40 protein-coding genes, 1 tRNA gene and 1 pseudogene (1 of these 42 only partly in view) are annotated in these 41,756 nt (G+C 68.6%); 22 read left to right on the forward strand and 20 right to left on the reverse strand.

Annotated features, from left to right (window positions below; genetic code table 11):
* Positions 1-77: the 5' end (the start) of an ArsR/SmtB family transcription factor gene (locus RGD00_RS13480; protein ID WP_310457899.1), read on the reverse strand. 271 nt of this gene lie to the left of the window's left edge; only the first 77 of its 348 coding nucleotides appear in the window; the start codon lies at positions 75-77; its stop codon lies off the left edge, out of view.
* 215 nt (positions 78-292) lie between these two features.
* Here RGD00_RS13480 and RGD00_RS13485 point away from each other — a divergent pair, with 215 nt between their 5' ends.
* The 5 genes from RGD00_RS13485 to RGD00_RS13505 all read left to right on the forward strand — a co-directional run bounded on the left by RGD00_RS13485 (position 293) and on the right by RGD00_RS13505 (position 2,870).
* Positions 293-634: an AtpZ/AtpI family protein gene (locus RGD00_RS13485; RefSeq protein ID WP_310457864.1), complete on the forward strand. Its 342-nt coding sequence runs from the start codon at positions 293-295 to the stop codon at positions 632-634.
* Positions 635-670: 36 nt separating this feature from the next.
* Positions 671-1,381, forward strand: a complete 711-nt coding sequence (locus tag RGD00_RS13490; RefSeq protein ID WP_310457900.1) for a F0F1 ATP synthase subunit A — start codon at positions 671-673, stop codon at positions 1,379-1,381.
* 46 nt (positions 1,382-1,427) lie between these two features.
* On the forward strand, positions 1,428-1,664 hold the full coding sequence (locus tag RGD00_RS13495) for a F0F1 ATP synthase subunit C (protein ID WP_310457865.1): 237 nt from the start codon (positions 1,428-1,430) through the stop codon (positions 1,662-1,664).
* 83 nt (positions 1,665-1,747) lie between these two features.
* Positions 1,748-2,305, forward strand: coding sequence for a F0F1 ATP synthase subunit B' (locus RGD00_RS13500; protein ID WP_310457866.1), 558 nt, complete (start codon positions 1,748-1,750; stop codon positions 2,303-2,305).
* Between the two features lie 4 nt (positions 2,306-2,309).
* Positions 2,310-2,870, forward strand: a complete 561-nt coding sequence (locus RGD00_RS13505) for a F0F1 ATP synthase subunit B (RefSeq protein WP_310457867.1) — start codon at positions 2,310-2,312, stop codon at positions 2,868-2,870.
* 96 nt (positions 2,871-2,966) lie between these two features.
* On the opposite strand, the gene RGD00_RS13510 is transcribed toward RGD00_RS13505, so the two are convergent.
* Positions 2,967-3,623 carry a YiaD family glycine zipper/OmpA-like lipoprotein gene (locus RGD00_RS13510; RefSeq protein ID WP_310457868.1) on the reverse strand — a complete coding sequence of 219 codons (657 nt, stop codon included), beginning with the start codon at positions 3,621-3,623 and terminating at the stop codon, positions 2,967-2,969.
* A gap of 132 nt (positions 3,624-3,755) precedes the next feature.
* The gene (locus RGD00_RS13515) at positions 3,756-4,616 is read right to left on the reverse strand and encodes a methylated-DNA--[protein]-cysteine S-methyltransferase (RefSeq protein ID WP_425603417.1); all 861 of its coding nucleotides are present in this window, start codon (positions 4,614-4,616) and stop codon (positions 3,756-3,758) included.
* A gap of 205 nt (positions 4,617-4,821) precedes the next feature.
* On the opposite strand from RGD00_RS13515, the gene nth reads away from it, so the two are divergent.
* The 3 genes from nth to RGD00_RS13530 all read left to right on the forward strand — a co-directional run bounded on the left by nth (position 4,822) and on the right by RGD00_RS13530 (position 8,040).
* Positions 4,822-5,466, forward strand: a complete 645-nt coding sequence (gene nth / locus RGD00_RS13520; RefSeq protein WP_310457869.1) for an endonuclease III — start codon at positions 4,822-4,824, stop codon at positions 5,464-5,466.
* A complete protein-coding gene (locus RGD00_RS13525) occupies positions 5,463-6,446 on the forward strand; it encodes an adenosine kinase (RefSeq protein ID WP_310457870.1) in 984 nt (327 codons plus the stop codon). Before nth ends, RGD00_RS13525 begins: the two co-directional genes overlap by 4 nt.
* A 196-nt stretch (positions 6,447-6,642) precedes the next feature.
* The gene (locus RGD00_RS13530) at positions 6,643-8,040 is read left to right on the forward strand and encodes an aspartate aminotransferase family protein (protein WP_310457871.1); all 1,398 of its coding nucleotides are present in this window, start codon (positions 6,643-6,645) and stop codon (positions 8,038-8,040) included.
* 34 nt (positions 8,041-8,074) lie between these two features.
* Here the strand turns inward: RGD00_RS13530 and RGD00_RS13535 are convergent, their stop codons facing one another.
* Together RGD00_RS13535 and RGD00_RS13540 are read right to left on the reverse strand one after the other, a co-directional pair.
* On the reverse strand, positions 8,075-8,812 hold the full coding sequence (locus tag RGD00_RS13535; protein ID WP_310457872.1) for an SDR family NAD(P)-dependent oxidoreductase: 738 nt from the start codon (positions 8,810-8,812) through the stop codon (positions 8,075-8,077).
* A 39-nt stretch (positions 8,813-8,851) separates the two neighbouring features.
* Complete coding sequence (locus tag RGD00_RS13540) at positions 8,852-9,568, reverse strand: glutathione S-transferase C-terminal domain-containing protein (RefSeq protein WP_310457873.1); 717 nt, start codon at positions 9,566-9,568, stop codon at positions 8,852-8,854.
* A gap of 263 nt (positions 9,569-9,831) precedes the next feature.
* Between RGD00_RS13540 and RGD00_RS13545 the strand changes: the two genes are divergently transcribed.
* The 7 genes from RGD00_RS13545 to RGD00_RS13575 are packed head-to-tail and all read left to right on the forward strand — an operon-like array spanning position 9,832 to position 18,511.
* Positions 9,832-12,051 carry a 4Fe-4S binding protein gene (locus tag RGD00_RS13545; protein ID WP_425603418.1) on the forward strand — a complete coding sequence of 740 codons (2,220 nt, stop codon included), beginning with the start codon at positions 9,832-9,834 and terminating at the stop codon, positions 12,049-12,051.
* The gene (gene nosZ / locus RGD00_RS13550; RefSeq protein ID WP_310457874.1) at positions 12,044-13,990 is read left to right on the forward strand and encodes a TAT-dependent nitrous-oxide reductase; all 1,947 of its coding nucleotides are present in this window, start codon (positions 12,044-12,046) and stop codon (positions 13,988-13,990) included. Before RGD00_RS13545 ends, nosZ begins: the two co-directional genes overlap by 8 nt.
* Positions 13,991-14,002: 12 nt before the next feature.
* Positions 14,003-15,340 (forward strand): nitrous oxide reductase family maturation protein NosD, encoded by a 1,338-nt coding sequence (locus tag RGD00_RS13555; RefSeq protein ID WP_310457903.1) that lies wholly within the window; start codon positions 14,003-14,005, stop codon positions 15,338-15,340.
* A complete protein-coding gene (locus RGD00_RS13560; protein ID WP_310457875.1) occupies positions 15,306-16,202 on the forward strand; it encodes an ABC transporter ATP-binding protein in 897 nt (298 codons plus the stop codon). Before RGD00_RS13555 ends, RGD00_RS13560 begins: the two co-directional genes overlap by 35 nt.
* Positions 16,199-17,020: an ABC transporter permease gene (locus RGD00_RS13565; RefSeq protein WP_310457876.1), complete on the forward strand. Its 822-nt coding sequence runs from the start codon at positions 16,199-16,201 to the stop codon at positions 17,018-17,020. The genes RGD00_RS13560 and RGD00_RS13565 overlap by 4 nt, the downstream gene beginning before the upstream one ends.
* Positions 17,017-17,598: a nitrous oxide reductase accessory protein NosL gene (locus RGD00_RS13570; RefSeq protein WP_310457877.1), complete on the forward strand. Its 582-nt coding sequence runs from the start codon at positions 17,017-17,019 to the stop codon at positions 17,596-17,598. The genes RGD00_RS13565 and RGD00_RS13570 overlap by 4 nt, the downstream gene beginning before the upstream one ends.
* Before the next feature lies 1 nt (position 17,599).
* Positions 17,600-18,511 carry an FAD:protein FMN transferase gene (locus tag RGD00_RS13575; RefSeq protein WP_310457878.1) on the forward strand — a complete coding sequence of 304 codons (912 nt, stop codon included), beginning with the start codon at positions 17,600-17,602 and terminating at the stop codon, positions 18,509-18,511.
* A gap of 297 nt (positions 18,512-18,808) precedes the next feature.
* Here RGD00_RS13575 and RGD00_RS13580 read toward each other — a convergent pair whose 3' ends face one another.
* Complete coding sequence (locus RGD00_RS13580) at positions 18,809-19,348, reverse strand: VOC family protein (protein ID WP_310457879.1); 540 nt, start codon at positions 19,346-19,348, stop codon at positions 18,809-18,811.
* A gap of 226 nt (positions 19,349-19,574) precedes the next feature.
* Here RGD00_RS13580 and RGD00_RS13585 point away from each other — a divergent pair, with 226 nt between their 5' ends.
* Positions 19,575-20,513 (forward strand): N-carbamoyl-D-amino-acid hydrolase, encoded by a 939-nt coding sequence (locus RGD00_RS13585; RefSeq protein ID WP_310457880.1) that lies wholly within the window; start codon positions 19,575-19,577, stop codon positions 20,511-20,513.
* A gap of 13 nt (positions 20,514-20,526) precedes the next feature.
* Positions 20,527-21,981 (forward strand): dihydropyrimidinase, encoded by a 1,455-nt coding sequence (hydA, locus tag RGD00_RS13590; RefSeq protein ID WP_310457881.1) that lies wholly within the window; start codon positions 20,527-20,529, stop codon positions 21,979-21,981.
* A gap of 267 nt (positions 21,982-22,248) precedes the next feature.
* On the opposite strand, the gene RGD00_RS13595 is transcribed toward hydA, so the two are convergent.
* The 6 genes from RGD00_RS13595 to RGD00_RS13620 form a co-directional block, all read right to left on the reverse strand.
* Positions 22,249-23,409, reverse strand: a complete 1,161-nt coding sequence (locus RGD00_RS13595) for an MFS transporter (protein ID WP_310457882.1) — start codon at positions 23,407-23,409, stop codon at positions 22,249-22,251.
* Between the two features lie 7 nt (positions 23,410-23,416).
* Positions 23,417-24,289, reverse strand: a complete 873-nt coding sequence (locus RGD00_RS13600) for a sugar phosphate isomerase/epimerase family protein (protein WP_310457883.1) — start codon at positions 24,287-24,289, stop codon at positions 23,417-23,419.
* An 11-nt stretch (positions 24,290-24,300) separates the two neighbouring features.
* Complete coding sequence (locus tag RGD00_RS13605) at positions 24,301-24,834, reverse strand: VOC family protein (RefSeq protein ID WP_310457884.1); 534 nt, start codon at positions 24,832-24,834, stop codon at positions 24,301-24,303.
* A 470-nt stretch (positions 24,835-25,304) separates the two neighbouring features.
* The gene (locus tag RGD00_RS13610) at positions 25,305-25,778 is read right to left on the reverse strand and encodes a nuclear transport factor 2 family protein (protein ID WP_310457885.1); all 474 of its coding nucleotides are present in this window, start codon (positions 25,776-25,778) and stop codon (positions 25,305-25,307) included.
* An 11-nt stretch (positions 25,779-25,789) separates the two neighbouring features.
* Positions 25,790-27,322 carry an AMP-binding protein gene (locus tag RGD00_RS13615; RefSeq protein ID WP_310457886.1) on the reverse strand — a complete coding sequence of 511 codons (1,533 nt, stop codon included), beginning with the start codon at positions 27,320-27,322 and terminating at the stop codon, positions 25,790-25,792.
* A gap of 93 nt (positions 27,323-27,415) precedes the next feature.
* Complete coding sequence (locus tag RGD00_RS13620) at positions 27,416-28,036, reverse strand: thiamine phosphate synthase (RefSeq protein WP_310457887.1); 621 nt, start codon at positions 28,034-28,036, stop codon at positions 27,416-27,418.
* Between the two features lie 126 nt (positions 28,037-28,162).
* Between RGD00_RS13620 and RGD00_RS13625 the strand changes: the two genes are divergently transcribed.
* Positions 28,163-28,885, forward strand: coding sequence for an RNA methyltransferase (locus RGD00_RS13625; protein ID WP_310457888.1), 723 nt, complete (start codon positions 28,163-28,165; stop codon positions 28,883-28,885).
* A 3-nt stretch (positions 28,886-28,888) separates the two neighbouring features.
* Here RGD00_RS13625 and RGD00_RS13630 read toward each other — a convergent pair whose 3' ends face one another.
* The 7 genes from RGD00_RS13630 to RGD00_RS13660 all read right to left on the reverse strand — a co-directional run bounded on the left by RGD00_RS13630 (position 28,889) and on the right by RGD00_RS13660 (position 34,999).
* A complete protein-coding gene (locus RGD00_RS13630) occupies positions 28,889-30,151 on the reverse strand; it encodes a glutamate-5-semialdehyde dehydrogenase (protein ID WP_310457904.1) in 1,263 nt (420 codons plus the stop codon).
* 29 nt (positions 30,152-30,180) lie between these two features.
* Positions 30,181-31,308, reverse strand: coding sequence for a glutamate 5-kinase (gene proB, locus RGD00_RS13635; RefSeq protein WP_310457889.1), 1,128 nt, complete (start codon positions 31,306-31,308; stop codon positions 30,181-30,183).
* On the reverse strand, positions 31,296-32,321 hold the full coding sequence (obgE, locus tag RGD00_RS13640) for a GTPase ObgE (protein ID WP_310457890.1): 1,026 nt from the start codon (positions 32,319-32,321) through the stop codon (positions 31,296-31,298). Before obgE ends, proB begins: the two co-directional genes overlap by 13 nt.
* Positions 32,322-32,618: 297 nt before the next feature.
* Positions 32,619-33,161 (reverse strand): GNAT family N-acetyltransferase, encoded by a 543-nt coding sequence (locus RGD00_RS13645; protein WP_310457891.1) that lies wholly within the window; start codon positions 33,159-33,161, stop codon positions 32,619-32,621.
* Between the two features lie 153 nt (positions 33,162-33,314).
* The gene (rpmA, locus tag RGD00_RS13650) at positions 33,315-33,584 is read right to left on the reverse strand and encodes a 50S ribosomal protein L27 (RefSeq protein WP_310457892.1); all 270 of its coding nucleotides are present in this window, start codon (positions 33,582-33,584) and stop codon (positions 33,315-33,317) included.
* A gap of 6 nt (positions 33,585-33,590) precedes the next feature.
* Positions 33,591-33,989: a 50S ribosomal protein L21 gene (rplU, locus tag RGD00_RS13655; RefSeq protein WP_310457893.1), complete on the reverse strand. Its 399-nt coding sequence runs from the start codon at positions 33,987-33,989 to the stop codon at positions 33,591-33,593.
* A 179-nt stretch (positions 33,990-34,168) separates the two neighbouring features.
* On the reverse strand, positions 34,169-34,999 hold the full coding sequence (locus tag RGD00_RS13660) for a DUF2059 domain-containing protein (RefSeq protein ID WP_310457894.1): 831 nt from the start codon (positions 34,997-34,999) through the stop codon (positions 34,169-34,171).
* A 157-nt stretch (positions 35,000-35,156) separates the two neighbouring features.
* On the opposite strand from RGD00_RS13660, the gene RGD00_RS13665 reads away from it, so the two are divergent.
* A tRNA-Ser gene (locus RGD00_RS13665) sits at positions 35,157-35,246 on the forward strand.
* A gap of 228 nt (positions 35,247-35,474) precedes the next feature.
* Here RGD00_RS13665 and RGD00_RS13670 read toward each other — a convergent pair.
* Positions 35,475-36,593: a zinc-dependent alcohol dehydrogenase gene (locus tag RGD00_RS13670; RefSeq protein ID WP_310457895.1), complete on the reverse strand. Its 1,119-nt coding sequence runs from the start codon at positions 36,591-36,593 to the stop codon at positions 35,475-35,477.
* Between the two features lie 412 nt (positions 36,594-37,005).
* Between RGD00_RS13670 and RGD00_RS13675 the strand changes: the two genes are divergently transcribed.
* From RGD00_RS13675 to RGD00_RS13685, 3 genes and pseudogenes are all read left to right on the forward strand, one after another.
* Positions 37,006-39,435, forward strand: a complete 2,430-nt coding sequence (locus RGD00_RS13675) for a calcium-binding protein (RefSeq protein ID WP_310457896.1) — start codon at positions 37,006-37,008, stop codon at positions 39,433-39,435.
* A 148-nt stretch (positions 39,436-39,583) separates the two neighbouring features.
* The gene (locus tag RGD00_RS13680; RefSeq protein ID WP_310457897.1) at positions 39,584-41,446 is read left to right on the forward strand and encodes a heavy metal translocating P-type ATPase; all 1,863 of its coding nucleotides are present in this window, start codon (positions 39,584-39,586) and stop codon (positions 41,444-41,446) included.
* A 177-nt stretch (positions 41,447-41,623) separates the two neighbouring features.
* Positions 41,624-41,756 (forward strand): annotated as a pseudogene (locus RGD00_RS13685) (IS5/IS1182 family transposase); the annotation flags it as partial.

Genomic DNA, 41,756 nt, shown 5'->3' on the forward strand with positions numbered 1-41,756 from the left:
TCCAGCAGCATCGCCAGAATGGCGCGCCGGGTCGGGTCGGCCAGGGCGGCGAAAACCGTGTCGAGCGGGTCGGACATGCGCGCGACCTTGCCGCCCGGCGTGCGGAAGGTCAACCGGCGGGTTGAATGTGGGAAAACCGTTCCCATGGGCCGCGGCGCGGGGCGCCGGATCGCGGACATTCTGCAAGTACATGTTTTTGCATGGGAATTATTCGTTGCGGCGGTGCAGAACCGCGCTTGACTCATCCCGGGCCCCTCCGTAGGTTGCCCGCGACTGACGAGGGGGCTGCCGCATGGTCGAGGACCCGGATCGAGAGCGTCTGAAACAGCTCGAGGAACGGTTGTCCGAGGTCAAGGGGCGCGGGGCGAAACCCGTGCGCCCGGCGAACGGCCTCAACCAGGGCGAGGCCGCCTGGCGCATGGTGATCGAACTGGTCGCCGGCATGGGCCTCGGACTGGCGATCGGCTACGGGCTGGACACCTTGTTCGGCACCAAGCCGGTGCTGATCGTCATATTTTCGCTTCTCGGCTTTGCGGCCGGGATCAAGACGATGCTCGGGACCGCGAAACACATGCGGTTGGGGCAAGGGACGGATGACCCGGGGCAGGGCCCCGACGACGGGAAGAAGGGCTAGATCGTGGCGGCAGAAGGCGAATTGCCGATCCATCCGATGGATCAGTTCATCGTGAAACCGCTTTTCGGCGAAGGGGCGGTGCACTGGTACACCCCCACCAACGCCACGTTGTGGCTGGCGCTGGCGGTGCTGGCCGTGGCGGCGCTGATGATCCTCGGCACCCGCCGCCGGGCCATCGTGCCCTCGCGGTCGCAGTCGGTCGCCGAACTGATCTACGGCTTCATCCACAACATGGTCGAGGAAGTGACCGGCCACGAGGGGGTGAAATACTTCCCCTATGTGATGACGCTCTTCCTGTTCGTGCTGTTCGCCAACCTGCTCGGCCTGATCCCGATGAGCTTTTCGACCACCAGCCAGATCGCCACCACCGTGGTGCTTGCGCTGCTGGTGTTCCTCGGCGTGACCCTTCTGGGGCTGGCGCGCAAGGGCGTGGGTTTCCTGTCGATGTTCTGGGTTACGTCCGCGCCGCTGGCGCTGCGCCCGGTGCTCGCGGTGATCGAGATCATCTCGTACTTCATCCGCCCGGTCTCGCACTCGGTGCGTCTTGCCGGCGCGCTGATGGCCGGCCACGCCGTGCTCAAGGTCTTTGCCGGCTTTGCCGCCGTCACCCTGATCTCGCCCCTGGCGCTTGGCGCGATGGTCGGCATCTATGCGCTCGAGGCGCTGGTGGCCGTCGTGCAGGCCTATGTGTTCACCATCCTGACCTGCGTCTATCTGAAAGACGCTGTGGGCGACGCCCACCACTGAGGTCCGGCCCCCTATCCAAGCCATTCCAACTCAAGGAGACATCATCATGGAAGGCGAACTCGCTCTGCTCGGCAAATACATCGGCGCTGGCCTCGCGGCCTTCGGTCTGGGCGGCGCCGGCATCGGCGTGGGCAACATTGCCGGCAACTTCCTGGCCGGCGCCCTGCGCAACCCCTCGGCGGCCGCCAGCCAGACCGCGACGCTGTTCGTCGGCATCGCCTTTGCCGAAGCTCTGGGCATCTTCTCGTTCCTGATCGCCCTGCTGCTGATGTTCGCCGTCTGATCCAGGGCACCTTCCGAACGGATGCGGCGCCGGGATGACCCGGCGCCCTTTCCGGTCAAGAACGGTTCCGATGGAGGACTGACATGGCAGAACATCCGATCCCCATCCTTGAAGAGGCCGCGGGCGTCTGCGTCGATGCGCATGGCGGCGCCATCGGTCTGCCGCAGCTTTGCGCGGATTGGGTTCCCAACCAGATCTTCTGGCTGGTGGTGGCGCTGGTCCTGATCTACCTGCTGCTGTCGCGCGTGGCGCTGCCCCGGATCGGGGCCGTTCTGGCCGAACGCAGGGGTTCGATCACCAGCGACATCGCCGCGGCGGAAGAACTGAAACTGAAGGCGCAGGAGGCCGAGGCGGCCTACAACCAGGCGCTCGCCGATGCCCGGGCCGAAGCCGCCCGCATCGTCGCGGCGGCCCGGGCGGACATCCAGGCCGATCTGGACGCCGCGACCGCCCTGGCGGATGCAGAGATCGCGGCCAAGGCCGCGGAATCCGAACGCCGCATTTCCGCGATCCGCGCCTCGGCGCTGGAAAGCGTGTCCGAGGTCGCCCGCGAGGCGACGCAGGACATCGTTGCCCTTCTGGGCGGCACGGCGGATGCGGCCGGCGTCACCGCGGCGGTGGCCGCGCGGGTGAAGGGGTGATCCGATGCGTGCACTGATGCTTTCGGCGGCACTGTCGGCCATGGCCGCGCCGGCGCTTGCCGCCTCGGGACCGTTCTTCTCGCTCGGCAACACCAACTTCACGGTGCTAATCGCCTTCCTGATCTTCGTCGGCATCCTGCTTTACGTCAAGGTTCCGGCGAAACTCGGCGGGTTGCTCGACAAGCGCGCCGCGCAGATCAAGGCCGATCTGGAGGCCGCCCGCGCCCTGCGCGAAGAGGCCAAGGCGCTGCTGGCATCCTATGAACGCCGCCAGCGCGAGGTCAGCGAACAGGCCGACCGCATCGTCGCCAACGCCCGTACGGATGCGCTGGAGGCTGCTGCGACGGCGAAAGAGGATCTCAAGCGGTCCATCGCGCGCCGGCTGCAAGCGGCAGAGGAACAGATCGCCGCGGCCGAAGCCGCCGCCGTCCGCGAGGTGCGCGAACGTGCGGTCAGCGTCGCCATCGCGGCCTCGGCCGAATTGCTGGCGAAACAGATGACGCCGGCCCGCGCGAATGCGCTGGTCGATGCCTCCATCGCCGAAGTGGGCGCCAAGCTGCACTGAGCCGCAGGGGCCAAAGCCAAAGGAAAAGCCCGGCCGCGAGGCCGGGCTTTCGCATTTTCGGAAAAGGAAAGGCCGGCCCGCGGGCCGGCCCCGCGATCAGCTGATCGGGCGGATGATGATTTCCACCCGCCGGTTCTGCGTCCGGCCCTCGGCGGTCAGGTTCGATGCCACCGGTTGATCTTCGCCCCGGCCATAGGCGGCCACGCGGCTCGACGGCACGCCCGCGCTGACCAGAACGCTGGCCACCGCGCTTGCGCGGCGCTGCGACAGATCCTGGTTGTAGCCGGCGCTGCCGGTGTTGTCGGTATGGCCGATCACCTCGACGCGCGTGTTGGGATATTGTTGCAGGTTGCGGGCCACGGCGCGCAGGTCGTTTTGCAGATCCGCCCGCACGGCGGCGCTGTCGGTGGCGAACAGGATGTCCTGCGGCATGGTCACGACCAGCTCGTTGCCGGTGTTGACGATGCCGATATTCGGGTTGCCCACGTCGCGCCGCAGATCCGCTGCCTGCTGGTCGAGCGAGGTGCCGATGGCCCCGCCCACCGCCGCCCCGATGGCGGCCCCGGCCAGCGTCTTGAGCCCGCGGTCATGATGGCTGCCCGCCGAGGCGCCCACCGCGCCCCCGATCAGCGCGCCGGTCAGCGCCCCGGTCCGGGCCCGCTGGTTGTCGGGATTGCCCTGGGGATAGGGGTCGCAGGCCGTCAGCAGGAATACGCCGGCGGTCGCGACGATCAGAGGGGTTTTCAATGCCATGGTCGAGCCTCTCGTTGTTGCGCCGCCCCCCGGGATCGTCGTTCCGGGCGGGCCGCGGCGTTGCCGATGCCACTATATCAACACGATAGGCCCCGAATAGTTCCCGCCGGAAAACATGCGGTTTTCCGCCCATCACGCCTGCGTGTGCGCGTCGGCCCGCGCGGCTTCCCAGGCCAGCATCGCGCGCTTGACCGGCAGGCCCCAGTGATAGCCGCCAAGCCCGCCCGACTTGCGCAGCGCGCGGTGGCAAGGGATGATCCAGCTGATCGGGTTGCGGCCCACGGCGGTGCCCACGGCGCGCACGGCGGCGGGATGGCCGATGGCGCGCGCGATCTCGCTATAGGTCGTCACCTGGCCCGAGGGGATGCGCAACAGCGCCTCCCAGACCTTGATCTGGAAGGGGGCGCCGATCAGGTGCAGCGCGCCCCCGCGCCCGGCGAAGGCGGCCTCGACCAGCGGCGCCACCGCGCCCGGATCCTCGACAAACGCCGCCTGCGGCCAGCGCCCGCGCATGTCGGCCAGCGCGGCGTCGCGCCCGACCTCCTCGGCAAAGGCCAGACCGCAAAGCCCCCGGTCGGTCGCCATCGCCAGCGCCTCGCCGAAGGGCGTTTCGCACCAGCCCCACCGGATCACCAGCCCCGCCCCGCCGCGCGCATAGTCGCCGGGGCTCATCGCCTCCCACCGCAGGAACAGATCGTGCAGCCGCCCGCTGCCCGACAGGCCGGTTTCCTGCGCGGTCTCCAGCACCGTGGCATGGCCGGCCAGCAGCGCCTTGGCATGGTCCAGCACCAGATATTGCTGGTAGCGTTTCGGCGACACGCCGACCCAGGCGGTGAAGATGCGCTGGAAATGCGCGGGGCTCATCCCCATCCGCGCCGCCAGCGCATCGAGCGACAACCCCGGCCCGGCGGCGTCCAGTTCCGCGATGGCCCGCGCCACGACGCGGTAGTGATAGGCCCGTTCCTGATCGTCCATGTCGCCGTCCTGCTTCATCTTGCCCGAAATACTCTCGGGGGTTTCCAAAGGGGGTGGAAAACCCCCTTTGGCGGGGGGTGCCGGCTGGTGCGCCACTGGTTCAAGAACCAGCCGGCGCGGGGGCTGGCCCCCCGCTGGTCCTCCACTCTAGCCCCGCCACCGCCGCCCCGCGACCCGGATTTTGCGCATTGCCCGCAGCACCATTCCGGGGCATAGCGCCCCTATGGCCACGCAGCGCGATTACCATACCGTCAAGGCGATCTTCACCCGCTTCCACGCGCTGGAACCGGAACCGAAGGGCGAACTGCACCACACCAACGCCTTCACCCTGCTGGTCGCGGTGGCGCTGTCGGCGCAGGCGACCGACGTGGGCGTGAACAAGGCCACGAAACGGCTGTTCGAGATAGCGGACACGCCCGAAAAGATGCTCGCGCTCGGCGAGGAGGCGCTGGTCGAACATATCAGGACCATCGGCCTTTACCGCAACAAGGCGAAGAACGTGATGCGGCTGTCGCGCATTCTGGTGGACGATTACGGCGGCGAGGTGCCGTCCTCGCGCGCCGCGCTGCAATCGCTGCCGGGCGTCGGGCGCAAGACCGCGAATGTGGTGCTGAACATGTGGTGGCGGGTGCCCGCGCAGGCGGTGGACACGCATATCTTCCGCGTCGGCAACCGCACCGGCATCTGCCCGGGCCGCGATGTCGATGCCGTGGAACGCGCGATAGAGGACAACATCCCCGCCGAGTTCCAGCAGCACGCCCATCACTGGCTGATCCTGCACGGCCGCTACATCTGCGTGGCGCGCAAGCCGAAATGCGGCATCTGCCCGATCGAAGATCTCTGCCCCTACGAGGACAAGACCCTATGACCCATCAGGTTGTCGGCATCGGAAACGCCATCGTCGACGTGCTGGCCAGCACCGGCGACGGTTTTCTGGAACAGAGCGGCATCGCCAAGGGCGTGATGCAGCTGATCGCGCGCGACCGGGCGGAAACGCTTTACGCCGCGATGGCGGAGCGGACGGAGGCGCCGGGCGGATCGGTCGCCAATACCATCGCCGGGCTTGGCAACCTCGGGCTTTCCACCGCCTTCATCGGGCGGGTGGCGGATGATGCGCTCGGCCGGTTCTACATGGCCTCGATGGCGGCCGAAGGGACGGCCTTTCCCAACCCGCCGGTGGCGGGGGCGGAGCTGCCCACCTCGCGCTGCATGATCTTCGTGACGCCGGATGGCGAGCGGTCGATGAACACCTATCTCGGCATTTCCGCCGAGCTTGGCCCCGACGACGTGGATGCGGCCGTGCCCGCGGGGGCCGGGATCCTGTTTCTTGAGGGCTACCTTTTCGACAAGGACAAGGGGAAAGAGGCATTCCACAAGGCCGCGCGGGCCTGCCGGGCGGGGGGCGGGCGCGCGGGGGTGACGCTTTCCGACCCGTTCTGCGTCGACCGCCACCGGGCGGATTTCCGGCGGCTGGCGGGGGAACTCGATTACGTCATCGGCAACGAACATGAATGGCAATCGCTCTACCAGACCGACACGCTGGACGACGCGCTGGCGATCGCGGCGGCGGCCTGCCCGCTGGTGGTCTGCACCCGTTCGGGCGCCGATGTGGTGCTGATCGGCGAAGGCCGGCGGGTCGAGGTGCCGGTGCACCGCGTGGTGCCGGTGGATGCGACCGGCGCGGGCGACCAGTTCGCGGCCGGGTTCCTCTACGGGCTGGCGACGGGTCAGCCGCTGGAGGCCGCGGGCCGTATGGGCTGCATCGCCGCGGCCGAGGTCATCACCCATTTCGGCGCCCGGCCCGAGGCCGATGTGCTGGCGCTGTTCCGGGCGCACGGGCTGGTCTGAGCGTCCTCAAATATCCTCAGGGGGTGAATTGGCGCAGCCAAGAGGGGGCAGAATGCCCCCGGTGCCGGTCGACGCGGATGTGGCGGCAATAATTTGATCAAATATTGACTCCGCCGCGCCGATCCCTATCCTTACCGTAACCGCCGCGCCGCCCCTTTCGGGGGCCTCCCGGCGTTTCCAGCCGGAAGAGGCCATCATGACCGCGATCACCAACCACATGCCGACGGCAGAGCTTCAGGCGCTCGACGCCGCGCATCACCTGCATCCCTTCACCGATACCGCGGCCCTTGCCCGCAAGGGCGCGCGGGTGATCACCCAGGGCGAAGGCGTCTGGCTGACCGATTCAGAGGGCCACCGGATCCTCGACGGGATGGCGGGGCTGTGGTGCGTGAACTTGGGCTACGGACGCGAGGAACTGGCCGAAACCGCGGCGCGGCAGATGCGCGAGTTGTGCTATTACAACACCTTCTTCCAGACCACCCATGTGCCCGCCATCGCGCTGGCGGCAAAGATCGCGGAACTGGCGCCGGGCGACCTGAACCACGTGTTCTACGCCGGGTCCGGGTCCGAGGCGAACGACACCAACATCCGCCTTGTCCGCCACTACTGGGCCGCCAGGGGCAAGCCCGACAAGACCGTGATCATCGGCCGCCGGAACGGCTATCACGGGTCGACCATGGGCGGGGCCTCGCTTGGCGGCATGTCGGCGATGCACAGGCAGGGCGGGCTGCCGATCCCCGGCATCGCGCATATCGGCCAGCCGGACTGGTGGTCCGAGGGTGGCGAGATGACGCCCGGCGACTTCGGCCTGATGCGCGCGCGGGAACTGGAGGCGAAGATCCTCGAACTGGGCGAGGACCGCGTGGCAGCCTTCATCGCCGAGCCCGTCCAGGGCGCGGGCGGGGTGATCGTGGCGCCAGAGACCTACTGGCCCGAGGTGCAACGGATCTGCGACAAATACGAGATCCTGTTGATCGCGGACGAGGTGATCACCGGCTTCGGGCGCACCGGCAACTGGTTCGGCAGCCAGACCATGGGGATCCGCCCGCATATCATGACCATCGCCAAGGGCCTGTCCTCGGGCTATGTGCCCATCGGCGGGTCCATCGTCTGCGACGAGGTGGCGGCAACCGTCGCCGCGGCGGGCGAATTCGCGCATGGCTATACCTATTCCGGCCATCCCGTCGCCGCCGCGGTGGCGCTGGAAAACCTGCGCATCCTGCAGGAGGACGGCGTGATCGACCATGTGCGCGATGTCGCCCATCCCTATCTGGCCGAACGCTGGCAGGCGCTGGCGGATCACCCGCTGGTGGGCGAGGCGAAGCTGGTGGGGCTGATGGGCTCCATCGCGCTGACGCCCGACAAGGCGAAACGGGCGCGGTTCGCGTCCGAGGCCGGCACCGTGGGCCTGCGCGCGCGGGAACGCTGTTTCGCCAACGATCTGGTGATGCGCCATGTCGGCGACCGGATGATCATCGCCCCGCCGCTGGTGATCCGGCCGGAAGAGATCGACGTGCTGATCGACCGCGCGCGCAAATCGCTGGACGAGACCTATGCCGCGATCAAGGCCGACGGATTGCTGCGCGCGGCCTGAGGCGGGGATGCCGGGGCAAAGCCCCGGCCCCGGCTCACTGGGCCAGATAGCCGCCGTCGACCGGCAGTTCCGCGCCGGTGATATAGCGCGCCTCGTCCGAGGCGAGGAACAGCACCGCATTCGCGATGTCCTCGGGTTCGCCCGTGCGGCCGGCGGGGATGCGGTCCAGCATCCGCTTGCGGCCCTCGGGGTCGTTCTTGGACATGGAGTTGCGCATCGGCGTCATCACGCCCGGATGCACCGTGTTCACCCGGATCCCCTGCGGCGCGTATTGCTGCGCGGTGTTCAGCGTCAGCGTGCGCACCGCGCCCTTGGACGCGCCATAGCCGGGGTGCAGGCTCATCCCCACCTGGGCCGAGATCGAGCCGATGTTCACGATCGCCCCGCCGCCCTGACCCACCATCTGCGGCACCACCGCGCGGGTGCCGAGGAAGGCGGATTTCGCGTTGATCCCCATCACCCGGTCCCAGGTCGCCAGATCCAGCACGTCGAGCGTGCCGGGCCCGGTGCCGGCGTTGTTGACCAGGATGTCCACCCGGCCCCATTGCGCCACCACATCGGCCACCACCGCGGCCCACGCGGGTTCGTCCGTCACGTCCAGCCGGCGGAACATCGCTCCGCCGCCGAGCGATGCCGCTATGGCCTTGCCCTCATCCTCGAGAATGTCGCACAGGCAGACCTTCGCCCCTTCCTGCGCGAACCGCCGCGCGGTGGCGGCGCCAAAGCCCGACGCCGCCCCGGTGACGATCGCCACCTTGCCTTCCAGTCGCATCCTGTTCTCCTTCGCGTGACTGTCCATGGCCGTCCGGGTTCACCGGACCAATGTGTGTTTCGCCAGTTCCTCGAACGGATAGGCCACGCCCTGCCGTTCGTTGCGCCCGTAGGGGGTGGCGATGGCGAGGTTGCGGGCAAAGGCCGCCGCGACCGCCGGCCGCGCCTCGATCGCCTCGCGCCAGCGGGTGACGTTGGGGCGGTCTTCGGGCGTGCCGAGTTTCAGATAGCGCAGCCAGGGGAAGCAGGCGATGTCGGCGATGGAATAGTCGTCCCCCGCCAGATAGGGGGCCTGCGCCAGCCGGCGTTCCATCACATCCACGCAGGCATCGAGCATCTTGGCATAGCGCGCCTGCGGATAGCCCAGATCCACCCCGGGGGCAAGCCGCGGCGCATACATGTGAAAATGCCAGTATTGCCCGCCCATGGGGCCGATATTGGCCATCTGCCAGAACAGCCACTGCATCGCCGCGCTGCGGGCGCGCGGCGCGACGGGCAGCAGGCGGCCGGTCTTTTCGGCCAGATACTGGAGGATGGCGCCTGATTCGATCACGGTGAACGGTTCGCCCCCGTCCTGCGGCGCGTGGTCGCGCAGGATCGGCACCTTGGCCGTCACCGCGCCGCCCAGGCGCGCCGGGTCGAACTGGTCGCCGCGGCTGAGATCGACAAAGACGGGGCTGTAGTCCAGTCCCATTTCTTCCAGCGCGATCATGACCTTATAGACGTTCGGGCTGGAGGAATAGAAAAGCTCTAGCATCGGATCCTCTGCGATGGCGGCCCGGCGGGGCGGATATGCGGCGCCATCCTGCCGCCCCCGCCCGCCCCGCCGCAGCCCCCTTTGCGGGGACAGAACCGGCGGAAAACCGGCATTTCGGACTCCGATTTGATTTCAGTCAAAGCCGGGCGCTCGCCATATGGGTATGGATGAGGCACATTCGGATGGTCCCTGCCATCGTCTCTGTGGTGCGCCAAATGCCTCTATCTGTCCCGACCCCCGCGGCGCACCGCGCCTTCCTGAAAATGCTGCAAAACGTGGCGGTTGCGCTGTTCGTTCTGTTGCTCGCGATGCTGGTGCCCGTGCTGCCGGCCGTGGCGCAGGGCGCGCCGCTTCTGCCCCGCTTTCTGACAGAGATGCCGGCCGGCACGCTGGTCGAGGGCGCCGACGGCTATGGCGCCGTGCGCAGCGACGTGCCGGTGGCCCCGGTGCTGCGCGGGGGCGAGACCATCGGCTGGGCCTTCATCACCTCGGATTTCGTGGGCACCACGGGCTATTCGGGCAAGCCGATCCACACCATGGTCGCGGTCGATACCGCGGCGCGGGTGATCGGGGTGCAACTGGTCAAGCATTCGGAACCCATCGTGCTGATCGGCATCCCCGAGGCGCGCATCAAGAAGATGGCCGAGGAATATATCGGCCTCGATCTGGTGGCAGAGGCCAATTCCGGCGGCACCTCGCACGAATTGAACATCATTTCCGGCGCAACGGTCACGGTGATGGTGATCGACGATTCCATCGTGCGGTCCGGCCTGCGGGTGGCGCGCGCGCTCGGCCTCGGCGGGCTGACGGCGCAGGCGGCGGCGACCGGCCCGCAATACGAGATCAACCCCGAGGCCGCCGCGGCGGACGACTGGTTCACGCTGGAAGGCGACGGTACGCTGCGGCGGCTGTCGCTGGACGTGGGCCAGGTGAACGCCGCCTTCGCGCAGATGGAAGACCCGCGCGCAGCGCAGCGCCCCATAGCCGCGGCGCCCGAAAGCACCTTCATCGAGATGCAGATGGCGCTGGTATCGGTGCCCTCCATCGGGCGGGCATTGCTGGGCGAACAGGAAAACGCCAACCTGCAGGCGTGGCTCGCCCCGGGCGAACATGCGATCATGGTGGCGGGGCGCGGGCTTTATTCCTTCAAGGGGTCGGGCTATGTGCGCGGGGGGATCTTCGACCGCATCGTGCTGATCCAGGACGACGTGTCGGTCCGCTTCCGCGACCGCGGCCACCGGCGCCTGCAAACCATCGCCGCCGACGGCGCACCGGATTTCGCCGAAATCGACCTGTTCAAGATCCCCGCCGATGCGGGCTTCGACCCGACGCGCCCGTTCCGGCTGCAACTGCTGGTGCAGCGCGACGTAGCGGCGATCGAGCGGGTGTTCACCACCTTCGACCTGGGCTACCAGTTGCCGCAGACCTATCTGCGCGCCGTGGCGCAGCCCCCGGCGGCCGCCGCCCCCCAGATCACCCCGGCCGAGGCCGCAGCCGCGCAAGAGGAAAGCGCCGCGCAATCGGCGCTGTGGCGGCGGATCTGGCACGACAAGACCCCGCAGGTCGTGGTGCTGGCGGCGATGCTGGCGGTGCTGACGGCGGCGTTCTTCTTCCAGTCCTGGACCACGCGGAACGAACGGGTGTTCTACTGGTTCCGCATGGGCTTTCTCACCGTCACGCTGGTCTATCTGGGCTGGTACGCCAATGCGCAGCTGTCGGTGGTCAACCTCATGGCGCTGTTCGGGGCCTTTGTGTCGGGGTTCAGCTGGCAGGCGTTCCTGCTGGATCCGCTGACCTTCATCCTGTGGTTCGCGGTGGCGGCGGCGCTGCTGTTCTGGGGCCGGGGGGCCTATTGCGGCTGGCTCTGCCCGTTCGGCGCGTTGCAGGAACTGACGAACCAGATCGCCCGCAGGCTGCGCATCCCGCAATGGACCCTGCCCTGGGGCCTGCACGAACGCCTCTGGCCGCTGAAATACATGATCTTCCTGGGGCTTTTCGGCGTCTCGCTGGTGTCCATCGAACAGGCCGAACATCTGGCCGAGGTGGAGCCCTTCAAGACCGCCATCGTGCTGAAATTCGTGCGCGCCTGGCCCTTCGTCGCCTATGCCGCGGCGCTGCTGATCGCGGGGCTGTTCGTGGAACGGTTCTACTGCCGCTATCTCTGCCCGCTCGGCGCGGCGCTGGCGATCCCGGCCCGGCTGCGGATGTTCGACTGGCTGAAGCGGTACCACGAATGCGGCAACCCCTGCCAGACCTGCGCCAACGAATGCCCCGTCCAGGCGATCCACCCCACGGGCGAGATCAACCCGAACGAGTGCATCGACTGCCTGCATTGTCAGGTTCTCTACCAGTCCAAGACGAAATGTCCGGTGGTGATCCGCCGGGAAAAACGCCGCGCCGCCGTATCCGCCCCCGATCTGGGCAAACGCGCGCCGGGCGAGCTTGTGAACCATCCAAACCAGAAGGGACAAAACCATGTCTGACAGCACGAAGGGAACCGGCATCAGCCGCCGCGGCCTGTTGGGGGCCACTGCCGGCGGTGCGGCATTGCTGGGTGCGGGCGCGGGTGCGCGCATGGCGGCGATCGGCGGGCTTGGCGGCGCGGCGGTGATCGCGGCCGGCGCCACCCCGGCGCTGGCCGCGGCCGATGCCGCCGTCGCGCCCGGGCAGCTTGACGAATACTATGGCTTCTGGTCCTCGGGCCAGACGGGCGAACTGCGCGTGCTCGGCGTGCCCTCGATGCGCGAACTGATGCGGGTGCCGGTGTTCAACCGCTGTTCCGCCACCGGCTGGGGCCAGACCAACGAATCGATCCGCATCCACCAGCGGACGATGAGCGAAAAGACCAAGAAGTTCCTGGCCGCCAACGGCAAGACGATCCACGACAACGGCGACCTGCACCACGTCCACATGTCCTATACCGAGGGCAAGTACGACGGGCAGTACCTGTTCATGAACGACAAGGCGAACACCCGCGTGGCGCGGGTCCGCTGCGACGTGATGAAATGCGACGCGATCCTGGAAATCCCGAACGCCAAGGGGATCCACGGCATGCGCCCGCAGAAATGGCCGCGGTCCAACTACATCTTCTGCAACGGCGAGGACGAGGCGCCGCTGGTCAACGACGGCTCGACGATGACCGACGTGTCGACCTATGTGAACATCTTCACCGCCGTCGATACCGAAAAGATGGAAGTGGCCTGGCAGGTGATGGTGTCGGGCAACCTCGACAACTGCGATGCCGACTATGAGGGCAAATGGGCCTTCTCGACCTCGTACAACTCGGAAATGGGCATGACGCTGGCCGAGATGACGGAATCCGAGATGGATCACGTCGTGGTGTTCAACATCGCCGAGATCGAAAAGGCCGTCGCCGAGGGCCGGTACGAAGAAGTCAACGGCTGCAAGGTGCTGGACGGGCGGAAAGAGGCGAACAGCCAGTTCACCCGCTATATCCCCATCGCCAACAACCCGCACGGCTGCAACATGGCGCCGGACAAGAAACACCTGTGCATCGGCGGCAAGCTGTCGCCCACGGTGTCCGTCATCGACGTGACGAAACTGGACGCCGTGTTCGCGGGCGCCGAACCCCGGTCCGCCGTGGTGGCCGAACCGGAACTGGGCCTCGGCCCGCTGCACACCGCCTTTGACGGGCAGGGCAACGCCTATACCTCGCTGTTCCTCGACAGCCAGGTGGTGAAGTGGAACATCGAAAAGGCGGTTCAGGCCTTCAACGGCGAGAACGTCGATCCGATCGTCGAAAAGGTGGACGTCCACTATCAGCCCGGCCACATCAAGACCTCGCACGGCGAGACGCTGGACGCCGAGGCCAAATGGATGGTGGTGCTGTGCAAGTTCTCGAAGGACCGCTTCCTGAACGTCGGCCCGCTGAAACCCGAGAACGACCAGCTGTTCGACATCTCGGGCGACAAGATGGTGCTGGTGCACGACGGCCCGACCTTCGCCGAACCGCATGACGCCATCGCGGTGCATGCATCCAAGATGACGAACATCCGTTCCGCCTGGGACCGCAACGACCCGATGTGGGCCGAAACCCGGGCGCAGGCAGCGGCAGACGGGGTGGACATCGACGACTATCACGCCGAGGTGATCCGCGACGGCAACAAGGTGCGCGTCTACACGTCGAGCCAGGCGCCGAGCTTTGCGCTGGAACAGTTCACCGTCACGGAAGGCGACGAGGTGACGGTGGTCGTCACCAACCTCGACGACATCGACGACCTGACCCACGGCTTCACCATGGGCAACCATGGCGTGGCGATGGAGGTCGGGCCGCAGCAGACCTCTTCGGTCACATTCGTGGCGGCGCAGCCGGGGGTCTACTGGTACTACTGCCAGTGGTTCTGCCACGCGCTGCACATGGAAATGCGCGGCCGCATGTTCGTGGAACCGAAAGGAGCCTGAGCCGTGACCACCCTGCCCCGTTCCGCCATCGCGGCCCTTCTGCTGCTGGTGCCGGCCCTGCCGGCCGGCGCGGCGGAAATCCGCGTGGCGCCGGGGCCGGGCGCCCTTGCCGCGGCGGTCGCCGCCGCCGCGCCGGGCGATATGCTGCTGCTGGAACCGGGCCGCCATGACGGCCCGGTAACGATCGACCGCCCGCTGGTGCTGGACGGCGGCGGCGCGGCAGTGGTGGATGGCGGGGGCAAGGGCACCGTCATCACCATCACCGGCGCGGATGCCGTGATCCGCGGGCTGGAGGTGCGCGGTTCGGGCACCCGGCATGAAGAGATCGACAGCGGCATCAAGCTGGCCAAGGGCGCAAGCGGCGCCCTGATCGAGAACAACCTTCTGGTCGGAAACCTGCACGGCGTGGACGTGCATGGCGCCACCGACACCGTGGTCCGCGGCAACACCGTGATCGGGCGGCAGGACCAGCACATGAATTCCCGCGGCAACGCCTTCTACATCTGGAACGCCCCCGGCACCGTGATCGAGGGCAACAACGTCCGCTATGGCCGCGACGGGATCTTTTCCAACGCCTCGCGCGATGGCACCTACCGCAACAACCTGTTCCGCGACCTGCGCTTTGCCGTGCACTACATGTACACGCACAATTCCATCGTCTCGGGCAACGTGTCGGTGGGCAACACGCTCGGCTATGCGCTGATGTATTCCAACCGGATCGAGGTGCAGGACAACCTGTCGCTGCGCGACCGCCGGCACGGCTTGATGCTGAACTATGCCAACAACGCCGATGTGCAGGGCAATCTGGTGCGCGGCGGGGCCGAGAAATGCACCTTCATCTACAACGCCCACCGCAACCTGATCGTGAACAACCGGTTCGAGGGTTGCGACATCGGCATCCACTTCACCGCCGGGTCCGAACGCAACGTGCTGACCGGGAACGCCTTCATCGGCAACCGGACGCAGGTGAAATACGTCGGCACCCGCGATATCGAATGGAGCTTCGAGGGGCGCGGCAACTTCTGGTCGGACCATCCGGTGTTCGACCTGAACAGCGACGGCATCGCCGACAGCCGCTTTCGCCCCAACGACCTGATGGACCACATCCTGTGGTCGCAACCCGCCGCGGCGCTGCTGATGGGCGCGCCGGCGGTGCAACTGATCCGGTGGAGCCAGTCGAGCTTTCCCGCCACCCTGCCGGGCGGGGTCGTGGACAGCTTTCCGCTGACCGCGCCCGCCACCATCGAGGTGCCCGCCGAAATCGCGGCGTTCGAAGCCGCCGCCCCCCTTCCCTCCGCCGCCGGAATGCAGGACGATGCAGACTACACTAGCCCTCTCGCAGATCACTAAGACCTTCGGCGCGGTCCGCGCGCTGGATGCGGTGTCGCTGCACCTTGCCCCCGGCGAACGGCTGGCCCTTCTGGGCCACAACGGCGCGGGCAAATCGACGATGATGAAGATCATCCTCGGCCTGATCGACGCAGACGGCGGCGAGGTGCAGGTGATGGGCGCCGCCCCCGGCAGCGCCGCCGCCCGCCGCGCCACCGCCTATCTGCCGGAAAACGTGGCCTTCCACCCGGCGCTGACGGGGCTGGAACAGATCGGCCATTACCTGCGCCTGCGGGGCGAACCCGCGTCCAAGGCCCCGGCGCTGCTGGACCGGGTGGGCCTCGGCCATGCGGGCAAGCGGCGGATCGGCACCTATTCCAAGGGCATGCGCCAGCGCGTGGGCCTTGCGCAGGCGCTGATCGGGCGGCCGGGGCTTCTGGTGCTGGACGAACCGACCTCGGGTCTCGACCCGGTGTCGCGGCGCGATTTCTATGCGCTGCTGGACGGGCTGGCCGCCGATGGCGCATCCATCCTGCTGTCGTCCCACGCGCTGACAGAGGTCGAGGCGCGCACCGACCGGATCGTGATCCTGTCGCGCGGCGTGGTGGTGGCCGAGGGCCGGCTGGAGGATCTGCGCACCCGCGCCGCCCTGCCGGTGACGGTGCAGGTCATCCCCCCCGAAGGCGGCATGGCCGCGCTGGCCGAGGCCCTGCCGGGCGGCCGCCCCATGGGCGCGGGCCTGCGGTTCGAGGTGGCGCAGGCCGGGAAACTGCCGCTTCTGTCGCGCATCGCGGGCCTTGGCGCGCTGGTCGCCGACATCGAGGTCGAACCGCCGAGCCTGGAGGACATCTACAGCCATTTCAGCCGGAGGGACGGGCAATGAGCCGCATCCTGGCCACCGCCGCCACCGAATTCCGCATCGCGCTGCGCAACCGTTGGGTGACGATCGCGGTGGTGATGATGGCGGTCTTTGCGGTGGTGCTGTCCGCCGCCGGATCGGCGCCCACCGGCGCGCTCGGGTCCGACCGGCTGTCGGTGACGGTGGCGAGCCTGACCAGCCTTGCCGTCTATCTGGTGCCGCTCCTGGCGTTGCTGATGTCCTTCGACGCCGTGGCGGGCGAGGTCGAACGCGGCACCCTGCCCCTGATCCTGACCTATCCGATCAGCCGGGCCGAACTTCTGGGCGGCAAGCTGCTGGCGCATCTGGCGGTGCTGTCGATTGCCGTCGCGGCGGGCTATGGCTGCGCCATCGCGGTGGCGCTGGCGGTGGATGCCGATGCCGCGCGGGGGTTGCCGGCTGTCTGGCGGCTTTTGTGGTCGTCGGTTCTTCTGGGGGCCACCTTCCTCGGCATCGGCTATGCGCTGTCGGCGCTGGCACGGCGGCCCGCAGGGGCGGCGGGGCTGGCGATCGGGCTTTGGCTGCTGGCGGTGGTGTTGTATGATCTGGCGCTGCTGGCGGCCATCGTGGCCGATGGCGGCGGGGCCTTCACCACCGGGGTTTTCCCCTGGCTGCTGCTGGCCAACCCCGCCGACGCCTTCCGCCTGTTCAACCTTGCGGCATCCGAGGCCACCGCCGCCGCCGCGGGCCTTGGCGGGGCCGCCACGACGATCCCGGCCTGGCAGGCGCTGGTTTCGCTGCTGCTCTGGCCCGTGCTGGCGCTGGCCCTTGCCACCGCCGCCTTCCGAAAGGTGACGCCATGAAACCGCATCCCCTCGCCCTGGCCCTTGCCGCCCTTCTGGCGCTGGCTGCCTGCCGCGAGGATACCGCGGCCCTGCCGCAGCCCTCGCCGCTGACGGTCGAGGCCGTGGGCCATTACTGCCAGATGGACCTGCTGGAACATCCCGGCCCCAAGGGGCAGGTGCACCTGGCCGGCATGCCCGCGCCGCTGTTCTTCAGCCAGGTGCGCGACGCCATCGCCTATCAGCGCATGCCGGAACAAAGCCATCTGATCACCATCGTCTATGTCACCGACATGGCCGCCGCCGATGGCTGGGACCCGGGCGTGGGCCAATGGATCGAGGCGTCGAAGGCGATCTATGTCGTCGGCTCGCACCGCGAGGGCGGCATGGGCGCGCCGGAATTCGTGCCCTTCAGCGACCGCGCGGCGGCGCTGGCCTTTGCCGCCGAATGGGGGGGCGAATTGCGCGCCCTGTCAGAGATCCGCGACGATGAGGTGCTGACCCCCGTCGCCGTCCTGCCCGAAGGCGATACCGGCGAGGGCGACGACGCCGACTTCACCGACCGCCTGCGCAAGCTGTCCGAAAACCTGGGAGGCTGAGATGACCCGCACCACCCGCCGCCGCTTTCTGGCGATTTCCGCCGCCGCCGCGGGGATGGCCGCGCTGCCGGCCCGCGCCGCGGCGGTCTATCAATGGCGCGGCATCGCGCTTGGCGCACAGGCGACGATCACGCTCGCCCATCCGCAGGCACAGGCGCTGACCGCCCGCGCCGCCGCCGAAATCGCGCGGCTGGAAGGCGTGTTCAGCCTCTACCGCACCGATTCGGCGCTGGCGCGGCTGAACGCGACGGGCGTGCTGGAGGCGCCGCCGTTCGAACTGCTGGAATGCCTCGGGCTGTGCGGGCAGGTGCACCATGCGACCGGCGGGCTGTTCGACCCGACGGTGCAGCCGCTCTGGTCGCTTTACGCCGAACGCCATGCCGCCGGCGGCGCGCCGACCCGGGCCGACATTGCCGCGACCCTTCCCCTGGTCGGCTGGCATGGGGTCGCGGTGGACAGCACCGCGATTCGCCTGCAACCCGGCATGGCGCTGACGCTGAACGGCATCGCGCAGGGCTATATCGCCGACCGGGTGGCGGCCTTGCTGCGGGCAGAGGGGCTGACGGATGTGCTGGTGAACACGGGCGAGATGCGCGCGATCGGCGGGCGGCCGGGCGGCGGCGACTGGCCGGTCAGGATCGAGGGCGGCGGCGATTTTCCCCTGCACGAGGACGCGCTCGCGACCTCTGCCCCGCGGGGAACGGTGTTCGATGCGGCGGGGACGGTGGGCCATATCCTCGACCCGCGCGACGGCCTGCCCGCACCGGCGCAATGGCGGTCGGTCAGCATCGCGGCGCCGCTGGCGGCGGTGGCCGATGCCCTGTCCACCGCCGCCTGCCTGATGCCCGACCGTGCCGCGGTCGAGGCCAGCCTTGCCGCCTTCACCGGCGCGCGGATCGCGGCCATCGCCTGACCCGCGCGCCGCAACCGGCCCCGGAATGAATTGACATTCATCTCTGCGGCCTGGCCGGGCGGGAACAGGAAACGCACTGCGTTTCCCCCGCCCGTTCGCGCGGCGGTGCCGTGAAAGGCGGTGATGCCGGGGAAAATGAGTAGGCCGGCGCCTGCCCCGGCGGGCGAGAAGCGCCCGCCATGGGCGGGGCGGGCGCTGGCCGGGGGCTTGGGGCCCCCGGCCGGGGCAACGGCGAGGGCGGGATGTGGCGAAGGCACGCGCCTTCGCCAGACAGAGCGGCAGGGCGGAAAGCGCCCCTTACGACTTGCCGAATTCCTTGGCGTGCAGCCATTCGGCATGGCGCGGGGGTTGCTTGGTCCGCGACCATTCTTCCAGCATCGCCGGACCCACGGCGCGCAGTTTGTCCAGTTCTTCCTGATTGGCGGTCCAGGTCGCCAGTTCCAGCCGGTGGCCGTTCGGATCGAAGAAGTAGATCGATTCGAAGATGCCGTGGTTCGTCACGCCCACGACCTCGAGGCCCTCGGCCTCTGCCCGGGCCTTGGCCTCCATCAGATCCTCGTGGCCGGGCACCTGAAAGGCGATATGCTGGACCCATTTGGGCGTGTTCGGGTCGCGGCCCATTTCCGGCAGGGTCGGCAGTTCGAAGAACGCCAGGATGTTGCCGTTCCCCGCGTCGAGGAACACATGCATGTAGGGGTCGGGTTCCTTGGTCGAGGGCACATGATCCTCGGCGACGGCGCCGATCAGGTCCATGTTCAGCACGCGCTGATAGAAGTCGACCGTCTCCTTGGCATCCTTGCAGCGGTAGGCGACGTGGTGGATTTTCTCGATCTTCATTGGAGGGCTCCATTTGGTTGCACTTGCAACCATATCACCCGAAACCGGCGGGGGGAACAGTCCCCGTGATCTGTGACAACGCCAAATCACGCGCCGCGGATACATCTTAACGGCTTGATGCAGATCATTTTCCGGTCACATGCGACACCTCGGCCGCGCGCTGCGGTTGACAATGAATGTCTACAGTACACACTCGGCACCAAACCAGCGAACAACAGGGGGAACCATGTCACGATACCTCGTCACCGCAGCGGCCCAGATGGGGCCGATCGCGCGGTCCGAAACCCGCAAGGATACCGTCCGCCGCCTGATCGAGATGATGCGAGAGGCGAAATCGCGCGGCGCGGAAGTGGTGGTCTTTACCGAACTGGCGCTGACCACCTTCTTTCCCCGCTGGCTGATCGAGGACGAAGCCGAACTCGACAGCTATTACGAGGCCGAAATGCCCGGCCCCGAAACGCAGCCGCTGTTCGACGAGGCCGCAAGGCTCGGCATCGGGTTCTACATCGGCTATGCGGAACTGGTGATGGAAGGGGGGGTGAAGCGGCGCTTCAACACCTCGATCATCGTGGACCAGAAGGGCAGGATCATTGGCAAATACCGCAAGGTCCACCTGCCCGGCCACAAGGAACCGCAACCCGGCCGCACCCATCAGCATCTGGAAAAGCGGTATTTCGAACCGGGCGACATGGGTTTTCCCGTCTATCGCGGCTTCGGCGGGGTGATGGGCATGTGCATCTGCAACGACCGCCGCTGGCCCGAAACCTACCGGGTGATGGGCCTGCAAGGGGTGGAAATGGTCATGTTGGGCTACAACACCCCCTTCGACCATACCGGGCACGAGGCGGTGAACAGCCTGACCCTGTTCCACAACCACCTGTCCATGCAGGCCGGCGCCTACCAGAACGCCACCTGGGTCGTGGGCACCGCCAAATGCGGCACCGAGGAAGGCTCGAAAATGGGCGGGCAGAGCGTGATCGTCGCACCGTCGGGCGAGATCGTGGCGCAGGCCTTTACCGTGGAGGATGAGGTGATCACCGCGAAATGCGACCTCGACATGGGCAAGGCGTACCGCGAGACGATCTTCAACTTCGCGCTCCACCGCCGCCCCGAGGCCTACAAGCTGATCGTCGAGCGCACCGGCGCCATCCCCCCGGCGGAATGAAAGGAACCTGACCATGAGCACCGTGATCAAGGGCGGCACCATCGTCACCGCCGACCGGACCTATGCCGCCGATGTGCTGGTCGAAGGCGGGGTCATCACCGCCATCGGGCCGGACCTGAAGGGCGACACCGTGATCGACGCCGAGGGCGCCTATGTCATGCCCGGCGGCATCGACCCGCATACGCATCTGGAAATGCCCTTCATGGGCACCGTCACCGCCGAAACCTGGGAAAGCGGCACCTTCGCCGCCGTGTCGGGCGGCACGACGCTGGTGGTGGACCACATCATCCCCGGCGAGGGCGGCATGCTGCCCGCGCTGGACACCTGGCTGGAACGCGCGACCCGGCAGGCCAGTTGCGACTACAGTTTCCACATGTCGGTCACCGGCTGGTCGGAACGGATCTTTGACGACATGGCCGCGGTGGTGGACCGGGGCGTCAACACCTTCAAGCATTTCATGGCCTACAAGGGCGCGCTGATGGTGAACGACGACGAGATGTTCGCCAGTTTCAGCCGCTGCCGCGATCTTGGCGCGCTGCCCTTCGTGCATGCCGAGAACGGCGACATGGTGGCGAGCCTTCAGCAACAGTTGCTGGCCGAGGGCAACCGGGGCCCCGAGGCCCACGCCTATTCCCGCCCGCCCGCGGTCGAGGGCGAGGCGACGAACCGCGCCATCATGATCGCCGATGCGGCCGGGGTTCCGGTATACATCGTTCATACTTCGTCCGAAGAGGCGCACGAGGCCATCCGCCGCTGGCGGCAGGCGGGCACCCGTGTCTGGGGCGAGCCGCTGATCCAGCACCTGCTGCTGGACGAAGGCGTTTACAACGACCCCGACTGGAACTATGCCGCGCAGCGGGTGATGAGCCCGCCGTTCCGCGACCGCAAGCATCAGGACAGCCTGTGGGCCGGCCTTGCCGCCGGGTCGCTGCATGTGGTGGCCACCGACCACTGCGCCTTCACCACCGAACAGAAACAGGCCGGGCGCGGCGATTTCACCCGCATCCCCAACGGCACCGGCGGGCTCGAGGACCGGATGCCCCTGCTGTGGACCTATGGGGTGGAAACGGGGCGGATCACGATGAACGAATTCGTCGCGATCACCTCCACCAATATCGCGCAGATCCTGAACATCTATCCCCGCAAGGGCGCGGTGATGGTGGGGACGGATGCCGATCTGGTGGTGTGGGATCCGAAGGCCGGCAAGACCATCGCCGCCGCCACGCAGAAATCCATCATCGACTACAACGTGTTCGAGGGATGGAAGGTGACGGGCCTGCCGCGCTACACGCTGTCGCGCGGGGATGTGGTCTGGGGGCCGGGCGTGGATGCGCCGCAGCCCGGCCGCGGCCGGCACGTCACCCGCCCGGCCTTCCCGGCGGTCAGCCGCGCGCTGTCCACCTGGCGGGAACTGACGGCGCCGCGGCCCGTGGTCCGTTCACCGGAGTTCATGCCCATCGGGGTGTGAGGGCCGCCCGAGATTTGCATCACGCATCGGGCCGGGCGGGATCAGGAAACGCACCGCGTTTCCCCCGCCCGTCGCGCGGCGGTGCAGTAGGAGCGGTGATGCCGGGAAACCCGGCCAGGACAGCGCCTGCCCCGGCGGGCGAGAAGCGCCCGCCATGGGCGGGGCGGGCGCTGGCCGGGGGCTTCGGGCCCCCGGCCGGGGCAACTCAACTTGTATCGCGATGGCGAAGGCACGCGCCTTCGCCAGAAAAATCATAGGATCGAACAGCTACCGCCACTGCCGCTCGCTGATCACCAGCGCGGTCAGCGCCACCGCGGCGCAGGCCACCGCGCCGACACCCAGCCAGTCGAGGCCCAGAAGGCTGATCACCCCGCCCCCGATCGCCGCCCCGAAGGCCAGCCCGAGGTAGTTGGAGGTCGCGTTCAGCCCCAGCATGATCGTCCCGCGCTCCGGCATGCGTTCCACCAGCAGCACCTGCTGCGGCACCAGAAACCCGACCCCGAAGGCCGACCACAGCAGCGTCAGCCCCCCGATCGCCGCCGCCCCCATCGGCGCCCCGGTCAAGAGCGGCAGGGAAAACAGCGGCAGGAACACCAGCTGCGAGGCGGCGATGCCGAACCGCACCCGCGCCGGGCCGAGCCGCGCGATCACCACGCCCAGAAACAGGCTCGCCCCGATGCCGCCCAGGCCGTAAAGACCGACCGGCAGCCCCTCATGCGCGCCATGGCGCAGGGCGAGCGGCGCAAGATAGGTATAGACCACGCACATCGCGGTGATGTGCAGCATGGTCATCGACACCATCGCCAGCCCCCGCCCGTCGCGCAGCGCCAGCCGCAGCCCGGCGAAGGTCGGCACCGGCGTATCCACCCGCGCGGGCAGCGTGACGCGGATCGCCGCCATCGCCGCCAGAACCACCACCACCCCCAGCCAGAAGGCCGCGGGCCAGCCCGCCAGCCCCGCGACCAGCACGGCCAGCGGCACCCCCGCCGCCTGCGCGATCTGGAACCCGGCAAAGGCGATGGACAGCGCCCGCCCGCGTTCGCCCGCCGGCGCCACCGCATAGGCGACCGAGGCCGCGACCGGCGAACACAGCGCCGCCCCGAAGGCCGCCAGCACCCGGCCCGCCAGCACCATCCCGATGCCGTCGGCCAGCGCCGACACCACCCCCGCCAGCGCGATCAGGCCAAGCGAGGCCAGCAGCAGCACCCGGCACGGCAACCGCCCCGTCACCGTCACCAGCAGGGGCGAGGCGACCGCATAGACCGCGGCGTAAAGGGTGAACACCTGCCCCATCGCCGCCTCCGACACGCCGAGGTCGCCCGCCATCTGCGGCAGGATCCCCACGATCAGAAAGGCGCTGAGCGCCACGCCGAAATTGGCGAGCGACAGGCTGATGACCGCGGCCAGCGTGGCACGCGGCAAACTCATGTCAGGCTCACGTCAGGGCCCGCCCCGCTGCCAGCGCCGCGCGCGTCGTCTCGCCCGCCCGGCGGCCGAGATCGGCCGGCGGCAGGTCGAGGTAATGGGCGCTCGACGGTTCCGGCCCGATGCTGTCCAGCGCCGGGTTGTTGCGCAGGGCGGCGGCGGTGATACGGGCGACGGGCAGCGCGCCCTCGCCGGGCAGTTCGCGGCCGTTGGCGGTCAGGTCGGCGAACGGGTCCGCAGGCCGCGCCGCATCGCGGGCATCGGCCAGTTGCAGCGCGGTGCACCGCCCCGGATGGCGGGCCAGCAGCGCCAGATCGGCCTCCAGATCCTGCGTCGCGCGGCACAGGTGCCAGGTATCCAGCACCAGCCCCGAATTCGCCGCCCCCGCGCCTTCCAGCACCGCCAGCGCCTCGGCCAGCGTACGCAGCCCGGCATAGGGCATGAACTCAAGCTCCACCACCACGCCCTGATCGGCGGCGCGGGCGCAGAAGGCGGCAAAGGCCGCGATCACCTCGTCCATCGGCAGCGTGCCGTGGCCGAACATCGGCACCGCCACCAGCCGGCCGAGCCCGAGCGCCCCGCACATGTCCAGACACTCGCTGGCCGAGAACGAAAACCGCGCGTGATAGCGGGCATACATGGGCGAATCCTGCGGGGGCAGCCAGACCGGGGCCCAGCTGGTCATCCCGTCCAGATGCGTCAGCGCCACCCCGCGGTCCGCCGCGATCCCCCGGATCGCCGCCGCATCCAGCCCCCGGTCGGCCAGCTGGCGCACCGTCAGCGGGCTGATCGTCAGCCCGTCGAATCCCGCCGCCTGCGCGATCTGCACCTGCACCGCATAGTCCAGCGACCCGAGCACCCCGGGCCAGAGTATCTGACGCATTCCCGCCTCCCCTATCGCAGTTCGCTGAAATCCCGCCAGGGCCGCGTGCCGTCCCAGCCCACCGCGGCCTCGCGGATGCGGGCAAAGACCTCGGCCTTGCCATGGGTGCCCTCGATCAGTTCGATCATCACGTCATCCGGCCCGCCGGGTTCGTAGAAATGGATGCGCGCCGGGCTGCCCACGGTGCAGGACATGATCGGCGCCATGCCCATCGCCGCCGCGCGCGCGGTCACGGTGTCGAAGTCCATCGTCATGATGCCGAAATGGTGGAACCCTTCGCGCCCCGAGGCGAGGAAGTCGTTGTAGACGGATTTCGCGTCGTTCTTGGGGGTGATCAGTTCCACCTGCAACGGCCCGCTGTTGGCCAGCGCCACCGTGACATCGACCCCGCAGGGTTCGCCCCGATAGGTGAAATCGCCGAACACCAGCCCGTCGCGGATGAACCACGGCCCGATGCCGAGCTTTTCGGTCCAGTGGCGCAAGGCGGCGTCGAAGTCGCGGACGATGTAGCCGGCCTGGCAGACGTCTCCGAAAATGCGGCTCATCAGGGCGATCCTTTCATGCCTGGGGGACGTTGCGTCAGGCAATCACGGGCGGCGCTGGCGGAAAGTCCCCACCCTGCGGGACAGGCGGGCGGAAAGGGCTGCCGGGCCGGGGCCGCTGGATGGGCGGGATGCGGCCAGGGCGGCGCAATCCCGTTGCAAAGCTGCACGGGGTATGCAACCTTAGGTAGAACGCTCGCACCGCACTGCGGGTGTTCCCGCCGTCAGGTCCGCATTTTCGGGCCGCGGCACCGGGCCCCCCAGTATGCCCGGATCGGCCGCGCACTGCACCTCCGGGGGCGTGGCTTTTCGGTTCGGGGCTGCTCCCTCCCGGACCTGACCCTGCGCCGGGCAACAGTCCGGCGCAGGGTGTTTCGCGTGGCCGGGGCCCATCGAGATTCGGCCGCGCCGCTCTGGCTGGCGAAGGCGCGTGCCGTCGCCCGGCCAGACCATGGGCCGGATCCCGATCCGGCCTAATCCTTGGGGCCGATCATGTCGAGATAGGGGAACCGCTCGCCCGAGGCCCAGACCAGCCGCCCGCCGACCTTGGCGAAACGCCAGCCCTGCGGCGTGCGGCGGTAGCTGTGGAAATACCAGCCGCCGATATCGGCATGCCGCCCGGGGTCGCCCCCGCGCAGCACGTGGAAACCAGCATAGTAGATGCGTCCCCGGGCGGTATCGCCGTCGATGGTGATCGCATGCTGGCCCAGAAGATGCTGGCAGATCGAATAATCCTTCAGGATCTCGGCCCCGAAGGCCGCCAGTTCCGCCTTGGGCACGCGCCGTTCGGGGGTGATGTAGACCCCGTCCTCGGTGAACAGTTCGGCCCAGGCGGCAAAGTCGCCCTCGTCCACGCAGCGGGTATAGGCGGCGGTCAGTTCGCGAATCGCCTCGCGGTCGACCAGCCACTGGACCCGCGCCTCCAGCCCCTCGGGTATCTCTGTCATCGCATGTTTCCTCAGATCTGCCGCGTGCGGCCCTGCCAGTAGGGATCGCGCAGCTTGCGCTTGAAGATCTTGCCGCTGTCCTCGCGCGGCAGGCTGGCGTGGAACTCGATCCGTTTCGGCACCTTGTAGCCGGTCAGCCGGGCGCGCAGGAAATCGCGCAGCGCCTCGGCATCGGGGCTGGCGCCGGGGCGGGGCTGGACGGCGGCGATCAGGGTTTCGCCCATCTCGTCGTCGGGGATGCCGAAGACGGCGCAGTCCTGCACCTCGGGATGGGTCAGCAGGACGGATTCGGTTTCCGCCGGATAGATGTTCACGCCGCCGGAAATCACCATGTCGCGCTTGCGGTCGCAGAGGAACAGATAGCCGTCCGCGTTGACATAGCCCACGTCGCCGATGGTGATCAGCCCGTCGCGTTCGCAGGCGCGGCGGTCGTCGTCGCGCCCGACATAGGTGAAATCGCCATAGGCGGCGTTGCGGGCATAGATCTCGCCCACCTCGCCCGGGGGCAGATCCTGCCCTTCGGGGCCGACGATGGCATAGCGCGTGCCCTCCAGCGGCCGGCCGACGGTGCCGGGATGGCGCAGCCAGTCCTCCGACGAGGCAAAGAAGGTCACGCCCATTTCCGTGCCGCCATAGACATCGCCGATGATCGGCCCCCACCAGTCGATCATCTGGCGCTTGACCTCGGGCGGGCACGGGCCCCCGGTATGGCTGACCTTGCGCAGCGAGGACATATCGTATTTGCGCCGCACCTCTTCGGGCAGCTTCAGCAGCCGCACGAAATGGGTGGGCACCATGGCGACATGGGTGATCTTGTGTTCGTCGATCAGTTTCAGCACGGTTTCGGCGTCGAACCGGGGCAGCAGGACGGCGATGTCGGCCTCGTTCACCGCGGCGCGGCCCGATGCGTCGGGCATCGCGTGATAAAGCGGCCCCAGAACCAGCGCCCGCGTGCCCGGCCCGATGCCGAACACCAGCCGCTGGAACTTGACGAACTGCGCCAGTTGATCGGCGTTCATCGCGGGCTTGCGCACCGCCTTGGGCCGCCCCGTGGTGCCCGAGGTGTAAAGGATCGCCTCGCGCGGGGGGCGGGGCGGCTGGTCCCAGGGCGCGAATCCCGCCACCCATTCGGTCCAGACACGCGCATGGGGAAAGGCCCGCCGCGCCTCTGCCAGCGCGGGGCAGGTGTCGGGGGTGTTGCCCTCGGTCGGGACCAGAAAGACCTCCATCCCCGGCGGGATCGCATCGGCGACGCCAAGCAGGATGTCGGCATGCGCGACGATGGCGCGGGGTTTCGAATCCGCCAGCACATAGGCGATCTCGTCGGACTTGTTGTGCCAGTTCAGCGGCACCGGATAGACCCCGATGGTCGAGGCGCCGCGGCTGGCCTCGAAAAAGGGAAAGTCGTTGCGCATCAACAGCGCGACCGCATCGCCCTCGCCCCATCCCATCGCGTCGAACCCGCGCGCGGCCCGCAGGCCCTGCGCGAACAGATCCTCGCGCCGCATCATCCCCTCGCCGATGATGACCACATCCCTGAGCATCTTTTCCCCTTCATACGGCTGCCCTGATGGCGGCATCGTAGAAAGCGGCGGATGCGCATATGTCCCCTGCGCGAGGGGCGGAACGCCGCCCGGTCAGCCGAGCGGGGCGAGCAGCCGGCGCAGCGCGACCAGTGCGTCACCCTCGCGCCAGATCTCTTCGCCGATGCAGAAGAAATCGGTAACGGGGGCAAGGCTTTCGACCAGCGCAGGCGTCAGCGCGCCTTCGGCCACCACCGGCACCTCGATCATCTCGGACCACCATTCGAACAGATCGCGCCCCGCCACGGTCCCGTCGCCAAGCGGCGTCGCGCCCACGGGGCCGAAGGTCACGTAATCCGCCCCGGCCTCTGCCGCGTTGATGCCCTCGTGCCGCGTCGCGCCGCAGAAGGTGCCGACGATGGCGTCCTGCCCCAGATCCTTGCGCACCTTGCGCATCGACCGCGCGCCATCGGTCAGATGCACCCCGTCAAGCCCGAGGCGTTCGACCAGAAGGACATGTTTCTCGATCACCAGCGCCACGTCGCGGGCATGGGCCACCTCGCGCAGCGCATCCGCCGCGCGGGCCACGCGGTCCTCGTCCCCGGTGGCGAGCGCAAGGCGCAGGCAGGCGACATCCGCCCCGTCCAGCACCGCCGCCAGACGGTCGGGAAAGCTGTCCAGCGCGAAATCCGGCGGGGTGACGAGGTAAAGCTGCGGGCGTTCGGCGTCGGCCATTCCTTGGGCTCCATGTCCATCTTCGGGCTGTCATAGCGGTGATTCCCGCGCTTGACCATCGCCCCATGCGTTGCCATTCGCCGCGCGCCGCCGTATGCCCGCGCCCAACGCCATCAGGGGCCCGCCATGATCCCGCCGACCTTCGTGCTTGTCCGCCCGCAGATGGGCGAAAACATCGGCGCCGCCGCGCGGGCGATGCTGAACTTCGGGCTGGACGGGATGCGCATCGTCGCCCCCCGCGACGGCTGGCCGAACCCCAGGGCCGTGGCGATGGCCAGCGGGGCGGGGCGGCTTCTGGATCACGCGGGGGTCTTTCCCGCGCTGGCCCCGGCGCTGGCCGATTGCCACTATGTCTACGCCACCACCGCCCGCCCGCGCGAGCTGACCAAACCCGTGCTGACCCCCGAAGCCGCGATGGCAGAGGCGCGCGCGTTTGCGGCAGCGGGCAAGAAGGTCGGGTTCCTCTTCGGCCCCGAACGCACGGGGCTGGAAAACGAGGATGTGGCGCTGGCCAATGCCATCGTCACCGTGCCGGTGAACCCGGCGTTTCCGTCGCTCAACCTCGCGCAATGCGTGCTGCTGGCGGGTTATGAATGGCGGCGGCAGACCGAAGGCGCGGTCCCGGTGCCCGAGGTCGATCTGGCCACCGGGATCGAGGTCGAACGCCTCGGCGATCATTTCGAAGAGAGGCTGGAGGCCGCGGGTTTCTTCTTCCCGCCCGAGAAGGCCCCGAACATGAAGCTGAACCTGCGCAGCATGTGGGCCCGGCTGCCGCTGACCCGGGCGGATGTGCAGACGCTGCACGGCATGCTGCGGCAGATCGCCCGGCGGTTGACGCCGGGCGACTGAGGATCAACTCCTGACGGCGCCATCCCCGGTGACGAGGTATTTGAACGTCGTCAGCTGTTCCGCCCCCACCGGCCCGCGCGCGTGCAGCTTGCCGGTGGCGATGCCGATTTCGGCCCCCATCCCGAATTCGCCCCCATCCGCGAACTGGGTCGAGGCGTTGCGCATCAGGATCGCGCTGTCGAGGCGGGTGAAGAACCGGTCGGCCGCCGCGTCGTCCTCGGTCAGGATCGCCTCGGTATGGCTGGACCCATAGCGGCGGATATGCGCGATCGCGCCGTCCACGTCATCGACCACCGCGGCGGCGATGATCCGGTCCAGAAACTCGCGCCCGAAATCGTCCGGCTGCGCGGCCACCACGCCCGGCAGGTGGTGCAGCCCCTCGCCCGCCCGCACCTCGACCCCGGCGGCGACCAGATCGGCCACCACCTGCGCGCCAAGACCCCCCACAAGATCGCGGTGGATCAGCAGGCATTCCGCCGCCCCGCAGATGCCGGTGCGCCGCGTCTTGGCGTTCAGCACCACGCGGCGCGCCTTTTCGGCATCCGCCGCACGGTCGAGGTAGATGTGGCAGATCCCTTCCAGATGGGCAAAGACCGGCACCCGCGCCTCTGCCTGCACCAGCCCCACCAGCCCCTTGCCGCCGCGCGGCACGATCACGTCGATGAATTCCACCGCGCGCAGCATCGCCGCCACCGCCGCACGGTCGCGCGTCGGCATCAGCTGGATCGCCGCCTCGGGCAGGCCCGCCGCCCGCAGGCCATCGACCATGCAGGCATGGATCGCGGTCGAGGAATGGAAGCTTTCGCTGCCCCCCCGCAGGATCACCGCATTGCCGGATTTCAGGCAGAGCGCACCGGCATCCGCCGTCACATTGGGGCGGCTTTCATAGATCACGCCGACCACGCCGATGGGCGTGCGCACGCGGCGGATATGCAGGCCCGTGGGCATGTCCCATTCGGTGATGACCTCGCCCACCGGGTCCTTCTGCGCCGCAACCGCCCGCAGGCCGGCGACGATGCCCTGAATGCGCGGCTCGTCCAGCATCAGCCGGTCCAGCATCGCGGCGGTCAGGCCCTTGTCGCGGCCATAGTCCATGTCGAGCGCATTCGCCGCGACGATTTCCGCCCGCCGGGCCCAGACGGCATCCGCCGCGGCCTCCAGCGCCTTGCGCCTGGCCTCCGGCGGGGCAAAGGCGAGCTCCGCCGCCGCGGCGCGGGCCGCAGCCCCGAGCCCCTGCATCAGCGCCGTCACGTCACCCTTGTCCAGCATCGTCCCGTTCCTTTTCCGAAAACCCGTCACACCACCAGATCGTCGCGGTGGATCAGCGCCGCGCGGCCCGGATAGCCCAGTATCGCCCCGATCTCGCCCGACCGATGGCCGGCGATGGCCCGCGCCTCTGCCGCCGTATAGCGCACGAGGCCCTTGCCGAGGCTCGCCCCGTCCGGCCCCACGACCGACACCGGATCGCCCCGCCCGAAGGCGCCCGACACCGCCAGCACCCCGGCGGGCAACAGCGACTTGCCCTGCGCCAGCGCCGCCACCGCACCGGCATCGACCATGATGTCGCCCCGCGGCTTCATCGCCGCGATCCACCGCTTGCGCGCCACCTGCGGGTCGCCCATGGGCAGGAACCACGTCCGGTTCGCCCCCTGCGCCAGCGCCGACAGCGGCCGCGCGACCGACCCTTCCATGATCGCCATCGCACAGCCGCCCGCGACGGCGGTCTTGGCGGCCAAAAGTTTCGTCTTCATCCCGCCCTTGGAAAAGCCGGAAACCGGATCGCCCGCCATCGCCTCGATCTGCGGGGTGATGGTTTCCACCACCTCGAACCGCGTCGCCGAAGGGTCTTCCTTCGGATTGGCGGTGTAGAAGCCGTCCACATCCGACAGCAGCACAAGCTGATCCGCCCCCACCGTCACCGCGATCTGCGCCGCCAGCCGGTCGTTGTCGCCGAACCGGATCTCGTCCGTCGCCACGGTGTCGTTTTCGTTCACGATCGGCACCACGCCGAGCGCCAGCAGCGTTTCCATCGTCGCGCGGCTGTTGAGGTAGCGGCGGCGGTCCTCGGTATCCTCCAGCGTCACGAGGATCTGCGCCGAAAGGATCCCATGGGGGGCCAGCACCTCCTCATAGGCGCGGGCCAGCCGGATCTGGCCCACCGCCGCGGCGGCCTGGCTCTGTTCCAGCGGCAGCGGGCCATCGGACAGGCCCAGCACCCGGCGCCCCAACGCGATGGACCCCGAGGAGACGAGGATCACATCCGCCCCCCGCGCCCGCGCCTCTGCCACGTCCTGCGCAAGCCCGTGCAGCCAGTCCACCCGCAGACCGCTGGCGCGATCCACCAGCAGGGCCGACCCGATCTTGACCACCAGCCGCCGCGCCGCCCGCACATCGGGCGCGGCCGCCTGCGTCAGGGTTGCCACGGCGCGTCCTCCTCGGGTTCGGCGCGTTCGTCCCGTATCTCGGCCCAGAGCGCGCGCAGCACCTCCGTCACCCCCTTGCCGGTGGCGGCGGACAACACGAACACCTGCCCGCCGCTGGCCTTTTCCAGCGCCCGGCGGCGGGTGGACAGGGTCTTGGCATCCAGCGCATCGGCCTTGTTCAGCGCGGTGATGCGCGGCTTGTCGGCAAGGCCGTGGCCATAGGCCTCCAGCTCCGCCACGATGGTGCGGTAATCCCTGGTGATGGTCGAGGACGTGCCGTCCACCAGATGCAGCAGCACCGCGCAGCGTTCGACATGGCCCAGGAACTGGTCGCCCAACCCCCGCCCCTCGGACGCGCCCTCGATCAGGCCGGGGATGTCGGCCAGCACGAATTCCTTGCCGTCCACCCCCACGACGCCGAGGTTCGGCACCAGTGTGGTGAAGGGATAATCCGCGATCTTGGGCCGGGCGTTCGAGGTCGCGGCAAGGAAGGTCGACTTGCCGGCATTGGGCAACCCCACCAGCCCGGCATCGGCGATGAGCTTCAACCGCAGCCAGATCGTGCGCTCCACCCCCTCCTGCCCCGGATTGGCGCGCGAAGGGGCGCGGTTGGTCGAGGACTTGAACTGCATGTTCCCCCAACCGCCATTGCCGCCCTTGGCCAGCAACACCCGCTGGCCGGGTTCGGTCAGGTCGGCGATCAGGGTTTCCTCGTCATCCTCGAGGATCTCGGTGCCCACGGGCACGCGCAGCACGATGTCGTCGCCGGTCTTGCCGGTGCGTTGGCTGCCCATGCCGGGCTGGCCGTTCTTGGCGAAGAAATGCTGCTGATAGCGAAAGTCGATCAGCGTGTTCAGGCCCGGCACCGCCTCGGCCCAGACGGACCCGCCATTGCCGCCGTCGCCGCCATCGGGGCCGCCGAACTCGATGAACTTCTCGCGCCGGAAGCTGACACAGCCTCCGCCGCCGCCGCCCGAACGGATATAGACCTTGGCGAGATCGAGGAACTTCATGGCGGGCCTTTGCGGCTTGGGGATGAACAGGCGATAGAACCAGTCGCGCCGGGGTTCAAGCCCGGGCAGACCGGCGGCGGGCATTTGCGCAGGAACCGGGCCCTTTCCCGCTGCGGTTGGCCGGGCGGATGGCTGCGCCTCCGGCGGGGATACTTGCGGACAGAAAATGAACAGGGCGCTCCTTCACGGAAAGCAGGGCATCTTCACTTTCTGTCCTTAAATATCCCGGGGTCCGGGGCAGCGCCCCGGCGCCGCCCCCTCCATCCGCACCTGCGCCGGGCAGACGCGCGCCCCGCCTCAGCCGAGCTTCTTGAGATAGGTCCAGGTCGGCACCCGGGCGTTGCGTGCCACGCAGAAGGTTTCGGCATCGCCCAGATATTCGAACCCGCAGTTCGTCAGCACCCGCGCGGACACCGGGTTGTCCTGAAACACCTCGGCAAAGACGGTGCGCAGCCCCTGCGGATTCGCCGCCATCAGCGCGCGCAGGGCCTCGGACGCAAGCCCCGTCTGCCAGAAGGCGGGCGCGACCCAATAGCCGATTTCCGACTGCCCGCGGTCCATCGCCTTGAGCGCGATCACCCCCAGCACCTCCGACGAGCCATGCGCCGACCCGTCCAGCACCCAGGCGTCCTCCACCCGATTCGGGGCGGTGGCGCGGGCGATGAACGCCTCTGTCGCGCCGGGGGGCAGCGGATGGGGGATGGATCGCGTGGCCTCTGCCACGCGGCGGTCGGCCGTGTACATCGCGATCAGCCCCATGTCCGATTTTCGCGGCGGGCGCAGGACGAAACGCTCCGCCGCGATCACGGGTTGGGCTTCAGCGATGGTCTCGATCTTCATGGCTTCCTCCTCCGAAGCGAAAGACCGGGTTGGCCTTTGCCCCTATCTGGGGCGGCAAGACTGGCGCCGCAACCGGGCGGCATGCCCGGAAACGGAACGGGGGACCGGCCTTCCCGCCGATCCCCCGTTACAACCCATTTGTAAAGGTTCGGCTTACTCGGCAGCCTCCGCGACCGGGAGGACCGAAATGAAGGTGCGGCCCTTGAGGCCCTTGCGATACGTCACCTTGCCCTCGACGGTGGCGAAGATGGTGTGGTCGCGGCCCATGCCCACGCCATTGCCCGGGAACCAGGTGGTCCCGCGCTGGCGCACGATGATGTTACCCGGGACGGCGGCTTCGCCACCGTAGAGCTTGACGCCGAGACGGCGGCCGGCGGAATCGCGGCCGTTGCGGGAAGAACCGCCAGCTTTCTTGTGTGCCATGGTCTGTTACTCCTTCGCGGCGGGGGCTTCGTGGGCCGCGCGGCGCGCATCGGCGGCGCCGGTGGCAGCCGCGACGCCCGAGGCTTCGGCGCCCGAGGCCAGGATGTCGGTCACGCGCAGCAGCGTCAGCTGCTGGCGGTGGCCCTTGGTGCGCTGCGAGCTGTGCTTGCGGCGGCGCTTGACGAAATGGATGACCTTCTCGCCCTTGATCTGATCGATCACCTCGGCCTGCACGGCGGCCCCGGCCACCAGCGGCGCGCCGACGGTCACGGTATCGCCGCCGACCATCAGGATCTCGTTGAACTGGATCTTGTCGCCAGCATTGGCCGCAAGCTTTTCCACGCGCAGAACGTCGCCCGCCTGCACCTTGTATTGCTTGCCGCCCGTCTTGAGGACCGCGAACATGGGTCTTTCCTTCTCTTGCTTCCGCGTCCTGCGGCCCCGGCGCGACACCGGCGTTCAATGCCTTCGGACAGCGCGCCTTGCGGCGTCATCACTGAAAGCCCGGCGAAACCGAAAGGCCCGCCGGGATGCGCGCTTATCCGCGAAACACCCCCCCGAGTCAAGGCCGAGTCGGGCGCTGCTCAGATGTCCTGGCCCTGCAACTGCTTTCCCACCGCCAGCCCCAGGTCGTGCGACAGCACCGCGAACAGCGCGCCGAAGGCCGCGAACTGCGCCCGGTTCAGCCGCTGGCCCGCGGGCGTCTGGCTGAAGTCGATATAGGCCCGCAATTCGGCGTCCGTCAGCGTGTCATAGGCCATCGCCAGATAGGGATAGACCCAGACCACGGCTTCATCCCGGATCTGCTGTTCCTGCGCCCAGAGATCGGACAGCATGTCGCGTTCGGCTACCCCCGGGTCCAGCCCCCCGGCCGCCAGAAGGCCGCGGTAGAAGGCGAGGTTGGAATTCATCGCATCCGAGACGTTCGAGTCGATCAGGTCGTTCGCCTCGACGAAACGGTCGAGCAGCATCACCCGCGGCGTGCCGCCGGCCTGCATCTCCTCGAACGCGAGTTCGGCGGCCTCGCGCGTGGCGTCGTCCATCAGCGCCTCGCGCGCCGACAGTTCCAGCGCGACGATGCGCCGCCCCGGGTCGGCGGTGAAAAAGGCCGTGGCGGCGGCCAGATCGGCCTCGTGCCCCGTCATCTCGCGGTCGAGCACCTCGGTGACGATGGCCTTCATCCGCGCCGGATCGTGGATCGTCTCGACCGCCGCCCGCCAGCGCGCCCCGCCGGGGTCGGCGAAGAACTCGGCCTCCAGCTCGTGGCCGTGGTCGATGCCCTCCTGCCGCATGATGGCGATCAGCCGGTCGAAATCCTGCGCGGCAAGCAGGGGGCCGACCAGCCGCGGTTCCGCCGCCACGGGCAGCGCGGCGAGGATCAGCAGCAGCAACGGCAGGGCGAGTCGCGTCAGCATGGCACTCATTTCCGGGGGCATGCCCAGTCCTACCCCACCCCCGCCCGGGTGCCAAGCGCCGTGACCCGCGCCCCCCGCGACCGGCGGCCCGCCGCCACGAAAATCCGTCTTGCAAGCCCCCGCCGCCTTGAGTAAACACCGCCCGGACCACCGACGCGGAGAGGTGCCGGAGCGGTCGAACGGGGCGGTCTCGAAAACCGTTGTGGGGGTGACTCCACCCAGGGTTCGAATCCCTGTCTCTCCGCCACCATCTTCCCGACATGCATCCGGCCCGATCAGGAAACACGCCTGTCCTGGGGCTGCGCTTCTGCCTTCCCTCCACACGCCGCGGATCGAGCCGGAATATGGCCGAAGCGCCGACAACCGGCCTGCCTTCCCGCCTGCCCGATATGGCGGAGAGGCCGGCGTTCCTCGAACCTTTCCGCCCTCAGGGCGGGCCCGTCGAACGGGGCGGATCGGGAAGACCCTTCCGGCCTCAGGCCCAAGGGTCGATCATGACATGGATGGCGGGTGTCTTGCCGTCCCATCCCGCCAGGCGATGGATGGCTTCCTCGGTGGCCGCCAGCGGGAAGGCTTGCGTGCTGAAGGCCGACGCCCGGGCGTTGCCGGCCTCGATCATGTTCAGTGCCTGGCGATAGGCGCGCGTGTCGACGGAAAACACGCCCTTCAGCGTGACCGAGCGCAATGTCAGCCGGTCCATGAACAGCGGGATGGATTTGTCCGCCCCCTTCACGCCGCCGATCACGATCCTGCCGCCGCGCCGCACGAGGTCGATGGCATCGGCAAGCGGCTGCGTCGCGGCGGTGACATCCAGCACCACATCGGCCATGCGGCCGCCGGTCAGCCGCCCGACCTCTGCGATCACATCCTGCCTGTCGGCGACGACGATATGGTCGGCCCCGATCGCCAGCGCCGTTTCCAGCTTGTTGTGGGCCCTTTCGACATCGGTCACGATGATCTTTCCGGCACCGGCGGCCTTGGCGGCGATGGTGGCGGCGATGCCGCGCTGGCCGCAGCCGAGGATGACGATCGTCTCGCCGATGGCCAGATCCGTCTCGGTGACGCCCCACCGGATGCCCGCGCCGAGCGGATTGAACAACACCGCGGTCGATGGCGCGACATGCGGCGCGATCCGGTGCACGATGGTATCCTTGGGAAGGTACATGTATTCGGCATAGGCGCCGAGGATGCCCGGTTCCACCGAGGTGCTGGTCAGGCCGAGAACCGAGGTATCCTCGCACAGAAGCTTGTGCCCGGTCTTGCAATGCTCGCAATGGCCGCAGGACAGCACCGGCTCTATCGCCACGCGGTCGCCGACCTTGACGCCCCATTTCAACGCCGATTCCGCGCTGATTTCGTCGATGACGCCGACCGGTTCGTGGCCGGGAACATAGGGGAAGGCGGCATAGCTGTGGTGGCCGGAATACTGCTCGATGTCGGAACCGCACATCCCGCATGCCTCGATGCGGACGATGGCGCCGCCCGCCCGGTCGATGCGCGGCCGCGGCAGCTTGGTCAGTTCGAGCTGGCGCGGCCCGGTCTGGAGCGCGACATTGATCGTCGGCGCGACACCGATGATGCCGAAATCGTTCATGATCTTCCTCCCGGTGCCGCAGGGCGCGGGTTCTGGCCGCACGGTCTTTGGTTCTGGCGGAAGGCGCGGCAGCCCCCCCAAGATGCCTCGACGCTAGGGACAGCGCGGCGGGGGCGTTGTCCCTTGGGGCAGTGACAATGCCCCTTCGCCGACAGGCAGGACCGCCGGGGGACGGCCCCCTCTGCCGTGCCGCGCCCCGGCTGGTTTCAGCCGGGACGGACGGCCCGCGCCGCACCGGAGCGCGCGCCCTCTCTTGCCGACTCGCCCCGACCGGGCGTAGATTCGGGGCCGGTGTATCGACCGGGGACGACAGGCATCCTGTTTCGCCGGACCGGCGTCGGATACCGGACAGGCAGACAGATCGAACGAACGGCCGTGGTGGCGGGACCACCGTTGCGGAGGAGAGGCGACCATGCCGCTCAATCTGATTTTCACGCTCGCCGACAGCTACACGCTCGCTGACGACGGCATTCCCGGCAACAACATGTCGGTGATCCGCGACGGAACGGGGACCGTCATCTTCACGCTTGCCCATCCGGCGGACGACCTCGGCTTCACCGCCAGCGCGCCGGGGGTCAATCTGACGCTCAACCTGACCGATACGCTCGGCAATGCGAACCTCACGGTCGGCAACCTGACCTCGGCGGCGAATTCGCCCGAGACGATCACCATCGGCAATGTGCGCACCAACGCCACTGTCACGCTGGCGGCGAACAGCAGCATCCGGGAACTCGGCAGCGATCCGGGCGCGGATATCGTCGCGGGCACGCTCGTGTTCGGTGCGGGCACCGGCATCGGCACGGCGGGCAACGCGATGGAAACCCAGACCTCGATGATGGAGGCGAGAACCGTCACGGGCGGCATCAACATCCGCAATTTCGGCGCCGTCCAGATCGGCGGGGCAAGCAACGATGTCGCGGGCCTTCAGGTCGTGACCTCGGGCAATATAACCCTGACCAACGTCGGCAGCATCCTGCTCGGCGACGAGACCGGTTTCGAATCGGTTCGCGGCGGCTCCACCTCCGGGAACGTCACGCTGATCGCCGAAGGGTTCGATTCCGATATCCTCGGCGTCGTCAACAGCGATGCGATTGCGGCGCCCGGCGGCAACATCACGCTCGAGGCGGGCCGCGACGTCGCCTTCGGCATCATCGGTGCCAACTTCGACAACGATGTGCGCGCACGGGGCAGGATCGTCATCACCGCGGGCCGCGATTTCCTCATCGACGGCTTCGCCGATCTCGCCTCGGACGATTTCGGCGCCGGAACGGGGGGAAACGTCTCCATCACGGCGGGCCGCAACATCCATGTGCGCAGCATCACCGGCGCGGATGGCAGCATCTTCGCCAACGGCACCGCGGGCGCGGATGTGATCCTGACCACCGGCGCGAACGGCGCGCTCATCGTCGATCCGGCATCCATAGGTTCCGCGCAGCCGATCGCGTCCAATTCCGGCGATGTGGTCGTGAACGCGGATCGCGTCCTCATCAACGCTGCGTCCGGCATCGGTGCCGCCGCCGGTCAGGTGAGGATCGCCACCGCCACCGCCGGCCGCGAGATCTGGCTCGGCAGTGCAGGCGATGGCGCCTTCGCGCTCGAGCTTTCCGATGCGGAACTCGACCGCATCTTTGCGCCCACCCTCAGCATCGGCAACAATCTTACCGGCCAGATCACCGTCAGTTCCGCAATCTCGCCGGCCAACGCGGCGAATCTGGTGCTGCGCAGCGGCGGCGACATCGCGGTGAACGCGGGGATCGCCACCACCGGCTCGCTCGAACTGCGCGCCGGCGACAGCCTGCGGACATCGGCGGCGATCTCGGTCGGCGGTGCGCTTTCGATCTTCGTCGATACGGTCGGCAACGATGGCGGCACCGGCGGCTTCGTCTATCTGGGCGGCGCGATCACCGGGGCCACCTCCATCGCGATCCATGGCGGGGCGGACAACGACACCCTCCGGGGCGCCGAAAGCGTCGATCAGTCCGTCTATGGCAAGGGCGGCAACGATACGATCGTTTCCAGCGGCGAGGGGCATTATTTCGGCGGCGCCGGCAACGATCTGATGTCGGCCGGTCTTTCCAGCGGCCTCGTTCCCGAAATGCTCGACGGCGGCGGGGGCATCGACACGCTCGACACGCAGCTGTTCGCCGGCGCCTATGTCATCGACCTCGCGACCGGCGCCACCAATTTCAGCTACGAGAGCTTCATCAATTTCGAGAATGTCATCACCGGCGACGGCCACGACCAGATCACCGGCACCGCAGGCAACAACACCATCACCGGCAACGGGGGGAACGATACCCTCAGCGGGCGCGCGGGCAACGACCAGTTGATCGGCGGTCAGGGCGAAGACGTGCTGCGGGGCGAGGCGGGCAACGACACCCTGCGCGGCGGCGGTCTGGCCGACGAACTCTATGGCGGCCAGCAGAACGACGCCCTTTATGGCGATGGCGGCAACGACGTGCTGGCCGGCGGCGGCGGGGCCGATACGCTCTACGGCGGCGCGGGCAACGACCGGCTGCTCGGCGGGCTGGCCAAGGACCTGCTGTTCGGCGGCGCGGGGGCGGACCAGTTCGTGTTCCGCACCGCGGCAGAGGCCGGCGCGGGCGGCGGGCGCGACGTGATCGGGGATTTCGTGTCGGGCACCGACAAGATCCACCTGGGCGCCATGCAGGACGGCATGGCCTTCATCGGCACCGGGGGCTTCACCGGGGTGGCCGGGCAGGTCCGCTTCAACGTTGCGCAGGGGTCCGTCATGGGCGATCTGGATGGCGACGGCGTGGCCGATTTCGCCATCGAACTCACCGGTGTCGCCAGCGTCGCGGCGGCCGATTTCATCTTCTGACGGACCGAAAGGCCCCCCTTCGCCGCGCACCGATCTCGACGCCCCGTGCCTTCTGCGCGATGATGAAGGCGGTGTGCCGGCCCGCCCGGTTGGCCGCCTGTTTTCATGCAAGACTGCGGCGATGGCCCCGGTCGTCGGGGATGGGACCGTGGATCGCGCACAGACAGACCGGCTCAAGACACTCTTTCTCGCCATCGCCCTTGCGGGTCTTGCGGCGGGTCTGGCCCTTTATCTCGGCGGGCATCCCGAACGGGCGCAGACCGTCTGGTTCGCCGGGGTCGTGCCCGTTCTGGCGGCGCTTGTGGTCGAGATCCTGCGCAGTCTGGCGCGGGGCGAAGTGGGGCTCGACATCGTGGCCGCCCTTTCGATGTCGGCGGCGCTGGCATTCGGCGAGACGCTGGCGGCCGCGGTGGTCGCCGTGATGTATTCGGGCGGCACTTTCCTTGAAAGCTTCGCCGAAGGCCGCGCCCGGCGCGAGATGCGCGATCTTCTGTCGCGCGTGCCGCGGACCGCGACCCGCCACCGCGACGGCAGGCTGGAAGAGGTGCCGCTGGATGAACTCGTCCCCGGCGACCGCCTGCTGATCCGGCAGGGCGATGTCGTGCCGGTGGACGGGCGGATCGCGGCGGCCAGGGCCTTCCTCGACACCTCGGCGCTTACGGGCGAATCCCTGCCGGTACGGCTGGAACGCGGCGCGGATGCCCTGAGCGGATCGACCAACGCAGGCGAGGCGTTCGATCTGGTGGCGACGCACGGGGCGAAGGACAGCACCTATGCCGGGATCGTGCGTCTGGTCGAGGAAGCGCAAAGGTCGAAGGCCCCGATGGCGCGGCTGGCGGATCGCTGGTCACTGGGCTTTCTGGCCGTCACGCTCGCCATCGCCCTTGCCGCCTGGTGGTTCACCGGCGATCCGATCCGGGCCGTGGCGGTGCTGGTCGTGGCCACGCCCTGCCCCCTGATCCTTGCCGTGCCGGTGGCGCTGGTCGCGGGGCTGTCGCGCGCCGCGCATTTCGGGGTGCTGGTGAAGGGCGCCGGGCCGCTCGAGGCGATGGCGCGGATCCGCACCCTGATCCTCGACAAGACCGGAACGCTGACCGACGGGCGGCCGCAGATCGTTTCCATCGACAGCCATGACGGCATGGCGGCCGACGACATCCTCCGCCTTGCCGCGGCGGTGGAGCAAGCGTCCAAGCATCCCTTCGCCCAGGCCCTCGTCGCCGCCGCCAGGGCGAAGGGGCTGACCCTGCCCATCCCGGCGGATGTGGTCGAAATCCCCGGCGATGGCGTCATCGGTTCCATCGACGGCCGTCGGGTGATCGTCGGCGGCGACGGCTTTGTCGCGGGGCGCGTGGGCCGGACTGCGGGCGATCCCCCGCAGCCGGCGGCAGGTTCGGTGATGGTGGCCGTGGCGGTCGATGGCCGCATGGCCGGGCATCTGCTCCTGTCCGACCCCCTGCGCGAGGGGGCGGGCGAGATGCTCGCAAGCCTTCGGCGTCAGGGCATCTCGCGCATCCTGCTCGCCACCGGCGACCGCGGCGACGTGGCGCGGCGCGTGACCGAGGGATTGGGCCTCGACGGCATCCGCGCGGACCTGACGCCGGACGGAAAGGTGCTTCTGGTGCTGACCGAGCACAGGAACGGCCCCGTGATGATGGTGGGCGACGGCGTGAACGACGCACCGGCGCTTGCCGCCGCCGATGTCGGCGTCGCCATGGGTGCGCGCGGCGCGGCGGCAAGCGCCGAGGCGGCGGATGTCGTGCTGCTCGTGGACCGGATCGACCGCATCGCCCCGGGGGTCGAAATCGCCCGCCGGTCGCGCCGGATCGCGCTGGAAAGCGTGGTCGCCGGGATCGGCCTGTCGGTTCTGGGCATGATCGCCGCGGCCTTCGGCTATCTGACCCCGGTGCAGGGCGCCCTGATCCAGGAGGCGATCGACGTCGCCGTGATCCTGAACGCGCTGCGCGCCCTGCGCATCCGCCCGCATGGCGTCACGATCCCGCATCCGGCATGAGCCGCCTGCCCCATGCCGCGGCCCTCGGGGTGCCCGCGGGCAGGCGTTACCGGCGCACGGCAACGCGCGCCGGGGGGGGATCAGCCCCGGATCCTGGCCAGAACCGGGCGCAGGGGCTCTGTTGCACAAATCGCGTGAGGGATTCATCTCGTGAATCCAGCGTGGTAGCTTGACTGCATGAGCAGACCGACACCCCCGATCTACAAGACCAGGAACTGGCCCGCCTATAACCCAGCGCTCAAGCGCCGCGGCTCTCTGACGATCTGGTTCGACCCCGCCATGACGTGGAAGGCCGCGCCGACTGGCAAGC

Origin of the sequence: Ruixingdingia sedimenti (assembly GCF_031432425.1) — a bacterium.
GTDB classification, from domain to species: Bacteria; Pseudomonadota; Alphaproteobacteria; order Rhodobacterales; family Rhodobacteraceae; genus Ruixingdingia; species Ruixingdingia sedimenti.

What these genes read in the sequence shown, in the direction of transcription:
- RGD00_RS13485 (WP_310457864.1), top strand. Translation starts at nt 293, where the DNA reads ATGGTCGAGGACCCGGATCGAGAGCGTCTGAAACAGCTCGAGGAACGG.
- RGD00_RS13490 (WP_310457900.1), top strand. Translation starts at nt 671, where the DNA reads ATGGATCAGTTCATCGTGAAACCGCTTTTCGGCGAAGGGGCGGTGCAC.
- RGD00_RS13495 (WP_310457865.1), top strand. Translation starts at nt 1,428, where the DNA reads ATGGAAGGCGAACTCGCTCTGCTCGGCAAATACATCGGCGCTGGCCTC.
- RGD00_RS13500 (WP_310457866.1), top strand. Translation starts at nt 1,748, where the DNA reads ATGGCAGAACATCCGATCCCCATCCTTGAAGAGGCCGCGGGCGTCTGC.
- RGD00_RS13505 (WP_310457867.1), top strand. Translation starts at nt 2,310, where the DNA reads ATGCGTGCACTGATGCTTTCGGCGGCACTGTCGGCCATGGCCGCGCCG.
- RGD00_RS13510 (WP_310457868.1), bottom strand. Translation starts at nt 3,623, where the DNA reads ATGGCATTGAAAACCCCTCTGATCGTCGCGACCGCCGGCGTATTCCTG.
- RGD00_RS13515 (WP_425603417.1), bottom strand. Translation starts at nt 4,616, where the DNA reads ATGAAGCAGGACGGCGACATGGACGATCAGGAACGGGCCTATCACTAC.
- nth (WP_310457869.1), top strand. Translation starts at nt 4,822, where the DNA reads ATGGCCACGCAGCGCGATTACCATACCGTCAAGGCGATCTTCACCCGC.
- RGD00_RS13525 (WP_310457870.1), top strand. Translation starts at nt 5,463, where the DNA reads ATGACCCATCAGGTTGTCGGCATCGGAAACGCCATCGTCGACGTGCTG.
- RGD00_RS13530 (WP_310457871.1), top strand. Translation starts at nt 6,643, where the DNA reads ATGACCGCGATCACCAACCACATGCCGACGGCAGAGCTTCAGGCGCTC.
- RGD00_RS13535 (WP_310457872.1), bottom strand. Translation starts at nt 8,812, where the DNA reads ATGCGACTGGAAGGCAAGGTGGCGATCGTCACCGGGGCGGCGTCGGGC.
- RGD00_RS13540 (WP_310457873.1), bottom strand. Translation starts at nt 9,568, where the DNA reads ATGCTAGAGCTTTTCTATTCCTCCAGCCCGAACGTCTATAAGGTCATG.
- RGD00_RS13545 (WP_425603418.1), top strand. Translation starts at nt 9,832, where the DNA reads ATGCTGCAAAACGTGGCGGTTGCGCTGTTCGTTCTGTTGCTCGCGATG.
- nosZ (WP_310457874.1), top strand. Translation starts at nt 12,044, where the DNA reads ATGTCTGACAGCACGAAGGGAACCGGCATCAGCCGCCGCGGCCTGTTG.
- RGD00_RS13560 (WP_310457875.1), top strand. Translation starts at nt 15,306, where the DNA reads ATGCAGACTACACTAGCCCTCTCGCAGATCACTAAGACCTTCGGCGCG.
- RGD00_RS13565 (WP_310457876.1), top strand. Translation starts at nt 16,199, where the DNA reads ATGAGCCGCATCCTGGCCACCGCCGCCACCGAATTCCGCATCGCGCTG.
- RGD00_RS13570 (WP_310457877.1), top strand. Translation starts at nt 17,017, where the DNA reads ATGAAACCGCATCCCCTCGCCCTGGCCCTTGCCGCCCTTCTGGCGCTG.
- RGD00_RS13575 (WP_310457878.1), top strand. Translation starts at nt 17,600, where the DNA reads ATGACCCGCACCACCCGCCGCCGCTTTCTGGCGATTTCCGCCGCCGCC.
- RGD00_RS13580 (WP_310457879.1), bottom strand. Translation starts at nt 19,348, where the DNA reads ATGAAGATCGAGAAAATCCACCACGTCGCCTACCGCTGCAAGGATGCC.
- RGD00_RS13585 (WP_310457880.1), top strand. Translation starts at nt 19,575, where the DNA reads ATGTCACGATACCTCGTCACCGCAGCGGCCCAGATGGGGCCGATCGCG.
- hydA (WP_310457881.1), top strand. Translation starts at nt 20,527, where the DNA reads ATGAGCACCGTGATCAAGGGCGGCACCATCGTCACCGCCGACCGGACC.
- RGD00_RS13595 (WP_310457882.1), bottom strand. Translation starts at nt 23,409, where the DNA reads ATGAGTTTGCCGCGTGCCACGCTGGCCGCGGTCATCAGCCTGTCGCTC.
- RGD00_RS13600 (WP_310457883.1), bottom strand. Translation starts at nt 24,289, where the DNA reads ATGCGTCAGATACTCTGGCCCGGGGTGCTCGGGTCGCTGGACTATGCG.
- RGD00_RS13605 (WP_310457884.1), bottom strand. Translation starts at nt 24,834, where the DNA reads ATGAGCCGCATTTTCGGAGACGTCTGCCAGGCCGGCTACATCGTCCGC.
- RGD00_RS13610 (WP_310457885.1), bottom strand. Translation starts at nt 25,778, where the DNA reads ATGACAGAGATACCCGAGGGGCTGGAGGCGCGGGTCCAGTGGCTGGTC.
- RGD00_RS13615 (WP_310457886.1), bottom strand. Translation starts at nt 27,322, where the DNA reads ATGCTCAGGGATGTGGTCATCATCGGCGAGGGGATGATGCGGCGCGAG.
- RGD00_RS13620 (WP_310457887.1), bottom strand. Translation starts at nt 28,036, where the DNA reads ATGGCCGACGCCGAACGCCCGCAGCTTTACCTCGTCACCCCGCCGGAT.
- RGD00_RS13625 (WP_310457888.1), top strand. Translation starts at nt 28,163, where the DNA reads ATGATCCCGCCGACCTTCGTGCTTGTCCGCCCGCAGATGGGCGAAAAC.
- obgE (WP_310457890.1), bottom strand. Translation starts at nt 32,321, where the DNA reads ATGAAGTTCCTCGATCTCGCCAAGGTCTATATCCGTTCGGGCGGCGGC.
- RGD00_RS13645 (WP_310457891.1), bottom strand. Translation starts at nt 33,161, where the DNA reads ATGAAGATCGAGACCATCGCTGAAGCCCAACCCGTGATCGCGGCGGAG.
- rpmA (WP_310457892.1), bottom strand. Translation starts at nt 33,584, where the DNA reads ATGGCACACAAGAAAGCTGGCGGTTCTTCCCGCAACGGCCGCGATTCC.
- rplU (WP_310457893.1), bottom strand. Translation starts at nt 33,989, where the DNA reads ATGTTCGCGGTCCTCAAGACGGGCGGCAAGCAATACAAGGTGCAGGCG.
- RGD00_RS13660 (WP_310457894.1), bottom strand. Translation starts at nt 34,999, where the DNA reads ATGCTGACGCGACTCGCCCTGCCGTTGCTGCTGCTGATCCTCGCCGCG.
- RGD00_RS13670 (WP_310457895.1), bottom strand. Translation starts at nt 36,593, where the DNA reads ATGAACGATTTCGGCATCATCGGTGTCGCGCCGACGATCAATGTCGCG.
- RGD00_RS13675 (WP_310457896.1), top strand. Translation starts at nt 37,006, where the DNA reads ATGCCGCTCAATCTGATTTTCACGCTCGCCGACAGCTACACGCTCGCT.